This window comes from Marinobacter sp. F4218, from assembly GCF_019443085.1.
In the GTDB taxonomy this organism is placed as follows: Bacteria; Pseudomonadota; Gammaproteobacteria; order Pseudomonadales; family Oleiphilaceae; genus Marinobacter; species Marinobacter albus.
Genome location: NZ_JAHZIL010000004.1, coordinates 173,015 through 230,685 on the forward strand (window position 1 = coordinate 173,015; position 57,671 = coordinate 230,685).

At 59.2% G+C, this 57,671-nt stretch carries 47 protein-coding genes (2 of these 47 running past the window's edge); 19 read left to right on the forward strand and 28 right to left on the reverse strand.

Annotated features, from left to right (window positions below; all coding sequences use genetic code 11):
• A protein-coding gene (locus K0B93_RS16080) for an AraC family transcriptional regulator (RefSeq protein WP_219868278.1) crosses the window boundary here: on the reverse strand, positions 1–304 show its beginning. Its footprint begins 728 nt before the window's first position; only the first 304 of its 1,032 coding nucleotides appear in the window; it begins with the start codon at positions 302–304; the stop codon falls past the left edge of the window.
• A 259-nt stretch (positions 305–563) separates the two neighbouring features.
• Between K0B93_RS16080 and K0B93_RS16085 the strand changes: the two genes are divergently transcribed.
• On the forward strand, positions 564–1,439 hold the full coding sequence (locus K0B93_RS16085; RefSeq protein WP_219868279.1) for a MaoC family dehydratase: 876 nt from the start codon (positions 564–566) through the stop codon (positions 1,437–1,439).
• A 19-nt stretch (positions 1,440–1,458) separates the two neighbouring features.
• Here K0B93_RS16085 and K0B93_RS16090 read toward each other — a convergent pair whose 3' ends face one another.
• The 3 genes from K0B93_RS16090 to K0B93_RS16100 are packed head-to-tail and all read right to left on the reverse strand — an operon-like array spanning position 1,459 to position 6,168.
• On the reverse strand, positions 1,459–3,048 hold the full coding sequence (locus tag K0B93_RS16090) for a response regulator (RefSeq protein ID WP_219868280.1): 1,590 nt from the start codon (positions 3,046–3,048) through the stop codon (positions 1,459–1,461).
• A 45-nt stretch (positions 3,049–3,093) separates the two neighbouring features.
• The gene (fixJ, locus tag K0B93_RS16095) at positions 3,094–3,720 is read right to left on the reverse strand and encodes a response regulator FixJ (protein WP_219868281.1); all 627 of its coding nucleotides are present in this window, start codon (positions 3,718–3,720) and stop codon (positions 3,094–3,096) included.
• Positions 3,721–3,759: 39 nt separating this feature from the next.
• Positions 3,760–6,168, reverse strand: a complete 2,409-nt coding sequence (locus K0B93_RS16100) for a Lon protease family protein (protein ID WP_219868282.1) — start codon at positions 6,166–6,168, stop codon at positions 3,760–3,762.
• Between the two features lie 247 nt (positions 6,169–6,415).
• Here K0B93_RS16100 and K0B93_RS16105 point away from each other — a divergent pair, with 247 nt between their 5' ends.
• Entirely contained in the window at positions 6,416–6,793 is a 378-nt protein-coding gene (locus K0B93_RS16105) for a PilZ domain-containing protein (protein WP_219868283.1), read from the forward strand.
• Between the two features lie 26 nt (positions 6,794–6,819).
• On the opposite strand, the gene K0B93_RS16110 is transcribed toward K0B93_RS16105, so the two are convergent.
• The 5 genes from K0B93_RS16110 to K0B93_RS16130 all read right to left on the reverse strand — a co-directional run bounded on the left by K0B93_RS16110 (position 6,820) and on the right by K0B93_RS16130 (position 12,718).
• Positions 6,820–7,317: a flavodoxin family protein gene (locus tag K0B93_RS16110; RefSeq protein WP_219868284.1), complete on the reverse strand. Its 498-nt coding sequence runs from the start codon at positions 7,315–7,317 to the stop codon at positions 6,820–6,822.
• 58 nt (positions 7,318–7,375) lie between these two features.
• Positions 7,376–9,106, reverse strand: a complete 1,731-nt coding sequence (locus tag K0B93_RS16115) for an alkaline phosphatase family protein (protein ID WP_219868285.1) — start codon at positions 9,104–9,106, stop codon at positions 7,376–7,378.
• 65 nt (positions 9,107–9,171) lie between these two features.
• Positions 9,172–10,716, reverse strand: coding sequence for an arylsulfatase (locus K0B93_RS16120; protein WP_219868286.1), 1,545 nt, complete (start codon positions 10,714–10,716; stop codon positions 9,172–9,174).
• A gap of 257 nt (positions 10,717–10,973) precedes the next feature.
• Positions 10,974–12,020 carry a recombinase RecA gene (recA, locus tag K0B93_RS16125; protein WP_219868287.1) on the reverse strand — a complete coding sequence of 349 codons (1,047 nt, stop codon included), beginning with the start codon at positions 12,018–12,020 and terminating at the stop codon, positions 10,974–10,976.
• A gap of 197 nt (positions 12,021–12,217) precedes the next feature.
• The gene (locus tag K0B93_RS16130) at positions 12,218–12,718 is read right to left on the reverse strand and encodes a nicotinamide-nucleotide amidohydrolase family protein (protein ID WP_219868288.1); all 501 of its coding nucleotides are present in this window, start codon (positions 12,716–12,718) and stop codon (positions 12,218–12,220) included.
• 81 nt (positions 12,719–12,799) lie between these two features.
• On the opposite strand from K0B93_RS16130, the gene mutS reads away from it, so the two are divergent.
• Positions 12,800–15,433 carry a DNA mismatch repair protein MutS gene (gene mutS / locus K0B93_RS16135; RefSeq protein ID WP_219868289.1) on the forward strand — a complete coding sequence of 878 codons (2,634 nt, stop codon included), beginning with the start codon at positions 12,800–12,802 and terminating at the stop codon, positions 15,431–15,433.
• Positions 15,434–15,592: 159 nt separating this feature from the next.
• Positions 15,593–15,916, forward strand: coding sequence for a ferredoxin FdxA (gene fdxA, locus K0B93_RS16140; RefSeq protein WP_219868290.1), 324 nt, complete (start codon positions 15,593–15,595; stop codon positions 15,914–15,916).
• A gap of 83 nt (positions 15,917–15,999) precedes the next feature.
• On the opposite strand, the gene K0B93_RS16145 is transcribed toward fdxA, so the two are convergent.
• The 5 genes from K0B93_RS16145 to K0B93_RS16165 form a co-directional block, all read right to left on the reverse strand.
• The gene (locus K0B93_RS16145) at positions 16,000–16,632 is read right to left on the reverse strand and encodes a LysE family translocator (protein ID WP_219868291.1); all 633 of its coding nucleotides are present in this window, start codon (positions 16,630–16,632) and stop codon (positions 16,000–16,002) included.
• Between the two features lie 36 nt (positions 16,633–16,668).
• Positions 16,669–17,703, reverse strand: coding sequence for a hypothetical protein (locus K0B93_RS16150; protein WP_219868292.1), 1,035 nt, complete (start codon positions 17,701–17,703; stop codon positions 16,669–16,671).
• A gap of 147 nt (positions 17,704–17,850) precedes the next feature.
• The gene (locus K0B93_RS16155) at positions 17,851–18,801 is read right to left on the reverse strand and encodes a DegV family protein (RefSeq protein ID WP_219868293.1); all 951 of its coding nucleotides are present in this window, start codon (positions 18,799–18,801) and stop codon (positions 17,851–17,853) included.
• A gap of 110 nt (positions 18,802–18,911) precedes the next feature.
• A complete protein-coding gene (locus tag K0B93_RS16160) occupies positions 18,912–19,745 on the reverse strand; it encodes a metal-dependent hydrolase (protein ID WP_219868294.1) in 834 nt (277 codons plus the stop codon).
• A gap of 260 nt (positions 19,746–20,005) precedes the next feature.
• Complete coding sequence (locus K0B93_RS16165; protein WP_219868295.1) at positions 20,006–21,634, reverse strand: acyl-CoA synthetase; 1,629 nt, start codon at positions 21,632–21,634, stop codon at positions 20,006–20,008.
• 152 nt (positions 21,635–21,786) lie between these two features.
• Here K0B93_RS16165 and K0B93_RS16170 point away from each other — a divergent pair, with 152 nt between their 5' ends.
• Together K0B93_RS16170 and K0B93_RS16175 are read left to right on the forward strand one after the other, a co-directional pair.
• A complete protein-coding gene (locus tag K0B93_RS16170) occupies positions 21,787–23,292 on the forward strand; it encodes a PAS domain S-box protein (protein ID WP_219868296.1) in 1,506 nt (501 codons plus the stop codon).
• A complete protein-coding gene (locus K0B93_RS16175) occupies positions 23,285–23,938 on the forward strand; it encodes a response regulator transcription factor (RefSeq protein WP_219868297.1) in 654 nt (217 codons plus the stop codon). Before K0B93_RS16170 ends, K0B93_RS16175 begins: the two co-directional genes overlap by 8 nt.
• Here K0B93_RS16175 and K0B93_RS16180 read toward each other — a convergent pair.
• Positions 23,935–25,350: a PLP-dependent aminotransferase family protein gene (locus tag K0B93_RS16180; protein ID WP_219868298.1), complete on the reverse strand. Its 1,416-nt coding sequence runs from the start codon at positions 25,348–25,350 to the stop codon at positions 23,935–23,937. The genes K0B93_RS16175 and K0B93_RS16180 overlap by 4 nt on opposite strands.
• 232 nt (positions 25,351–25,582) lie before the next feature.
• On the opposite strand from K0B93_RS16180, the gene K0B93_RS16185 reads away from it, so the two are divergent.
• From K0B93_RS16185 to K0B93_RS16210, 6 genes are all read left to right on the forward strand, one after another.
• On the forward strand, positions 25,583–26,386 hold the full coding sequence (locus K0B93_RS16185) for a PhzF family phenazine biosynthesis protein (RefSeq protein WP_219868299.1): 804 nt from the start codon (positions 25,583–25,585) through the stop codon (positions 26,384–26,386).
• 99 nt (positions 26,387–26,485) lie between these two features.
• Complete coding sequence (locus tag K0B93_RS16190) at positions 26,486–27,541, forward strand: NAD(P)-dependent alcohol dehydrogenase (RefSeq protein ID WP_219868300.1); 1,056 nt, start codon at positions 26,486–26,488, stop codon at positions 27,539–27,541.
• 46 nt (positions 27,542–27,587) lie between these two features.
• Entirely contained in the window at positions 27,588–28,769 is a 1,182-nt protein-coding gene (locus K0B93_RS16195; protein WP_219868301.1) for an NAD(P)/FAD-dependent oxidoreductase, read from the forward strand.
• A gap of 119 nt (positions 28,770–28,888) precedes the next feature.
• Positions 28,889–29,263, forward strand: a complete 375-nt coding sequence (locus K0B93_RS16200) for a hypothetical protein (RefSeq protein WP_219868302.1) — start codon at positions 28,889–28,891, stop codon at positions 29,261–29,263.
• A gap of 48 nt (positions 29,264–29,311) precedes the next feature.
• Positions 29,312–30,046: a HupE/UreJ family protein gene (locus tag K0B93_RS16205; RefSeq protein ID WP_219868303.1), complete on the forward strand. Its 735-nt coding sequence runs from the start codon at positions 29,312–29,314 to the stop codon at positions 30,044–30,046.
• Positions 30,047–30,061: 15 nt separating this feature from the next.
• A complete protein-coding gene (locus tag K0B93_RS16210) occupies positions 30,062–30,736 on the forward strand; it encodes a hypothetical protein (protein ID WP_219868304.1) in 675 nt (224 codons plus the stop codon).
• 128 nt (positions 30,737–30,864) lie between these two features.
• On the opposite strand, the gene K0B93_RS16215 is transcribed toward K0B93_RS16210, so the two are convergent.
• From K0B93_RS16215 to K0B93_RS16225, 3 genes are read right to left on the reverse strand one after another with little or no spacing between them, the layout of a single operon-like run.
• Positions 30,865–31,821 (reverse strand): hypothetical protein, encoded by a 957-nt coding sequence (locus K0B93_RS16215; RefSeq protein ID WP_219868305.1) that lies wholly within the window; start codon positions 31,819–31,821, stop codon positions 30,865–30,867.
• Positions 31,822–31,859: 38 nt separating this feature from the next.
• Positions 31,860–32,786 carry a universal stress protein gene (locus tag K0B93_RS16220; RefSeq protein ID WP_219868306.1) on the reverse strand — a complete coding sequence of 309 codons (927 nt, stop codon included), beginning with the start codon at positions 32,784–32,786 and terminating at the stop codon, positions 31,860–31,862.
• Between the two features lie 2 nt (positions 32,787–32,788).
• Complete coding sequence (locus tag K0B93_RS16225) at positions 32,789–34,276, reverse strand: SulP family inorganic anion transporter (RefSeq protein ID WP_219868307.1); 1,488 nt, start codon at positions 34,274–34,276, stop codon at positions 32,789–32,791.
• A 290-nt stretch (positions 34,277–34,566) separates the two neighbouring features.
• Between K0B93_RS16225 and K0B93_RS16230 the strand changes: the two genes are divergently transcribed.
• Positions 34,567–35,847, forward strand: a complete 1,281-nt coding sequence (locus tag K0B93_RS16230; RefSeq protein WP_219868308.1) for an MgtC/SapB family protein — start codon at positions 34,567–34,569, stop codon at positions 35,845–35,847.
• On the opposite strand, the gene alkB is transcribed toward K0B93_RS16230, so the two are convergent.
• Positions 35,848–36,498: a DNA oxidative demethylase AlkB gene (gene alkB / locus K0B93_RS16235; protein WP_219868309.1), complete on the reverse strand. Its 651-nt coding sequence runs from the start codon at positions 36,496–36,498 to the stop codon at positions 35,848–35,850.
• Positions 36,499–36,715: 217 nt separating this feature from the next.
• Between alkB and djlA the strand changes: the two genes are divergently transcribed.
• Positions 36,716–37,501, forward strand: coding sequence for a co-chaperone DjlA (gene djlA, locus K0B93_RS16240; RefSeq protein ID WP_219868310.1), 786 nt, complete (start codon positions 36,716–36,718; stop codon positions 37,499–37,501).
• Positions 37,502–37,507: 6 nt separating this feature from the next.
• On the opposite strand, the gene K0B93_RS16245 is transcribed toward djlA, so the two are convergent.
• The gene (locus K0B93_RS16245; protein WP_219868311.1) at positions 37,508–38,116 is read right to left on the reverse strand and encodes a methyltransferase family protein; all 609 of its coding nucleotides are present in this window, start codon (positions 38,114–38,116) and stop codon (positions 37,508–37,510) included.
• 158 nt (positions 38,117–38,274) lie between these two features.
• Positions 38,275–39,714 (reverse strand): cardiolipin synthase, encoded by a 1,440-nt coding sequence (cls, locus tag K0B93_RS16250; RefSeq protein ID WP_219868312.1) that lies wholly within the window; start codon positions 39,712–39,714, stop codon positions 38,275–38,277.
• Positions 39,715–39,894: 180 nt separating this feature from the next.
• Between cls and K0B93_RS16255 the strand changes: the two genes are divergently transcribed.
• Positions 39,895–41,382, forward strand: coding sequence for an amidase (locus K0B93_RS16255; protein WP_219868313.1), 1,488 nt, complete (start codon positions 39,895–39,897; stop codon positions 41,380–41,382).
• On the opposite strand, the gene K0B93_RS16260 is transcribed toward K0B93_RS16255, so the two are convergent.
• Positions 41,349–43,235: a sensor domain-containing diguanylate cyclase gene (locus K0B93_RS16260; protein WP_324125588.1), complete on the reverse strand. Its 1,887-nt coding sequence runs from the start codon at positions 43,233–43,235 to the stop codon at positions 41,349–41,351. The two genes, K0B93_RS16255 and K0B93_RS16260, sit on opposite strands and share 34 nt — an antisense overlap.
• 284 nt (positions 43,236–43,519) lie before the next feature.
• Between K0B93_RS16260 and K0B93_RS16265 the strand changes: the two genes are divergently transcribed.
• Positions 43,520–45,400 carry a sensor domain-containing phosphodiesterase gene (locus K0B93_RS16265; protein ID WP_219868314.1) on the forward strand — a complete coding sequence of 627 codons (1,881 nt, stop codon included), beginning with the start codon at positions 43,520–43,522 and terminating at the stop codon, positions 45,398–45,400.
• Here the strand turns inward: K0B93_RS16265 and K0B93_RS16270 are convergent.
• The 3 genes from K0B93_RS16270 to K0B93_RS16280 are packed head-to-tail and all read right to left on the reverse strand — an operon-like array spanning position 45,385 to position 50,290.
• Positions 45,385–46,104 (reverse strand): pseudouridine synthase, encoded by a 720-nt coding sequence (locus K0B93_RS16270; RefSeq protein ID WP_219868315.1) that lies wholly within the window; start codon positions 46,102–46,104, stop codon positions 45,385–45,387. The two genes, K0B93_RS16265 and K0B93_RS16270, sit on opposite strands and share 16 nt — an antisense overlap.
• A complete protein-coding gene (locus tag K0B93_RS16275) occupies positions 46,101–49,202 on the reverse strand; it encodes an efflux RND transporter permease subunit (RefSeq protein ID WP_219868316.1) in 3,102 nt (1,033 codons plus the stop codon). The genes K0B93_RS16270 and K0B93_RS16275 overlap by 4 nt, the downstream gene beginning before the upstream one ends.
• A 5-nt stretch (positions 49,203–49,207) precedes the next feature.
• Positions 49,208–50,290, reverse strand: a complete 1,083-nt coding sequence (locus K0B93_RS16280; RefSeq protein ID WP_219868317.1) for an efflux RND transporter periplasmic adaptor subunit — start codon at positions 50,288–50,290, stop codon at positions 49,208–49,210.
• 330 nt (positions 50,291–50,620) lie between these two features.
• On the opposite strand from K0B93_RS16280, the gene ilvG reads away from it, so the two are divergent.
• Both ilvG and K0B93_RS16290 read left to right on the forward strand, forming a co-directional pair.
• Positions 50,621–52,321, forward strand: coding sequence for an acetolactate synthase 2 catalytic subunit (ilvG, locus tag K0B93_RS16285; RefSeq protein ID WP_219868318.1), 1,701 nt, complete (start codon positions 50,621–50,623; stop codon positions 52,319–52,321).
• Positions 52,318–52,596, forward strand: a complete 279-nt coding sequence (locus K0B93_RS16290) for an ACT domain-containing protein (protein WP_219868319.1) — start codon at positions 52,318–52,320, stop codon at positions 52,594–52,596. The genes ilvG and K0B93_RS16290 overlap by 4 nt, the downstream gene beginning before the upstream one ends.
• A 120-nt stretch (positions 52,597–52,716) precedes the next feature.
• Here K0B93_RS16290 and cynS read toward each other — a convergent pair whose 3' ends face one another.
• Positions 52,717–53,157 (reverse strand): cyanase, encoded by a 441-nt coding sequence (cynS, locus tag K0B93_RS16295; RefSeq protein ID WP_228743595.1) that lies wholly within the window; start codon positions 53,155–53,157, stop codon positions 52,717–52,719.
• A 296-nt stretch (positions 53,158–53,453) separates the two neighbouring features.
• Here cynS and K0B93_RS16300 point away from each other — a divergent pair, with 296 nt between their 5' ends.
• Complete coding sequence (locus K0B93_RS16300) at positions 53,454–55,406, forward strand: sigma 54-interacting transcriptional regulator (RefSeq protein ID WP_219868321.1); 1,953 nt, start codon at positions 53,454–53,456, stop codon at positions 55,404–55,406.
• A 163-nt stretch (positions 55,407–55,569) separates the two neighbouring features.
• On the opposite strand, the gene K0B93_RS16305 is transcribed toward K0B93_RS16300, so the two are convergent.
• Positions 55,570–56,751: an acetyl-CoA C-acyltransferase gene (locus K0B93_RS16305; RefSeq protein WP_219868322.1), complete on the reverse strand. Its 1,182-nt coding sequence runs from the start codon at positions 56,749–56,751 to the stop codon at positions 55,570–55,572.
• A gap of 21 nt (positions 56,752–56,772) precedes the next feature.
• A protein-coding gene (locus K0B93_RS16310; protein WP_219868323.1) for an acyl-CoA dehydrogenase family protein crosses the window boundary here: on the reverse strand, positions 56,773–57,671 show its 3' portion. The gene runs 253 nt beyond the window's last position; only the last 899 of its 1,152 coding nucleotides appear in the window; the start codon falls outside the window, past its right edge; the stop codon is at positions 56,773–56,775.

Consider the following 57,671-nt stretch of genomic DNA (forward strand, 5'->3'; position numbering starts at 1 on the left):
TCTGGGCACGCCGCAGGCCCTCGCCAAAGGTCGGACTGCTGAGAAAAAGGTATTCCAGAACCTGCCCTTTGTAGGCGGGCAACAAGGGCCCGAGATGAAGACCGATGTCCGGATCTCCCGATACGTCTTCAACCGCTTGCCAGAAGTAAAGCTGGGCGCTGTGGGGGGTGCGCAACTGCTCGGTATAAACGTAGTTCTCGTCGACGCCCAGGCGACTGAAAATGGCATCGGTATCAATGCCTCTTTTCTTCATCGCCTCGTAAATCAGGCGCAACATTACTCCCGCATCACGAAGTTCCTGCATAAAATCCCGCTTTTTTTATTCGTTTAATACCACTTTGACCCGGCGGACAATTTCCGGGGCAAGCCAAGTCAATGCCTGATCCAGCCGGATTTGCCAGAGTGAAGGCCTTTGATATGAAGCTTCTAGGACTAAGGTCTGATATTAGAGCATATCAGGCCACAGACGCACAGTTGTACCAGAATGTAAAAATAACCGGTACTTACGTGACCAATTCACGACTACAGTTAATGGCGAATACCTGCGCCGGGAGACAACCCTTATGTCAGATACTTTTATTTACCGCAACGCCCCGCCGGGCCTGCTGCCCCTCTACGCCCGGGCACTGATGCCGAAACCGGTAAAAGCCGGCCGCGACGTCACCATACCGGCATTGTCTGCACGACTGCTGGGCGCCAGCACCGCAGGTGATAAGCTGGCGCGGTATAAAACAATCTGCGGCTTCACGCAGACGACCAGCATTCCCGTGACCTGGCCGCACGTCATGGCGTTTCCGCTCCACCTCAAGCTGCTGACTGCCCCATCCTTTCCGTTGCCTCTTCTGGGACTGGTTCACCTGCGCAATACCATTACCCAGCACCGTGCAATCGGAGTGGGTGAAACCCTCGATCTGACCGTTCGCCTGGGCAAACAGGAGCGCACAAGCCGGGGTATCGAGTTCGATCTGATTACCGAGGCCCACGCCGCAGGCAAACTGATCTGGGAGGAGTCCAGCATTACGCTGTACCGGCGAGCGGCGACAGAATCCGGGACTGGCCGGAAGTCCGCGCCGCCGGAGCTGGAGCGGTACCCCAATACGCTGAGCATCGACGCTCCGGAATCCATCGGCCGACAGTATGCCGGCGTCTCGGGCGACAGCAACCCGATTCACATGCACGCACTCAGCGCCAAAGCCTTCGGGTTCCCGAGGGCAATCGCCCACGGCATGTGGAGCAAAGCCCGCGCACTGGCACTACTGGAACAACAGGAGGACTGGAAGCCCGGCGCCTTCCGGGTGTCCTGCCAGTTCAAGAAGCCGCTGTTCCTGCCCGGAACGGCGCAACTCAACTGGCATTCCGGTGCGTCAGGCTGGGACTATCAACTGTTGAATTCGAGGGGCGATGCCCCGCATCTCAGCGGTCACATCGAATGGCTGTAAAGGCCCGGAGGCTTGGTATTCAGGCTTCCCCGGCGCCCGAGGCGACTTCAGGGGCACAGGGCGCTCCGTCCGCTCCAGCCACTGGCAGGGTAAAGTAGAAGCAGGCGCCCCCGCCCTCGGGGCGCTCAAAGCCGATATCCCCACCTTGCGCCTGAATCAGGGACCGGCAGGTGGCAAGGCCGATGCCCATGCCCTCATCCTTGGTGGTGTAGAACGGCAGAAACAGCTTGTCTTCGGCGTCTGCCGGCAGGCCAACGCCATGGTCCCGCACCTGGACACGAACGCAGCTTGAGCCGAGCAATTCGGCACTTACCTCAACCGGCGTTGAGGCATCGGCGCTCCGGGTCGCCTCCAGCGCATTACGGATCAGGTTCAGGGCAACCTGCTGGACCTGGATCGGATCGGCCGCCACATCCGGCAGCGAATCCGGGACCGACAGCTCAATCCCACCCTCGTTGTTACGCATGTCGACTTCTGCGAACTGGCGGGTGTCCTCGAGCAGCGCCGGGACCGATATGACTTCTTTGCCAGTCGCCGGCTTTTTCATGAATCGACGAATTCGGCGAATGATCTCGCTGGCGCGGTGGGATTGGGCCTCGATCTTGTCCAGGGTCTCACCCAGCAAACCGAGGTCGGGGTTTTCCTTGCGCATCATTCGCTTGGACACCCGGGCATAGTTGGTGATTGCCGTGAGCGGCTGGTTCACCTCATGGGCAAAGCCGGCCGCCATCTCGCCCATGGTGGTCAGTCTCGATGCGTGGGCCAGCTGGTCCCGCTGCTCCTGAACCAACGCCCTGGCCTCTTCCAGAGCCGCCTCGCTCTCGAGTTCTGCTGTGATGTCCCGGAATACCACCACGGCGCCATGCAACTGGTCATTATCAAGCTTCGGCGTCGACCGGTATTCCGCAGGAAACCCGCTGCCGTCCGTCCTCTTCATCCGGATGTTGCGCTGGCCCTCGGCCCTGCCCTGGCAGCAGGTGGTCTGAACCGGCAAACCGTCCGGACAATCACCGCAGGTCGCAAAGTGCACTTCAAAAAAGTTTCGGCCAACCAGCTCATCGACCGGGCAGCGCATGATCTCCGCCGCGGCCGGATTGGCAAACTCGATAACCCCGTTCTCATCCAGACCGTAAATGCCTTCACTGATGGAGTTGAGAATCCGGGTCTGGTCGCCCTGGAGTTCCCGGTTCCGTGCCTGAAGCTCCCGCTCAAGACGAATAACCCGGGCGTGGGTCTTCACCCGCGCAATTACCTCAAGGGACTGGAAAGGCTTGGAAATGTAATCGGCACCACCGAGGGAAAATCCCTTCACCTTGGCCTGCAGATCGTCCAGGGCAGACAGAAACACCACGGCGCAGTCTGCCGTCGCCGGATCCGCCTTGAGGCGTTCGCACACCTCGTAGCCATCCATTTCAGGCATCATGATGTCCAGCAGGATTACTTCGGGCTGGTGGCGATGGGCAAGGTCCAGGGCCTTTTCACCTTCGTTGGCGATCAACAGGCGATAGCCCTTGTCTTTCAGGGTCTCATAGAGGACTTTGAGGTTCTGTGGATTATCATCCACGAGCAGAACCGTCACCTCCGAGTTCTCACTGACAACTTCAGTCATATAAACGGGGCCGATTGAAAAGGTCTCCGTATGATGCCGACAGGATCACCGGGCGTCGATAAGGTCCTTTACGGACAGGACCATACGAACCAGGTGCGCCAGGGAGTGGGTCCCCATCTTGTGCATAACCCGGGAACGGTGAATTTCCACCGTCCGTTGACTGATTTCCAGCTCGATCGCAATCACCTTGTTGGCCTGTCCCGCAATCATCCGGTCCATGATCTCGTGTTCGCGGGGGGTGAGGCTTTTAACGCGACGAATGATTTCCTGCTTCTCATCGAGGGTCTTGCGCTGCTCGAGATCCTGTTCAAGAGCCGCCTCGATTTTTTCCAGCAGGGCTTCTTCCCGATAGGGCTTCTGGATAAAGTCCACAGCCCCTTCCTTCATGGCGTCCACGGCCATGGGGACATCGCCGTGTCCAGTCACAAAAATGATGGGCAGGATGGAGTGCTTTTCGTTCAGCTTTTTCTGAAGCTCCATACCATCCATACCCGGCATGCGGATATCCAGCACAATGCACCCGGCCATCTTTTCGGAGTAGTCCTTGAGAAAAGCCGTTGCGTTCTCGTAGGTCTTCACCGGCTTGCTGTCTGACTTCAGCAGCAGCTCCAGTGAATCACGAACCGCTTCATCGTCTTCTACTACGTATACGGTCTGCTGGATATCAGTCATGTGTGTGTTCTCTCCTGTCCACTTTCTTATGATGTCCGGTCAGTGAATTGACGGATCCTTATGATCGTCCCGGGCATGTTCCTGACGCTCATGTTCACGCATTTTTTCAAGCCGTTGTTGGATAATGCCAAAAACGCTCTGCTTCGGGTACCTGCCCTTGTCATCCGCCTTGCCGGCAGGTTTGCCGAGCAACAGGGTGACAGCCTCTTCCAATCGGCTGGCGGCATAGACCGCAAACCGACCCTCGCGGGCGGCGTTGACCAATTCACTGTCCAGCATCAGGTTCTGGACGTTGGTACTGGGGACAATTACGCCCTGGGTGCCGGTGAGACCGCCTTTTAACTGACAGGTTGCAAAGAAGCCTTCGACTTTCTCGTTTACCCCGCCAATAGGCTGAACCTCTCCGAACTGGTTGACTGAGCCGGTAATCGCCAGGTCCTGCCTGACCGGGATCTCGGCCAGGGCCGAGATCAGGGCACAGAGTTCCGCCAGGGATGCGCTGTCGCCGTCAATTTCTCCATAGTTCTGTTCGAAGGTCAGGCTGGCAGACAGATGCATCGGGTCTGTGATTGCAAAGTGAGATGCCAGCCAGGAGCTGAGAATCATGACGCCCTTGGAGTGGATATTGCCTCCCAGCTTCACATCCCGCTCGATATCCATCACCGCACCATCTCCATAGTAGCAGGTTGCAGTGACACGGTTGGAAAGGCCGAATTCGAACCCACCGGTCGACAGCACCGACAACGCGTTTACCTGCCCAACGCAGGTGCCGCTGGTGCTGACCAGGGTCGACCCGTCACGAATGGAATCGTAGAACTGGTCACGGATACGGCTGCTGCGGTATTTGGCGCTTTCCAGTGCCCGCTCTACGTGTGCGTCCTGAATCAGTTTCGCACCCGCCTGGCGAGCCCAGAAATCGGACTCGCGAAGCAGATTGGCAATATCGGCGGCGTGCAGAGAAAGGCGGTCCTGATGCTCCGCCATTCGCGAACTGTGCTCAATCACCCGAGCCACCGCCTTGTTCGAGCAGTGCAGGAGCTTCTTCTCGCTGACAAGACTGGCAATGAACTTGGCATACAGCAGCTGGCTGTCGTCGGACCGATACATTTCATTCTCGAAGTCCGCCGTCACCCGGAACAATTCGGCGAACTCCGAATCGTATTCCTGCAGCAGCATCCAGGTTTCCCGGTCACCAAACAGGACAATCTTCACATCCAGCGGCACCGCTTCCGGCTCGATGGAAATGGTGCCAGACAGGGTCAGTTCGCGCTCCAGCGAATTGATCTGGATGGACTTGGATCGCAGAGCCCGCTTCAGACCATCCCAGACGAACGGCTGCTCCAGTACCTTGATGGCATCCATCAACAGGTAACCACCGTTGGCCCGGTGCAGGCTGCCCGGCCGGATCAGCGAGAAGTCGGTGAACACCGTGCCTTTATAGGTCACGTTCTCCACGTAACCGAACAGGTTGTGGTAGGTCGGGTTATCCTCAACCACCACCGGTACTTCGTTGGTTTTCTGATGTACCAACAGGTTGACCAGATAGCGCCGGGGCATTTTCTTGTCGAGCGAGGCGTAGGCAATAGCCGCCTGTTCGTCGTCATCGTCGAGGAAAATATCCAGGTTCTCGGCGAGGTCGTTCCGCACCGCCTCAAAATAGGAAACCACGTCGGGCAGATCCCGGTATTTTTCCTCCAGCTCGTCAATCTGGTGGCCCGAAATGCCTTCGAGGGTTTCCTTGTTCAGCGCCTGCTGCTTGTCGGCATACTCCTGCTCCCAGTCTGCCAGCTTGCGCAGCGCCTGCCGGAGCTTCTTTTCCAGCTTGTTGATTGAGTCCTCGAACTTGTCCCGCTGCTCTTCGGTCAGTGCCTGGAAGGACTCTGCGGTGTGCGGTTCGTCGCCGTTCATGGCGACAAGCCGGTAACCACCGGGCGTGGTGACGGTCAGGCTGACCTTCTTGCGCCTGGCCTGGGCCGCCACCTTCTCCAGTTCATCTTCCTGCATCTTGCCGTATTCGTTCTTGAGCTGTTCCGACCGTTCCAGAAAGCTGTCGCTGTCGAACGTCTGAGGGATGACCTTGACCAGCCGGCTCATCAGCTTTTCCATGTCCTGCTTGAGCTGGGTGCCCTTGCCCGCGGGGACTTGCAGCAGCCGAGGAACCCGTGGTTCCTCAAAATTGGCAACATAGCACCAGTCATGACTCTGCTGGTCCGTATCGACGTGGTGCTCGAGGTAACGCAGCATCATGGTGCGCTTGCCCAGCCCGTTTCGTCCTACCGCATAGACGTTATAGCCGCCATGGGGCATGGCCAGTGCGAAGCGAACGGCCTCCTGGGCCCGATTCTGGCCGACGATTTCGGCCAGTGGCTCCAGTTGCCGGGTGGTTTTGAATGGCAGGTCTTTCAGAACACAGGCTTTGTAGAGCTGGTGCAGAGACAGTGACTTCAAGGTACGGTCCTGTAACGGTTGAATCATTGGCCGGTCATTGTAGATTCTGCGGCCGCCCCTGTCGCGTGCGAGCACAAGATTTCTGCCGGGCTGGCGGCCCTTTATGGAAGTGTTAGCCAGTTCACACTTTCATGAATGGTTATTTTTCAGACAGATGTTCCAGAACTAAACTTCATCTCCCGGTCGCAATCCGTCTGCTGGATTGCCGGGGGACAACAAAGACAAGACACGCAACGGACGCACCTGTATGACGAGTGATTCAACCGATCGGAGAATCAAGGATCGCTACCCAGCCTCTTGCCTTCAGGTCTGGTTACGGGAACGCGGGTTCCTTGGCCGTGGCAAGCAGGCCACCTCGGTCACCTGCCTGGACCTGAACCGTTACGGCATGGCCGTTCTCTGCCCGCGACCGGTGGAGCCTGGTGTTCGTTTATTCCTGGACTTTGCCGGCAAGTACATCCGGGAATCCCGTGTGGGTGCCCGGGTTGTGGAGTGCCAGCCATACCAGGCCGGCTTTCGGATCAGCGTACAGTTCAGTTACTGCCTGGATAAAAAAGGCTATTCACGCGCCATGGACAACGCATTGTCACGGATCGAAGGTTTCTACAACCGTTTAGCCAGCTAACTCCCCTTCCAGGCCAACTCCGGGGGTTAGATCAGGCCGGCATCCAGGCTGGCCGCCACATACAGGCCCAACTCCTGGCACTGCTCGGAAAATTCCTCGCGGTATTCGCCGCGACAGATCAGCGGCTCCTGAATCCGCTTCCAGCGCAGGCCTGTTGCGATCGACTCGATGGCGCGATGGGTGCCGGTGCCATCATGGCCCGCCCGGATGTAATAGGCAAAGGGCAGGCCCTGGGTGCGCTCCAGGCACGGATAATAGCTTCGGTCAAAGAAGTCCTTCAGCGCCCCGCTCATGTAACCGAGGTTTTCAGTGGTCCCGAGGATAATGGCGTCGCAGGCGAGTACGTCCTCCGGGCCAGCATCCAGGGGCGCCAGAACGGTCACCTCTACATTCTCGATATCCGCATGCCGTGCGCCCTTCTCCACCGCCTCCCGCAGTTTGAGGGTATTCGGGGACGGCGCATGAGCCACGATCAATAATTTTTTGCTGTTTTCCACACTTTCTCCCGGATCGGTTCGCAGCATTGATGCCCCTGCGATTACCGAATATGCAGCAGGGAAATCCAGGATCAGTGTAACAAAGTCAATTTTCCAGAACTTCCTGCAAGGGCTGGCCAACCGCGCCTGAAGGCGCTTTGGCACCGATCACAGCAGACAGTGTCGGGGCAATGTCATACGGCGCTACCGGTCGAGTGACGGTCCGGGCCTTCAGGCCGTATCCGGAAAAAATCACCGGCACGTGGGTGTCATAACGCCACGGTGACCCGTGAACCGAAGCCACCTCCAAGCCATCAAAATCGTTAATGAAGACGTTGGGGTTGAATACCACGTAGATGTCGCCCGAACGTTTCGGGTGGAAGTTATTCAGGACGGCATCGATGACCGGAACATTCGGGAATGCGCCCGACCGCAGGGCCGAGCTGGGAATTGCCACGGAGATACCCTCAAACTGCATCAGCGTCTCGGCAAGCGTCTGTTCGACAGCCACTTTATCCAGGCCTTCCTTCTCAATGATGTCATTATTGAGATACAGATAAGGCTGGAAGAACGCCTCGATCAGCTCCTCGCCGATGCCAAATTTCGTCTTCAGGGCTTCAATGGCCGGCGTTTTGTCCAGCGCCTCAACATCGAAATAGCTGGCGGTGGACACGCCGAGCTGGTTGAGATGGCCGGGGACCTCCGGTTGTCCGTGATCCGCCGAGAGCACAATCAATGTGTTCTCAAGCCCCACGTGCTTGTCAACAAAGCCGAGCAGGTCCGCCAGGGTGCGGTCGAGACGAGCCATGTTGTCTTCGGCCTCCAGACTGGAGGCACCAAATATGTGACCAACGTAGTCGGTTGAGGAAAAACTGACCGCCAGGAAATCCGGCACATCGTCCTGCCCCAATTGCTCTTCAGTCAACAGCGCTTTTGCAAAATCGAGGGTCAGTTCATCTCCGGCCGGACTGAGGGTCAGGCGGGTGGTCATGTACTTATCGTCGGCCGCCCCCAAGGCGTGGGGAAACGCACGCCCGAAACCCGGGAAATCGGTCTCGAAGCCTTGATCATCAGCGCCGGCGAACTGGTAGGCATCCGGTTCAAGGAGCAGGTCCCAGGCTTTGCCCGCGTACTTGCCAACGGGCTTGCCCGCATTCCAGTCCGTCACCCACTGCGGGTACTCGTCATAGTAATAGGTGCTGGTAACAAACTCCCCGGTGGCCTTGGAGAACCAAAAAGCTTTCCCGGTCTGCCCCGCCAGCGTAACCGCGCCGCGATCTTTCACGGAAACGCCGAATATCTTCGAACGCCCATTGAAATAAATCGCCAGTTCATCGCTGAAGGTCGACGTCAGGATGGCGGTTGGTGACCGGCCATCCACCTTGGCGGCCTTCTGGGTCGGATCGATTTCAGTCTGTTCATCCACGTCAGCGCCCGCGGTCAGCAACCGATAGCGGGCGTCTTCGATGTTGTAGACCAGGCGCCCCAACTCACGGTCAAACCAGACATTCCCGATCATCCCGTGGCGCGCCGGTACCGTGCCCGTGGCCAACGAGGCGTGGCCGACCACGGTCTCCGTGTTGGCGTGGCGGTAATTGGCGTTGGAATAGGTGATTCCATTGCTCCACAGGCGCTTGAAGCCATCCTCTCCCAGAACGGACGCGTAACGCTCCGGCAGATCGGCCCGTAGTGCATCCACGGTGATTTGCAGAATCAGTTTCGGGTGGCCGCCCCCGGCTTCTGCAGCGCCTGATACGCCGGGTGTCAGCCCGACGATCAGGACGGCAAGTGCAGGCCCGAGCACTACACGCGCCCATCTATTTAGAACGTGCTTCATTCCAGTCCCCCAGTCGACCGGCGAAATAGTGCCCCTCGATTATCCAACGATAAGCGCGATCGGGATTACCCGCCCTGATTTTCCTGCAACATTTCCAGGACCCGTTCCAGATTGAAGCTGCCGGGCTTCTGACGGGGAGGGAAATCTTTATAGGTCTCCAGATGCTGACTCACGTAAGCTGAGCCGGGCAGCAACAGGAATGCACGGTCAAAGCGCCACATCGCATACTTTTCAGAGTCATGGTCTGCCCGTTCAAACGGATCGCCGCGCATATCAAACAGCTTGGGCACGCGCAGGGTAACCATCGGCTCCTGCCACACTTCGAAACCGTGAGCTCGCTGCTCCATGAAGACCAGCTTCCAGCGGTCATAGCGCAGGCACGCCAGGTCGCCATCATCGGTCCAGTAGAAAAATTCCTTGCGAGGGCCCTCTTCCACTTCGCCTTTGAAGTACGGCAACAGGTTGTAGCCATCCAGATGAACCTTGAAATCCCTGCCATTGGCTTCGTGGCCTTCCAACAACTTTTCCTTGATGTCGGGCTCACCAACCGCCGCCAGGAGGGTAGGCAACATGTCTTCGTGGGAAAACACATCGTTGTATACGCTTCCGGGTTCGATCACGCCGGGCCATTTGATCAGTGTCGGCACGCGATAACCGCCGTCCCAGTTCGAGTTTTTCTCGTTGCGAAAAGGCGTCATGCCGCCATCGGGCCAGGCAAAGATTTCGGCACCATTGTCAGTGGAGTACATGATGATGGTGTTGTCTTCGAGCCCCAGTTCACGCACCTTGGCGAGCAACTGGCCGACATGACCATCATGCTCGACCATACCGTCGGCATAGACACCCAGGCCGGTAACGCCTTCCGACGCTGGCTTAAGATGGGTATTCACGTGCATGCGGGTGGAATTCCACCAGACAAAAAAGGGCTTATCGGCTCGGTGAGCACGGTCTATGAAATTCAGGGCGGCGCCTGTGACTTCGTCGTCGATGGTCTCCATCCGCTTTTTGGTCAGCGGACCGGTATCTTCGATGTCACCATCGGCAAAGCTCTTGATGACGCCCCGCGGCCCGAACTTCTTCTTGAACTCCGGGTTCTGCGGGTAATCCGGGTTCTCTGGCTCCTCCTCGGCGTTGAGGTGGTAGAGGTTGCCCAGGAACTCATCAAAACCATGGTTGGTTGGCAGCATTTCATCCAGATCCCCCAGATGATTCTTGCCAAATTGCCCGGTCATGTAACCATGGTTTTTAAGCAATTCTGCGATGGTGGGGTCTTTTTCCGACAGACCTTCCTTTGCGCCCGGAAGCCCGACTTTCAGCAACCCGGTTCGGTACGGACTCTGTCCGGTAATGAAGGCCGCACGTCCGGCGGTGCAACTCTGTTGCCCGTACCAGTCGGTAAACAAGGCGCCTTCTTTGGCAATGCTGTCGATGTTGGGCGTCTGATAGCCCATCATTCCCCGATGGTAGACACTGGGGTTCGACCAGCCGATGTCATCACCCCAGATGATCAATATGTTCGGCTTTTCCGACTGGGCATAAGTGAGGGTGGAGCATAGAGCGAAGAGTGCAAGAAGGCACAGCTTCAGGGGAGCGTAATGCGGCGTTTTCATGGGGATACCCTGGTTTGGTTGAAGATCCTTTTAACCAAACAATCACCACTACGGCCCCGCGTTTCTAGCGGGGCCACTACCCGGATCGTCTTATCTGTGTATAACACACAATCCTTGCTTTTCAAGTCGGCGGCATCCCCGGCAAGACAGGTACGTCGAGACGAAAGGGATCGAAAATCGGAGGGATGGACTGGACTGGAAGGGAGCATGGGCAGCAGGAAATGCGTCCTGCTGCCCATTCTTGGACGGACAGTTAGTTAGAGCAGTTCGCCATTTGCTTCAGCCGGGGCTTCCTCGGCCTTCTCTTTTTTCTCCGGCTTTGGCATCAGCTTGTCACGGACCTTGGCTTCAATTTCCGTGGCCAGATCCAGGTTCTCTTCCAGGAACTTGCAGGCGTTGGCCTTGCCCTGGCCAATCTTGTCGCCGTTGTAGGCATACCAGGCACCGGATTTGTCCACGAAGCCTTCTTTCACACCCATGTCCAGAACCTCGGCCATGTGGTAGATACCCTTGCCGTACATGATCTGGAATTCGGCCTGGCGGAACGGCGGCGCCACCTTGTTCTTGACCACTTTCACGCGGGTTTCGTTACCCACCACTTCGTCGCCATCCTTCACGGAACCGATGCGACGGATATCCAGACGCACAGAAGAGTAGAATTTCAGGGCGTTACCACCGGTCGTGGTTTCCGGGCTGCCGAACATAACACCAATCTTCATTCGAATCTGATTGATAAAGATCATCAGACAGTTGGCGTGCTTGACGTTACCGGTGAGTTTGCGCAAGGCCTGAGACATCAAACGCGCCTGAAGCCCCACGTGACTGTCGCCCATTTCGCCTTCGATCTCCGCTTTCGGCGTCAGAGCTGCGACGGAGTCCACGATGATCACGTCAACGGCGTTGGAGCGAACCAGCATATCAGCGATTTCCAGTGCCTGTTCGCCGGTATCCGGCTGGGACACCAGCAGGTCGTCGACATTCACGCCCAGCTTTTCAGCGTAAATCGGATCAAGTGCGTGCTCCGCATCGACAAAGGCACAGGTTTTTCCCTGCTTCTGGGCTTCAGCGATGACCTGGAGGGTCAGCGTGGTTTTACCGGAACTTTCCGGGCCGTAGATCTCACAGATCCGCCCATAGGGAAGGCCGCCAATACCCAGGGCAACGTCGAGTCCGAGAGAACCGGTGGATACCGCAGGAATGGCTTCACGGGGCTGATCGCCCATTTTCATGACGGCGCCCTTGCCGAACTGGCGCTCAATCTGACCCAGTGCTGCGCTTAGTGCTTTCTTGCGGTTGTCTTCCATCAGTGCAAACCCTCTGTCGCCGTAGCCACCGGTCGTCACTTAACGCCGGTCGCAGAATTTTGGAGCGGGAACTTGTACAGCAGATACAGCAAATTCCCTGTATATTTGAACAGTATTAAAACATAACCCGATGAGGAGACCAACCCCCTCTTTCACGAAACTGACCCGAGGCTTCCGCCAGTCCCATCTGACGCCATTCAGGATGCGCCCAGGAAATCACTGACCCCCTGCAACGCAAAGAGCACCGCCTGGCGCCGAACCTGGTCCCGGTCACCTGGAAAATGGGCCACCACGGCTTCCGTGGATGCCTGGCCTCGGCCCCAGGCAAACCACACCGTGCCCACAGGCTTATCTTCGCTGCCACCGCCCGGACCCGCGACACCACTGATGGCCACAGCCACATCCGCACCGGTCACCGCCAGCGCACCGGCAACCATTTCCCGAACCACCGGTTCACTTACGGCACCGTGGTCAGCCAGTGATTGGCCGCTTACGCCCAGCAACCCTTCCTTGGCACTGTTGCTGTACGTTACCAGGCCTCCCAACACATACGCGGAGGAACCCGCCCTGTCCGTCAACACCTTGGCTACCCAGCCTCCGGTGCAGCTCTCGGCCGTGACAACCATACGTCCCTGCCGCTCCAGCAGTTTGCCAAGGCGGGCCCCCGCCTCAGACAATTCCTGATCACTGGCGGTCATAATGATCTCCTTCGTTTCATCCGGGGCGTTATTTTCTTACAATTCACGCCTTCATCCAAAGCAAGGCAATCCGGACCGTCCATGTCAGCAGCCCAGACCGATCTCTCCAAGCACACCCCCATGATGCAGCAGTACCTGAAGATCAAGGGGCAGCATCCCAACGAGCTGGTGTTCTACCGCATGGGGGACTTCTACGAGCTGTTTTATGAAGACGCCAAGAAAGCCGCCGAGCTGATGGACATCACATTGACAGCTCGCGGGCAATCCGGCGGCAACCCGATCCCCATGGCCGGCATCCCGTTCCATTCATCTGAGGGATACATTGCCCGGCTGGTGCGGGCGGGTCAATCCATCGCCATCTGCGAACAGATTGGCGATCCGGCCACCAGTAAAGGCCCGGTCGATCGCCAGGTGGTTCGAATTGTCACGCCGGGCACACTCAGTGACGATGCCTATCTGGAGGACCGTCGCGACAATCTGCTGGTAGCCATTTACAGCCATCGCGAACAATTCGGCTTTGCCTCGCTGGATATTTCCAGCGGCCGCTTTGCGGTCTCTGAGCTGGACGACCTGGAAGCCCTGCAGGGCGAACTCCAGCGCGTGCGTCCGGCGGAAATCCTGATAAGCGAGGACTTCCCTTACGAAGAGGTGCTGGAGGGTTACACCGGCGTTCGCCGCCAGGGGCCCTGGCTGTTCGAATCCGATACGGCACGCCGGGTCATCACACACCAGCTGCAGGTGCGGGACCTGACCGGGTTCGGCTGCGAGGACCTGACCCTGGCCATCTGCGCTGCCGGCTGCCTGCTGCAGTATGCCAAGGAAACCCAACGCACCGCCCTGCCCCACATCCGGAAACTGACCCGGGAACGGCGGGATGAAGCGGTCATCCTGGATGCCGCCAGCCGCCGCAACCTCGAGATCGACTCCAACCTGATGGGCGGCCACCTGCATACGCTGGCCTGGGTAATGGATCGCACTGCCACCTCCATGGGCGGCCGGGAGCTGCGGCGCTGGCTCAATCGCCCACTGCGCGACGTGACTGTGGTCTCCCAGCGCCAACAGGCGGTATCGGCGTTGCTGGACGGCTTTCATTATGAGCCGGTGCACGACCTGCTGAAGGCGGTCGGAGACATTGAACGGGTGCTCGCCCGGGTCGCCCTGCGCTCGGCCCGCCCCCGGGACCTGGCCCGGTTGCGGGATGCCTTCCAGGCGTTGCCCAGCCTTCAGGAAACCCTGAAACCGGTCAATTCCCATCACATTGTGAAGCTGGCGACCATCATCGGCGAATACCCGGAGCTGGCTGACCTGCTTGAACGGTCCATCATCGACAATCCGCCCGTGGTTATCCGTGACGGCGGCGTTATCCGTGAGGGCTTTGACGAGGAACTGGACGACCTACGCAACATCAGCGAGAACGCGGGCCAGTACCTGCTGGACGTGGAAACCCGGGAACGGGACCGTACCAGTATCAGCACCCTCAAGGTGGGCTACAACCGGGTGCACGGCTACTACATCGAAATCAGCCGGGCCCAGTCCGACCAGGCTCCGGTGGATTACATTCGGCGCCAGACCCTGAAAAACGCGGAACGGTTTATCACCCCGGAACTGAAAGAGTTCGAGGACAAGGCCCTGAGCGCCAAGAGCCGCGCGCTGGCCCGTGAAAAGGCCCTTTACGATGAGGTCCTGGAAGCGGTCGCCGAGCAGCTGGCGCCACTTCAGGATGCTGCCCAGGCTCTGGCCGAGCTGGACGTCCTGAGCAACTTTGCCGAACGGGCCACCACCCTGCGCCTTGCGGCACCGGAATTCAGTGAATCACCGGGTTTTGATATCGAAGAGGGCCGCCATCCGGTGGTGGAGCAGCTGCTGGATGAACCCTTTGTGCCCAACGACCTGCTGATGGATACCCAGCGTCGTATGCTGGTGATCACCGGCCCGAACATGGGCGGTAAGTCCACCTACATGCGTCAGGCCGCGCTGATTGCCCTGCTGGCCTACACCGGCAGTTTCGTACCGGCCAACCGCGCGGTTCTGGGGCCCGTCGACCGGATTTTCACCCGCATGGGCTCCTCCGATGACATTGCCGGCGGTCGCTCCACGTTTATGGTGGAAATGACTGAAACCGCCAATATCCTCCACAATGCCACGGAGTTCAGCCTGGTGCTGATGGATGAGGTGGGCCGCGGTACCAGCACCTTCGATGGGCTTTCCCTGGCCTGGGCCACGGCCGAACACCTGGCAAAAAACATTCGCTGCTACACCCTGTTCGCCACGCACTACTTTGAACTGACCCAGCTCGCCGATGACCTCGCCCACGCCGTCAACGTGCACCTGACTGCCACCGAGCACGACGACAGCATCGTCTTCCTTCACAACGTCCACGATGGCCCGGCGAGCCAGAGCTACGGCCTGCAGGTGGCCAAGCTCGCTGGTGTACCTCAGGACGTGATACGCAACGCCAAGGGCCAGTTGGCCCACCTCGAAGGCAGCGCAACCCCCGCTGCAGTCCCTACGAACCAGGCCCCGGCGCCAAGCGCTCAGGAGGCCCGCCCGCAGCCTTCAGCGCGCGTCAGCGAGCCGGTCATGCAAGGTGATATGTTCGCAAGTCTGGAGCCCAGTGTGGTCGAACGAACACTCAAGGCGCTTGAGTTGGATGACCTGACCCCGAGAGAGGCCCTGAACCGGCTTTACGAACTGAAGGAATTGCTGGAGAAATGACCGGAATTTTCCGGCTTTTTGATCCAAGTAATAACGATATAGCGGGTCAACTCTTGCGGGTCTGCGGGGCGCTCCCTACAATATCGCGCAATAAAACATAACCATGGAGCCTGACTGCAAGCTCCCGATGAGATTGACCACTGGACCAGGGATCTGACTATGGCGTTTATCGTTACTGATAACTGCATCAAGTGCAAATACACAGACTGCGTGGAAGTCTGCCCGGTAGACTGTTTCTACGAAGGCCCGAACTTTCTGGTAATTGATCCGGACGAGTGCATTGACTGCGCCCTGTGTGAGCCCGAGTGCCCGGCAGAAGCGATCTTCTCCGAGGATGAGCTGCCCGCCGATCAGGTCCAGTTTGTAGAGATCAACGCCGATCTCGCGGGCAAGTGGCCAAACATTACCGAGAAGAAGGACCCGCTGCCGGACGCCGAGGAATGGGACGGCAAACCGGACAAGATCCAGTACCTCGAGAAGTAAGGCGACGCCTGAATGCAAAAAGGGAAGCTCCCAGGGCTTCCCTTTTTGTTTGCCTGTTCAGGCGTCCTTCCAATCCGATCGGTTCAGCTACTGGCCAGCTTCGCCCCCATGGCGACAAAGAACCCGCCGGTGGCAGCATTCAACGCACGTTTCACCCGCGCACTCGCCCCCAGCCCCTTGAACCGGACCACCGCAAAGGCCAGCCCACACTGCCAGACCATGGCGAGCAGGAAATGGACACTCGCCAGGACCAGCGACTGCTGGAAAGCGTTACCGGCTGGGTCCACGAATTGTGGCAAAAGGGCCATATAGAACAGGGCTGTCTTGGGGTTGAGGACATTGGAGAGCAGCCCCTCCCGGAACGAGACCGACGTGCCCACCCGCCGCCTGACCACCTCGCGCGGCTCCGTCTTGGGCCTGCTGTTCCTTGACCAGGCCTGGCGGAGTGAGGCAATGCCCAGCCATACCAGATAACAGGCTCCCGCCCATTTCAGTGCGGAGAAGGCCCACGCGGTTTCAACCAGCAAAATGGAAATCCCCAGCGCCGAGAGCGTCGCGTGGATAAACAGCCCGCTACAGATACCGACACTGGTCACACAGCCATCTCTCAAGCCACCACGACCGGTATTACGCATCACCAGCAGGGTGTCGACACCCGGTGTAATGGTCAGCAGAGTAATAGCTACCAGGTACGCCCAGAACAATTCTGTAAACATGGCAGGCCTCCGGTGAATGGCCGGTGGCTGCGCTGGTCAGGCCTCCGGCTCAAGAATCTTGCGTGCCGCCGCAGAACTGTAAAAGCTGCTCAACCTGCGGCGCACCAGGGCCTCAACATAGCCCTGTTCCCGCAACACGTCCATAACCGGAAGTGCGTAGGCATCGATTTCGGCCATGATCATTTCCCGGGTGACTCCAACATCTTTAAGCAGGTCGCTGATCGGACGGTCGCCATACTTGGCAAACAGGTGTTCCACCACCGCGCGGGCACATCCCTCGAAGTAGGCGGTTTTTCGGAACTCAAGCCAGAACTCGTAGCCCAGCACCACGAATTCCTGAAGTTCGACATCCCCCATTCCTTCGCGCAGTTCGGCAATGGTGCGATTCTCTACCGACACCCAGCCGGCCATAACACTGTCCCGCAGTTCGTCATCGGACAGCGCCTTGTTGAGGAACTCCTCGCTGCGGGCAATCAGCCCCGGCAAGCTATCGGATAACCAGGCTTTTATCCGCCGCTCAAACGTTTCATCCAGTCCCGGCACGGCCCGATTCGCCATTTTCTTGCCGAACTTCATCATGGAACCCACCCCCGGCACCGACTTGGTAATGAGGTTGTCCTCGTAGAGGTAATTCACGAGGCCGGCGTAGACCACGTTGGACACCAGCTCCTGATAGACCGGATGTGCCATGATCTCGCTGATGACCCGCTCCCGCTGCTGGCGCAATTCCAGGGCCTCTTCCACGAAACCGGTTGCCTGGTCCCGGCTGATGATTTCGCCCAGCGTGGTCTGTTCCTGCACCGGCGCGTTCATCACCTCCGTGGCCATTTCCGCCGCCAGTTCAGGGATACCGGCATCCAGCTCCATATTCACGACGATCCGCTGGATCACCCCCATCACCTGCTCCACAGAACTCAGTCGACCAAGGGTAACCACATCAGCCTGCCCCAGGAGTTCCGTCACCTCGCGCTCAAGGAACTTGCGCAACCTGGCCCCTTTAAGCGACGCCATTTCGTGCTTTACGTGCTGTTCCAGCAGCCTGCTGGCGAGATCCGCATTGCTGTTGCTCATGGGTTCAACGGTCCTGTATGCAAAAGGTTTGGAAGAAGGCTTACGAGGCTAACACGGCAGCGCCAGGGAAGAGTTTGCCAAAACTACCGGGTTACGACCGCGGCTGGGCAAATGCCGGCCGCCACGTCGGTTTGTAGCGGCGGCGACTTACTGGAAATCGTTGAAGGTGTGCGGATCAGCAGCCAGGGCGAGACACAAGCTGCCCGGCCCCACATAGATGCTGCTGGTGATCCCCATCTGGGACAGCAACAGCTCGACGCCATTGCGTTCGCAGGCGTCCCGAAGACGGTTCAGCCCCGGCAGGTCCTCGATTTCGGTCCAGGTCAGGCCACAGGACAGGCTGACATAGGGCGTGGCCAGGCCCGCCTCCACCCGGGCGGCAGCGTAGTTCATCACTTTTTCCACCGCCACATCAAAACTTCGGGTCTTGGCCACGGGCTGGCCTTCTGCTCCCTTACCGAAGATCACCGGCGTGATATTGAGGGCCTTTCCCAGGAAGGCCACCAGCGCCGAGACGCTCTTGTCGCCGCGTCGACGGGCCCGTTCCCGGATGTAGTGAAGGTCTCGCGGGATGACACAGGTGTAGATCTTGTCCGAGAAGGTCTCGACCTCATGCCGAAGGGCGTTCTTGGAGAGCTTCTGCTCGATCAGTTTCAGGGTATGGGCGGCAAGGAGGCCCTGGCCGGCAAAAATCTGCTTGCTGTCGATGACCCGCATCGAGAACTTGCCCTCACGCCCTGCTGCCGCGCGGGCCTTGTCGTAATTGGCGAGCACACTGTTCATGGCCTCGGTGGCATTTTCAAAGATCAGGCTTCGACTGCGGGTGACGGTTTCACAGAACGCCACATCGAATTGGGTGATGATCTTCTCCATGAACAGGTCGTAGATCTGCTTCGGCGAATAGGCCTGGGTCTCGGCCTGATGCCCTTTCTGCAGCAACCCGCTCTGGTAGAACTCCTGGGTCCTGACCGGGTCATGCTCGTCGATGTAGGTCTGGCCATCTATGACAGCCGTAACAGGAAGGATAAACAGGTCGTGCTTGCGACTGAATTCGTAGGGTAAATCGCACGCGGAATCGACGATCAAACCAATTCGCATGATGAGGCCTCCAGCGCCGGGCTGATCCTCGATGGGAACGCCCTTTATTGTCATTATTTTAAAAGGAGACCAGTTTTACACAACCCGGTCAGAATTTCAGCACCACACCGTCAATGGGCGGATGGTGCTGCCTCCAGTTCCTTCAGGTTTTTTTCAAGAAGTCGCCGGTTGTCCTGTTGCCAGGGATGGAACCCTTTGCGGAAGTAGGCAAGAAATTCGGGCAGGCACTTGCGGATAACCCCGGGTTTTCCCCACAGGAAATTCAGGCCGCCCAGCCACGTTTTCACACTCCAGAGCTTGCCGTCAGTCTTAAGCAGGCTACAGGTGTTCAGGAACGTGTACTTGAAGAAATTCCAGGTAACAAAGAGGAACACGATGCGCCGCAGACGCTCATCGCCGACACACTCGCGATAGACATCAAAGGCCACTGATTTGTGCTCGGTCTCCTCGATCGCGTGCCAACGCCAGAGACGCGCCATGGCCGGGGTCGCGCCCTCCATCCATTCCGGATGGCGGAGTATGGCGTTCGCCAGAACTGCCGTGTAATGCTCAGCGCCACAGGTTCCCGCCAGTTGCCGACTGGGCGGCAGATTGGCCACCCACTTCATGTGCCGGGCGAATCGTTCGTCAATGGCATCGATGTCATAACCCCGGGCTTTCAAGGCTTCGTTGTAGCTTTTATGTTCACGGCTGTGCAGCGCTTCCTGACCAATAAACCCGCGTATTTCAGCCTGGAGCTTGGGGTCTTCAATGCGATCCCGGTATAGCCGAACGGCGTTGATAAACTGCTGCTCACCATCCGGAAACTGAAGGGACAGGGCGTTGAAGAATGCGGTCCTGAAGGCATTGTTGCCGTGCCAGAAGGATTTCAGGTCGTCACTGACATCGAACCGGATATGCCGGGGCTGAACCGACACCCCTTCGGGAGTGGAACTGATGGTCATGGCTGCCTCCTGTTGTTATCACGTTTTGTCGTGTTGTTATCGATTACAAACAGCGGTTAAACATTCACCAGTGGAATCAGTTTAAACCTGAAAACAAGAACGAAGGAAGGCTTTGGAACGAACATTTCGACAAATTGTCACGAAATGACATTCTGTCATCATTCAGAATGTGGAGAAAAAAGGGAGGCATTCCGCCTCCCAAGGACACACGGGGGGGTGGCCCGCCTCCGGTCCGAAATCGGAGGCTGCGGCCCATGGGATCAGTCCAGCTCTTTGGCCTGATCCCTCAGCACGAACTTCTGGATCTTGCCCGTGGAGGTCTTGGGCAGTTCCGAGAACACGACAGTCTTGGGAACCTTGAAGCGAGCCAGGTGCTCACGGCAGAAGCTGATGATGTCGTCCGCACTGACTTCACCCGCTTCGGGCTTGAGGGTCACAAAGGCGCAGGGCGTTTCCCCCCACTTTTCGTCCGGTCGAGCTACCACGGCAGCCTCAAGCACGGCAGGATGACGGTATAGCGTGTCTTCCACTTCGATGGTGGAAATGTTCTCACCACCCGAGATGATAATGTCTTTCAGGCGGTCCTTGATTTCCATGTAGCCGTCCTCGTGCCAGACGGCCAGATCACCGGTATGGAACCATCCGCCCCGGAAGGCCTCCTCGGTGGCCTTCGGATTTTTCAGGTAACCCTTCATCACGGTGTTACCGCGCAGGAAGATCTCACCGATGGTCTTGCCGTCTTTGGGCACCGGTTCCATGGTATTCGGGTCGCCCACCATGGTTCCTGCCAGGGTGTGGTAACGGACGCCCTGGCGGGCCTTCTTCCTGGCCCGATCATGCAACGGCAGCTTGTCCCACTCGGTTTTCCACGCACAGACGGTCACCGGGCCATAGACTTCGGTGAGGCCGTATACGTGGGTAACCTCAATGCCCATCTCCTCAATGGCTCCGATTACCTGGGCAGGTGGCGCCGCACCGGCCGTCATGGACTTCACGTCGTGATCAATACCGGCCTTGGCCGATTCCGGCACGTTCAGCAGGGCGTTCAGCACGATCGGGGCACCACACATGTGGGTGACCTGGTGATCACGAATGAGTTGCAGAATTTTCTCCGGATCTACCCGACGCAGGCACACGTGGGTTCCGGCCATGGCCGTAATGGTCCAGGGGAAACACCAGCCATTGCAGTGGAACATCGGCAACGTCCAGAGGTAGACCGGGTGCATGTCCATCGACCAGACCGCCTGGTTACCCAGGGCGTTGAGGTAGGCACCGCGATGATGGTAGACCACGCCTTTCGGGTTACCGGTCGTGCCGGAGGTGTAATTCAGGGAAATCGCGTCCCACTCATCCGCCGGAAAGCTCCACTGGAACGCGGGATCACCTTCATGCAGAAAGGCCTCATAATCCAGTTCGCTGACCCGAACCCCCTCGCCGTACTCGGGATCGTCCACATCAATAACCAGTGGCTTGTGCTTGAGGCGGCTGACGGCGTCATTGATGACATCGCCAAACTCGCGATCGGCGATCACCACCTTCGCTTCGCCGTGCTCCAGCATGAAGGCAATGGCTTCGGCGTCCAGCCGCACGTTCAGGGTGTTCAAAACCGCGCCGACCATGGGGACACCGAAATGGCTCTCCACCATGGCCGGAATGTTCGGCAGCATCACCGCCACGGTATCACCCCGGCCAATACCGCGCCCTTTCAGGGCCGAGGCGAGTCGCACGCAGCGCTCGTATGTCTGGGCCCAGGTGTACCGGATGGCACCGTGAATGACGGACGGGAATTCCGGGTAAACGCCGGCAGTACGTTCAATAAAATCAACCGGCGATTGAACGGCGTAATTGGCATCGACGGGCGCAAGGCCCTGATCAAAAATCGAGGTCATTGTGGGGTCCTCTGTGAGCACTGTTGTTCTTATGGTGTATTCAGGAGAATCGCTAAAGCCGCTATACTTCGAGCTGGCCGAAATGGTATTTGATAGAACAAATACTAGAAATTACACTAACGTATTATAGTGCAAATACCATATTAACCACGATGACAAATTCTCCCCCCGTAACCGTATTTAGTTTGCCGGACGCAGACCCGCAACCCGGACTGGTACTGAATACCGATTGCGAGTTGCTTCTGCTCAATCGTGCAGCCAGGGAATTGATTGTGCGCAACGGCCTCACCGACGCACTGGACCTGTTACCGGTCAATACCTGTGCACTGGTGATGTCAGCGCTGAACCAGAACCGGGCCATCGAGGGCGTGGAAGCGAGGGTCGGCGAGACCATTCTGCTCTGGGCCTTTATCCCTGATCCGCAAACCGGACAGCTACTGGTTCGGGGCCGGGATGCGACGGAAGACGTGCGCATGCGTGAAGAGGCCACCCGCTCCAACAGGCTGTATCGGCTGATTACCGAAAATACCACCGACCTGATTTCCCGCCATGCACCGGACGGACGCTTCATTGATGCCACACCGGCCTCCTGGCGGCTGCTCGGATACTGGCCCGAGGAACTCCGTGGAAAATCCCTGGCAGGCATCTTCAAGGGAAATTCGGTAACCCGGAAGCTGACCGAGACCCGCAACCGCCTTCGTGACTATGGCTACGCCACAATGACCGTGGACATTATCCACCGTGACGGCACCCGGCGCTGGTTCGAAATCGCCAGCCGGGCTATCCGGGAAACCTATACCGGCGCCGTCATCGAGGTTGTCAGCGTCTCCCGGGACATCACCGGCCGGGTTGAGTCGGAGGAGAGCAATCGGCGTCTTGCCGACGAACTGGCCCATGCCGCGCGTCTGGCGACCCTGGGGGAACTTGCCTCCGGCATTGCCCACGAGATGAACCAGCCTCTGGCCACCATCGTGAATTTTGCCAGCGCCAGTCAGCGCTACCTGAAAAATGCCCGGACCAATCCGGAATGCCTGAACCGCGTGGACGATGGCCTGCAGAAGATCGTCCATCACGCCAACCGGGCGTCAGAAGTGATCAAACGATTACGGGCGTTCCTGCGCAAGGGTCACAAACGTACCGCGCCGGTATCCCTGAACGACGTCGTCGCCAATGTTGCCCGCCTGTGCCAGTGGGAAGCGGACAAGAACGGTGTCCGGATTACCCAGCGTCTCGCCCGTTGTGCCCCGGTGATAACTGCTGATCCGGTGCTTCTGGAACAGGTGCTGATCAACCTGATCCGCAACGGTATCGAGGCGAACGTTGAAGCCCGGGACCGGCACGCCGGCGACACGCCCTCCTCGGTCGTGATCAGCACCTGCGTCAACACCGCCGGGGAAACCCTGATTGAGGTAAGTGATCAGGGCACGGGCCTGGATGACCGGGGCATTCGGCAGATGTTCCAGCCGTTTTACACCAGCAAACCCCAGGGGCTGGGACTGGGGCTCTCCATGAGCCGCTCCATTATCGAGGGTTTTGGCGGCTTTCTGGATGCCACTCCGGCCAGATCCGGCGGTCTGACGCTGATCTGCCGGTTTCCGCCAACAACCTGCACCCAATCCAACGCTGCACCCCGCACGGAGACTCAACCCGATGACTGATACCTCAGCCACCGAATCCACCACCGTTTATGTGGTTGATGACGACGCCGGCATGCTGGAATCCACCCAGTGGCTGCTGGAGTCGGTCGGCCTTCACGTGGCAGCCTACAGCGACGGCCGCAAGTTCCTGGATGCGGTTAGCGGCTCGGATGCAGGCTGCGTGGTGCTGGATGTCCGCATGCCCGGCCTGGGCGGACTGAACGTGCAGGAGGAATTGCAGAAACGAGGGTTGGAGCTGCCCATCATTTTCGTGTCCGGCCACGCCGACGTGCCCATTGTGGTCCGGGCCTTCAAGTCGGGTGCGTTCGATTTCATTGAGAAGCCGTTCAACGAACAGCTATTGCTGGACAGCGTGCAACAGGCGCTGCAGGAGCACCGCCAGACCAGTCACCGGCAGCAGGGTGACGAGTCCACCGAAAGCCTTCTGGCGACCCTCACCCGGCGGGAGCGGGACGTATTCCTGCCGCTGGCCCAGGGCTATACCAGTCGTGAAATCGCCGACCAGCTGGACGTGGGCGTGAAAACCATAGACCTCTACCGCGCCCGGGTGATGAAACGACTGGAGGCCGAGCGTCTGCCGGATGTTACCGGCATCGCCATCGCCGCCGGCCTGATTGACCCGCTGGACTTGCGGGCCGGGGACTAACCGGCCACTTTCCGCTCCGCGTGGGCCAACGCGCCCAAACGGACCACGGCCTGTTCAATACGCTCGGTCCAGGGATTGGCGCTGTTCAGGCGAAGGCAGTTGTCGTATTTGTTCGTGGTTGAAAACATCAGTCCCGGTGACACATTGATATTCTCCGCCCTTGCCTTCTGGTAGATCTCGGTCCCCGAAATGCCGTCCGGTAGCTGGACCCACAGGACAAAGCCGCCTTGGGGCCGGCTGACGGCGGTGCCTTCCGGGAACGATCGGGTAATCGCCGCCCGCATTCGCTCTGACGACTCCCGATAATGCTGCCGGGCTGAACGCAGGTATCGATCGTAACTGCCCTGCTCCAGGAAATGGGCTACCGCCAACTGCGGAATGGAGGACGTGGCCAGGTTAACGAAATACTTGTGCTGTCGGGCCATGGCCATGTAACGACCGGGTACCATCCAGCCCAGCCGAAGCCCCGGCGAAATGGTTTTTGAGAAGGAACTGCAGTAGATCACGTTGTCCGTGCGATCAAAGGCCTTGGCGGGCCGGGGCCGTTCCCCGGAGTGGTATAGATCGCCGTAGATGTCGTCCTCGATCAGCGGCACCGAGGCGGCAGCCAGCATGGAAACCAGCTGTTTCTTGCGCTCGTCCGGCATTCTCGCGCCCATCGGGTTGCTGTGGTTGGTGACGACCACGCAGGCCTTGAGCGGCCATTGGTCAAGCGCCAGTTGCAGTCCCTCCAGGCTCATCCCGTCCGACGGATGGGTCGGGATCTCAATCACCCGCAGTCCCACCACTTCCAGGGCCTGCAGGATTCCGGGAAACGACGGCGTCTCAACGGCAACAATGTCGCCCGGTTGGGTCACAGCCCGCAACGCCAGGATGATCGCTTCCTGGGCACCGTTGGTGGCCAGTACGTCGTCCGGCGTGATGGGTACACCCAGGGCTGCCATGCGCTGGGCAATCTGGCGCCGGAAGGATTCCTTGCCCGGGAACGCATAGTCCAGGGTCTCCAGACCCCGGCGCGCCGCCCACAAGGTACTTTGCTGGATCTGACGCAGGGGTAGGAAATCCGGGTGCGGAATTGCGGTGGCCAATGGCACCATGCGCTTCTGTTCGTCCACGCACAGGTCAAGAGTCATCTCGCGGGCGGTCACCGGTACCGGTTTGGCACGATGCTTCTGCATAACCGGCTCCGGCGCATCCAGCGCCGGCAGTCGCACGAAATAGCCGCTGCGCTCACGGGCATCGAGGTACCCCCGGCCTTCCAGGGTCTGATGGGCCTGCAAGACCGTGGAAATGCTCACCCCGAACTGCCGGCTCAGCACTCGCACGCCGGGCAATCGATCTCCGTCCCGATAGACGCCATCCTGAATCAGCGCCTGTAACTGGTCCGCCACCTGATTGTATAGAACGCCCATGTCAGCCACCTCCCTTTCAAGCTCCAGACTCCCATTGCACCAGATTCAGGACCAAACGGATCGGTACAGTTCGAGGGGAATTCGCCCGGTACAGTTGAAGCCATGATACTCCTGTACCGGTTCAAAACCAGATCATCTGCATCTGTAACGACTGCCGACCGTGCCACACAATAACCCCGTGAACTGACGCCCTTCCGGCGTTATCGTGTTCTCAGCCACAGGGAGAAGAGAAATGACCTATTCCATCTATCAGGTAGACGCCTTTACCGATCGCATTTTCGGCGGAAACCCAGCAGCAGTCATGCCGCTGGAGCATTGGCTCCCGGATGCCACGTTGCTGGCACTGGCCAACGAGAACAATCTGTCGGAAACCGCCTTTCTGGTCCCCTTGCCGGACAACGAGGACGCCGATTTTCATATCCGCTGGTTTACCCCGGGTGTCGAGGTACCGCTCTGTGGCCATGCAACCCTGGCCAGTGCCTGGGTGCTGTTCAACAAACTGGGCTGGACCGGGGAGACTGTTCGCTTTCAGTCCAAGAGCGGCATCCTGGGTGTTCGCCAGGATGATGGGGGCTGGCTGGTTCTGGATTTTCCGAACCTCGCATTTGAGCAGCAGGATACCCCGCAACTGGTGAGAGAAGCCCTCCCCGAAGCGCCGGAAACTGCCTTCTTCGTACCCAACGACACTAACTACATGGTGGTCCTCGACAGCGAAGCTGCGGTGCGGGCGGCGCAACCGGATTTACGCAAGCTCAAGACGCTGGGTAACCAGGGTCTGATCGTGACAGCCAAGGGCGAGGAGTGCGACTTCGTTAGCCGGTACTTTGCCCCGGGCGCCGGCATTGACGAGGACCCGGTGACCGGCTCCATCCACAGCGTGCTGGTGCCCTACTGGGCCGAGGTTCTGGGCAAGACCCGGTTGAACGCACACCAGGTGTCGAGACGAGGTGGTGTCCTGCGCTGCGAGTTGAAAGGTGAGCGCGTAGCCATTGCCGGGCAGGCGGCCTTTTTCATGGAGGGTTCCATTCAGCTGTAGCCGGGTGCGGCAATTACACGATGGCAATGTCAAACGGTGAGAGATTTGGCGCCAACCGGAGTATAAAGCCCAATACATCCGGTAAAAGGAGCCTGAACCATGACAGCGACCAAAGCATTCGCGGCACAATCTCCCACCTCCGGCATGGCCCCGCACGACATCACGAGGCGGTCGTTGCGCAAGGACGATGTTGCCATTGAGATCGACTACTGTGGCGTCTGCCATACCGACATACATTTCGCCGAGAACGACTGGGGCGTCACCCAGTACCCGGTTGTTCCCGGCCATGAAATCGTCGGACGCGTCACGGCCGTCGGCCCCGGCGTGAAGAACTATCAGGAAGGTGACATCGTCGGCGTAGGCTGCATGGTCGATTCCTGCCGTACCTGCTCTGCCTGTGAAGCCGGCCTGGAACAATACTGCAGCGAAGGCATGACCGGCACCTATAACGGCGAGGACCGTTACGACCACTCCATCACCTTCGGCGGTTACTCCGAACGGGTTGTGGTCAGTGAACGGTTCGTGGTCCGGGTCCCGGACAAACTGGACATCCAGAAGGCAGCGCCGCTGTTGTGCGCCGGCATCACCACCTACTCGCCCTTGCGTCACTATGGCGTCAAAGCGGGACACAAGGTCGGCGTGATCGGCATGGGCGGTCTTGGTCACATGGGCGTGAAGTTTGCCAAGGCGCTGGGCGCCGAAGTCACCATCTTCACCCGCTCTGAAAGCAAGGTCGCCGAGGCCAAGAAACAGGGTGCCGACCATGTGGTGATATCCACCGACGAGGACCAGATGGCGGAAGTCGCGGAGACTTTCGACTTCATGCTCGACACCGTCCCGGTACAACACGACCTGAACCCTTACCTAAACTGCCTGACCTACGATGGCACCCACATCATTGTCGGGTTGCTGGAGCCCATCGAGCCGGCTCTGGAGGCAGGTGCCCTGGTGTTCAAGCGTCGGGTTCTGGCCGGTTCACTCATCGGCGGCATGCCGGAGACCCAGGAAGTCCTGGATTTCTGCGCCGAGCACGACATCAGTTGCGATGTCGAGATGCTGGACATTCACAACATCAACGACGCCTACGAACGGATGAAAAAGGGCGACGTGAAATACCGGTTCGTGATTGATATGGCAACACTGAAAAACAGCTAGTGGCATCGCGTATAATGCCCGCACATTTCTCTTTGTGCGGGTACTCATGAGTTCGGACTACGACGTAATCATCATTGGCGCGGGGGCCGCTGGTCTGATGTGCGCGGCCACGGCAGGATACCGTGGCCGCAAGGTGCTGGTGATTGACCACGCCAACAAGCCGGGCAAGAAAATTCTGATGTCCGGTGGCGGCCGCTGCAACTTCACCAACCTGAACAGCACGCCCGCCAACTTTCTGTCCGATAATCCTCATTACTGCATTTCGGCGCTCAAACGCTATACCCCCCAGGACTTCCTGGAACTGGTGGAGCGCCACGGCGTAGAGCACGAGGAGAAAGCAGCGGGGCAACTGTTCTGCAAAGACAGCGCCAAAGACATCCTGAACGTCCTGCTTACCGAGTGCGAATGGGCCGGCGCTGAAATCCGGTTAAAAACCTCCGTATCCGGCGTACAGGGCATCGATACCGGTTACAAGCTGGCCACCAGCGCCGGCTCGCTGACCTGCGAGTCCCTGGTCATTGCCAGTGGCGGGCTATCCATTCCCACCATGGGCGCCACCGGCTTCGGCTATGACATCGCCAGACAGTTCGGGCTCACCCTCCTGCCCACACGGGCCGGCCTGGTGCCGTTTACCCTGCACCCGGAACTGAAGGAACAGCTCGCGCCCCTGTCCGGCGTCAGTTGCCCGGTCGACGTCTCGTGCCGTGACCAGCATTTCCGCGAACCCATGCTCGTCACCCACCGCGGTCTGAGTGGCCCCTCAATGCTGCAGATCTCCAGTTACTGGCACCCGGGTGACGAACTGACGGTAGACCTGTTGCCCGCCAACCGGATTCACGAAGACCTCCTTTCCCTGAGGAAAAACAAGCCTCAGTCCACCGTCGGCCACTACCTCGGACAGCATTTGCCCAAACGGTTTGCCCAGGCTTACAACGACATGCACGGCTGGACAGGCCCCCTGCAGGGCTATAAGAACAGCGACCTGGAACAGGTAGCGGAAGCGCTCGGCCAGTGGCACATCAAGCCCGCCGGAACTGAGGGCTACCGAACGGCGGAGGTGACCCTGGGTGGCGTGGATACTCGACAGCTGTCCTCAAAGACCATGGCCGTACTCGAACGCCCCAATCTCTATTTTATCGGTGAAGTGGTGGACGTGACCGGGCACCTTGGCGGCCATAACTTCCAGTGGGCGTGGGCCTCGGGTGTGGCGGCGGGCAACGTTGCCTGAAGGTGTTCGGGTGCCTTTGGTGGGTGTGACCCTCTATGATTTTATCCCTAACGCCCACGAGGGAATGTTATCCTCAGCGCCTTCAGAGTTCCAACAACCAGACCTGCACACTGAGACCTATGATTACGGCCCTCCACCGTAAAAAGCTGCTTCCGACTCTCGTCATGCTGTTCGCGCTGGCAGGCTTGTCACTCTCGGTAATCGGTGAGGCTTTCTCACACGGTGTGGCTCAGATGGCAGGAAGTCCGGAAGCGGGCCAGGCCGATCATTCACACAGTGATGATCGTCACAGCCACGATGCCGGTCAAGAACCAGATACCTCGCGGCATCACGATGCCGGCAACCATACCCACGACACCGTGGACCAGCTGACGATTCCTCTTATCTCCCAGGGTATGGCCGCGCTCAGGCAACCGGTTCCTTTTGCCGGTGACTCCCCCCGCAGTTTTCGCTACCGGCTTGAACGGCCTCCTAAAGCACTCCCTTCTGCTTGAATCTCGCTGCCCTTGCAGCCTTATGAAACGAAAACTGTTGGAGTCTTTATGCTACCAAGCTTGCTTGACGGTTCCCGGCGTGCACCTGTTGCGCCCCGAGCCAGCCGTCTCTTCTGGATATTCCTGACACTCGGATTGCTTGGCTTAAGCACCGATGTTCTGGCTCATGCTGTTGCCCAGGGCGACAAGGGCTACATTCAGGAAATTTCCGGAGTGAACCTCATCGCGTTCATCTACCTCGGTGCCAAACACATGGTTACCGGCTATGACCACCTGCTGTTCTTGCTGGGTGTGATTTTTTTCCTTTACCGCATGCAGCACATTGCTATCTATGTGAGCCTGTTTGCCCTGGGGCATTCCACCACGATGTTGCTGGGCGTGTACTTCAACGTCGGGATCAATAGCTACATCATTGACGCCATCATTGGCCTCTCCGTGGTCTATAAAGCCCTGGACAACCTCGGAGCCTATCAGCGCTGGTTTGGCTTTCAACCCAACACCAAAGTCGCCACTCTCGTCTTCGGGTTCTTCCACGGCTTTGGCCTGTCCACAAAGATCATCGAGTACGACATCTCCCCGGATGGACTCATCCCCAACCTCCTCGCCTTCAACGTGGGCGTTGAGATCGGGCAGCTTATTGCTCTGGCGATGATCCTGATTGTGATGAGCTTCTGGCGAAAAACCGATGGTTTTTTCCGCCACGCCTACACCGCCAACGTAGCCATGATGAGTGCAGGGTTCCTGCTCATTGGCTACCAGCTCACCGGCTATTTTTTCGCTTAATTCTGGAGATGTCTGATGTACAACACCGATATGCCGAGCCGTGAAGAATTGCCCAGCACCGGCAAACTGATTCGCTCAACGATCATAGCTGCCATCGTGGCGCTGGTGCTTCTGGTTACTGTGGTTATGCCTGCGGAGTACGCCCTGGATCCGACCGGCGCCGGCCGACTTCTGGGACTGACTGAGATGGGTGAAATCAAAGAGCAGCTTGCCGACGAAGCCGCGGCTGACGAGACCGCTCAGATGGTTGCCGTGAAGTCGTCGCCCGACCAGGAGGCACCCGAAGTTACCGAGCCCGTCGCCGAGACAGCGAGCACTCCTGAGCCTGAACCTGCACCCGTTGAGGAAGCACCTGCCGCAGAACCCGCCCAACCACAATGGCAGGATGAGGTACGCGTGGTTCTCACACCAGGTGAAGGCACCGAATTCAAGCTCACCATGGACCAAGGTGCTGTCGCACGTTTTTCCTGGGTTTCCGAGGGCGGCCCCATCAACTACGACACCCACGGCAATGGCGGTGGCCAGTCCATCTCGTACGAGAAGGGGCGAGGCGTGCCACAAGATGAAGGTGAGCTGGAAGCGGCTTTCACCGGAAAGCATGGCTGGTTCTTCCGAAACCGGAATGACAACGACATCACGCTCGTGCTTCGTACCGGGGGTGATTACGGTCAACTGCAAAAGGTTCTGTAACGGGATTTACGCACTGACCAAAATCCCCACGCACCGAATTCACCGGATGTTGAAACGGTGCGGCTTGAAGCCGCACCTTGTCTGAAAAGGGGGCCGCTGTTCTAACGGCTGCTCGGGGTAAGGAGAGCCTACGGCCAATACCGAAGTGCCCTGAGCATCCCCTGCCCGTCGATCAGCAGGGTTCGCTGGCGCTCCACCTCGCTCGCGAACTCCACGCTGACCTCGTCACCGTCGTCCAGATTTGTGCGCGCATCTGCCAGAGCCCGATCCAGGTTTGCCAGCGCTTGTGCCCGGTTATCCCCCAGCGAGAGGTTATCCAGCAAGATCAGCCAGGGGGTCGATTGGGCTGGATCGGCCTGTTCGATCCGCTCACGGTAGATGGGAAGCTCTGCCCCTGAAACCAGGGCGTAGTCGTAGAGCATTTCCGCCGCCGAAAACATGAGGTCCGGCTCACACGGGCCTTCCAGGTACCTTTCCATCGCCTGCACCAGATGTTGGTCCATCCGCCTTGCACCGCGGCGGCCGTAACTGTCGGCGATCATCTCGGGCATGGTGCACAGGAAGTAATTGCCCGCGTAATAGGCGCTGGTCTCGCCATCGACGGCGGTGAAAGGCCGTTCTGGCAGGTGGGAGCGTTCGAGAAACAGGGGGTACAGCCGGGCGGCCAGCTCGTAGAGCTGTTCAGCTTCTGAGAGGTTGGCATCACCGGCAACCACCGTTTCCACGGTGTCTGACAGCCGGTTGAAAAAGTCGCCCCAAAGCCTGTACTCGGGCGCGGTGGCCGGGCCTGACTGGATCAGCGTCAGAAAATCCTGACCAACGGTGCGCAGTTTTTCGGACCAGCGGACGAAGCCGTCTTCGTCAGCTGGCAAGGCCTGGGCGTTCAGTTCAGACAGCGCCCGATCGATCCGATCCAAATGATTTGAGTAGGCCGGATCAACCGCTTGCTTGTCCGTCTCCGCCCGGCCCGAAGGGACCTGTGGTTGAGGTGGTGAAATGGATTGGCAGCCGGCCAATGCCAGGACCAGAATCAGCATGACAATGGCCGGGCATCGCCGGCTCAGACCATTGAGCAAGGTAGCCAATCCGCGCACTCCTGAACCCGTTCCGTCACAGATCCTGATTAGCGCAGGATCACCAGCGGCTTTTCGGCCGTCTTCAGCATGGTCGTGGTGGTACTACCCACCAGGAACTGGCGAATTCGGGAATGACCATAAGCGCCCATGACCAGAATATCGATGTCGTGCTCTTCCTGATAGGCGTGCAATGCAGGTTCCACATCGCCCGCCCGGATGGCGAGAGTGATGTCGGACTCCAGCCCGGCCAGCATCTTCTCCGCCTTTTTCAGCTGCTCCCAGCGGTCGTTGGTGTCCGCGCCGATCATCACCAGGTGCAGCGGCATGCCCTTCAGAACCGGGCTTCCGGCCAGCAGCTCCACGCCCTTGAAGGCGGTGGCGCTGCCGTCGAACGCCAGCATCGCACTTTGGGGGGCCTTGAATTCGTCCGGCACCAGCAGAATCGGCCGGTGCATGCTGCGAATGACGGTCTCAAGCTGACTGCCGATGTGTATATCCCGATCAGAGCTGCTTTCTCCGTGCAGCCCCATGACCAGAAGGCGGGTCTGGTTCTCAAGCGCCAGCAGTGACTCGGTCAGATCGCCGTGGCGCTGGCGTTTGGCGATGTCTTCCACACCCGACGCTCTCACTCTGCGCTCGGCTTCGTCCAGCATGTGGTGGCCATGCTCCAGAGCAAGCTTGGAGCGTTTGCGGTCCAGCTCGGCCAGCTCGTCCAGCAGCTGCTCGCGGCTTCCCAGGCCAATGCTTCCGGCCAGGTCGGGTTCGGCCGGATACCGTTCTTCGTCCAGAACGTGCAGCAGAGTCACCGGGGTTTGCATGTGCTGGCTCGCCCAGCTGGCATAATCACACACCGCCGGTGCGGCGCGGGAACCATCAATACAGGCCACTACTCGTAACATCTCAACCTCGCCTTGCTGATCGTTGTGGTTGTTATTCTGACGGCGATCGTCACCGGATTCCTTGGTCTGCGTCATGGTCAGTGTCCCATCAGCTGGTCAACGGCTTCCGGCTTGTCGTGAACACCGAACCGGTCAACGATGGTGGCGCTGGCCTCGTTCAGACCGATCACTTCCACATCCGCACCTTCACGGCGGAACTTGATCACCGCCTTGTCCAGTGCGCCAACCGCAGTGATGTCCCAGAAATGGGCCCGGCTCAGATCAATCACTACATTATCGACTGCTTCCTTGAAATCAAAGGCCTGTAGGAGTTTTTCCGAGGAACTGAAGAACACCTGGCCTACAACCGTGTAGGTGCGCGTGTCCGTCTGCTCATCCAGATCCGAGCTGACCATCATGTAGTGGCCGATCTTGTTGGCAAAGAACAGCGCCGCCAGCAACACACCGGCCAGCACGCCAAAGGCCAGATTGTGGGTAGCAACCACAACGATCACCGTCACCAGCATGACGATGTTCGTGGACAGTGGGTGATCCTTGAGGTTGCGAATCGACTCCCAGGAGAAAGTACCGATCGACACCATGATCATCACCGCCACCAGGGCGGCCATGGGAATCTGCACCAGCAGGCTGTCGAGAACCAGCACCATGATCAGCAGGAATACACCGGCGGTCAGTGTCGACAGCCGGGTCCGACCACCGGATTTCACGTTGATGATGGACTGACCAATCATGGCGCAACCGGCCATACCGCCGATCAGGCCGGAGCCGATGTTGGCAATACCCTGGCCCTTGCACTCGCGGTTACGATCGCTTTCGGTATCGGTCAGGTCGTCGACGATGGTTGCCGTCATCATCGATTCCAGCAGGCCAACCACGGCCAGCGGCAGCGAGTACGGCAGGATGATCATCAGGGTTTCGAGATTGAGCGGCACATCCGGCCAGAGGAAAATCGGCAGCGTATCAGGCAGTTCACCCATATCGCCGACCGTCCGGATATCCAGCCCGAGAGCAACAGCGACTACGGTCAGTACGACAATGCACACCAGCGGCGAGGGCAGGATCCTGCCGACCACTGGAATCAACGGGAACAGGTAGATGATGCCAAGGCCCGCGGCGGTCATGGCGTAGACGTGCCAGGTAACGTTGGTCAGTTCGGGCAACTGGGCCATGAAAATCAGGATCGCCAGCGCGTTCACGAAACCGGTGACCACAGAACGGGACACGAACCGCATCAGGCTGCCCAGTTTCAGGTATCCCGCAATGAGCTGAATCACACCGGTCAGCAGCGTTGCCGCCAGCAGGTACTGCAGCCCGTGCTCTTTAACCAGCGTCACCATAAGCACTGCCATGGCCGCGGTCGCCGCCGAGATCATGCCCGGACGACCGCCCACAAAGGCAATGATGACGGCAATACAGAAGGACGCGTACAGTCCCACCTTGGGGTCTACCCCGGCGATGATCGAGAAGGCGATGGCCTCCGGAATCAATGCCAGCGCCACCACGATACCGGCGAGAAGATCCCCGCGGATGTTGGATAACCATTGGTTTTTCAGGGTATTAACCATGTTCAGTTCCGTTATTGGTAAAACAGGGACAAAGCTATTGGACCGTCACCCGGGGTGATCGCGAAAAATCCCGACTGTAAGAGAGAAAAACGGGGGCTGGCGCTACGGTGGACTGGTCTTCACAGGGTTCCGGCGAGCTTTCATCAAAAGGGTTGCAAACAAGGGCCGCGAAGCTTACCAGATTCGCCCCCCACAAGTAAGGTAAGGGATGCCCGCTGAATTTCCTGCGGCGCCTTTGCCGAGCTACAATTTACCGAGACTTACACAGACTTAGGGAACTCCCGTCACCCATGGATGATGTCGCCGCCCAGTTCATCTCGAGCAATCAGACCACACTCCATCTTGCCGTTGCGCTTTTACTCGGGGCCATCATAGGCCTGGAACGGGGCTGGGACGCCCGCGACCAGAAATCCGGCGAGCGCATCGCGGGCATCCGGACCTTTGCACTGGTGGGGCTTCTGGGCGGGCTTTCAGCCGTGCTTGCCGATGCCATTACGCCCTGGGCCTTCCCGGTGCTGCTGATCAGCGTGGTTGCCATGGGTCTGGTGGGGTACAGCGAACGCCTGGCCCACATCCGTAATTTCAGCATCACCGGGATGGTGGGCATGGTGCTGACCTTCTGCTTCGGTGCGGTGGCCGTAGCAGTGGATCCGGTTATGGCGACGGCTGCGGCCGTTGTTACGGCCATCATCCTGGATAACAAGGAAGACATTCACGGCTGGGTCTACAAGCTCAAGGACCACGAACTTGACGCGGCTCTCAAGCTCCTGCTGATCTCGGTGGTGATGCTGCCGTTGCTGCCCAATCAGGAAATGGGGCCGGGCGGAGTCCTCAATCCGCGGGAAATCTGGTGGATGGTGGTGATGATCGCGTCCATCTCCTTTGTCGGCTACTTTGCCATCCGGGTGGCGGGCACCCGACGAGGCATCCTGTTTACCGGGGTGTTTGCGGGGTTGAGCTCCTCTACCGCCCTGACACTCCACTTTGCCCGGCAATCCGCGCAATTGCCGCAGCTCAGCGCCCAGTTTGCAACCGGAATTCTCATCGCCTGCGGCACCATGTTTCCGCGAATCCTCGTGTACTGTTTTGTCATCAACCGGGAATTGCTCCCCACCCTGATCTGGCCGGTCGTCACTATGACTGCCCTGCTCTATGGCCCGGCGTTGCTGATCTGGCGGCGAAACTCGGATCGACCGGAAGTTAACCAGCCGCCCCTGAACCAGAACCCCCTGGACCTGACCTCAGCCCTTCTGTTCGGCCTGCTGCTCATGGCCATCCTGCTGCTGGGTGAATTTCTGACCGGTTGGCTGGGCAATGCTGGTATTTACATGCTCGCCGCCAGCTCGGGCATTGCTGACGTTGATGCGATCACGCTTTCCCTTACGCGGATGTCGACGACCAACCTGGACATGAACGTCGCCGTCGTCGGCATCGTCATCGCCGCAGCCACCAACAATTTGGTCAAAGCGGGCATGGCTCTGGCCATTGGTACTCGGCAGGCGGGCATGTTGGTGGGCGTTCCGATGGTACTGTCGCTGGTCGCGGGGCTTGCCGTTGCCTGGTTCCAGTAGTCAGCAGGCGCGACGGAAGGTGAGATTGTAACGGCAGGCACCGGTCAATGGGTGGCTGCCGGTTTTCAGGCGCAGGACACCGTGATAGCGCAATCGCGACGGGCCACCCCAGACCACCACATCGCCATGGGCCAGTGGGATATTGACCGGGCGCTCGTTTCGTTTCAGCCCGCCAAACTGGAATACCTGGGGCAGCCCCAGGGACACTGACACGATCGGCTGCTCAAAATCGGTCTCGTCCTTGTCCTGATGCAGCCCCATTTTAGCCCCCGGCTCATAGCGGTTGATCAGGCAGGCATCGGGGCAGAAATCCCTGTAGCCGGCGGCCTCCGCAGCGTCCCGGGCCAGCCGTTCAAAGACCCCGGGCATCGACGGCCACGGCGCGCCAGTAAGGGGATCGGTGGGCTGATAGCGATACCCCCGGGTATCCGTCACCCAGCCCTGGTCGCCACAGCAGCTCATGGCCACCGACATGGTGTGGCCACCGGGCGTCTGCATGTGCCTCAGGGGGGCAGACGCCGTGACCCGATCGATTGCCGCCAGCAAAGCCTCCGCTTTTTCTCTCGCGAACTGGCGCAGCACCACTGCGCCATCAACAATGGCCTCAGACCTGGGCTCGCCAGGCAGATCGTCAAAAAGGTCCGCAATCATCGGTGGCTACTCCATTCAGTCGAAAACAGCGCCGCTGTACCGGTCATGGTTGCAAGGAATTCGCAGGCTTCCTCCGGCCATACGCCACTCTACACCGGTGAGGATCACCCGTGCAGTGACATCGAATGAGCGCGACGAATGAAAGCCTGTTCATGAACCCGAATTAAAAAACCCGTATATTCTATGGACTGTTCCCTTTCGGATTAAGGACCTATTGATGCTCTTGGCTCTGATTTTTGGTGGTTTGATTGGCTATGCGTTTGGCAAGTTTCCCGGATTCCTGGTGGGTGCTGCCATCGGTGCCTTTATCTTTAACCGCCTCAAAAGCCGTCTGATTGGCAAGCTCCACAACATTCAATCCGGCTTTGTTGAGTCGGTTTTTGCCGTTATGGGCGCACTGTGCAAGGCCGATGGCGTGGTGTCTCAGGATGAAATCCAGGTCGCAGAAGCCATGTTTGTGCGTTTTCGTCTGAACGAAACCCAGAAGGCCAAAGCCAAGGCTGCCTTCAACCGTGGCAAGGCACCGGACTTTGATCTCGACGCAGAGCTTGCCCGTTTCCTGCAGATGACCGGACGCCAGCCCGCGTTTCTCCAGATGTTCCTGCAGGTACAGGTTTCGGCCGTAGCAGCAGATGGTGTCATCCATCCCGCAGAACACGCCATGCTCGTGCGTATAGCCCGTGGCCTGGGCCTGCCAGAGAGTCAGGTGGATCAACTGGAGGCCATGCTGCGCGGGGCTCACAGCGGACAGGCTGGTGCCGGTGCCGGCCAGCGTTCTTCCAGCCAACAGATTGACGATGCCTACAAGGTTCTTGGGGTTTCACCCTCCGCCAGCGACGACGAACTGAAAAAGACCTATCGCAAGCTGATGAGCGAGAACCATCCCGACAAGCTCGCCGGCAAGGGCTTACCCGAAAGCATGCGGGAAATGGCAGAGGAGCGGACGCGGGAAATCAGCCACGCGTACGACGTGATCAAGGACGCCCGCAAGAAGGCAGGATAATCCCGGCTAGAACCATCGTGGCACGCGCGCCCGATACTCATCGTAGGGCGCGCCGTATGTGCTCGACAGGGCCTTCTCCTCTTCTCGCGCCTGGCGGGTGATCACCAGCACCCCGGCAATCAGGCAGACCAGCGAAAAGACACTCGGCAGTGCCAGGAAAAATCCGAACTGGCCGGTCATTACGCTGATGAACAGCGGGTTTCGGGACCGGGCAAACGGGCCGCTGGTCAGCAGCTTGGGATGATCCTCGCGGTGATCAATGCCGGAACGCCAGTCCTCATGCATGTACGCCTGGAGATAGTTCACAGAGGTGAAGGAAACCAGCAGAAGCAGCATTCCCAGCAACAGTACCGGCCACTGATACAACGCGCCGAACACCCCCAGCCAACCGTCGATGTCCGCAAACACCCGAACCACGCACACCGAAAGAATCAGCGCACGGAACACGTTGAAAATTTGCCGGTGCCACCAGGGAGCGGATCCGCGCTCTCCGTAATTAATGTGGGAAAAACGCATGCGCTGATAAAGGCCCAGAGCCCGACTCGCAAACTGCAGGCCGATCATCAGGAAAAAGATGCCGAGAAAATGGCGCACAAGAGGTTCAATGAATTCCATCGGGCTCGCTTAGTAAAGATTCACACCGCAAGCTTATTACCTGAAAAGGTCTGTGAAAAGCGTGTTAATCGGAAGCCGCTGCAATAACCAACTGACCAATCACATGGAATAACACAAAAAAGTGCCCCTGGGGTCTAACCTCCTCTCAGGAAAACCGGTCATAACAGCGGCCCCACCATTGCAACGGCGTTATTCCAGAGGCGTCGACGCCACCCCCAATTATTCACATCGTCGAAAGAAACAGGATTGGAGCTGGCAACGTATTCCATTTGGCGGGCAAACATGTCTGCAGTCAGCTCAGGATCAATACACAGTATATTGTTCTCGAAATTAAGCTCGAAACTCCTGCGGTCAATGTTGGAGGAGCCGATCAGCGTTATGTTGTCGTCCACGGTCACGGACTTGGAATGCAAGAGTCCGCCGACAAACTCATGGATCTTTACCCCGGCCTTGAGCAATTCCCGGTAGTAACTTCGACTCGCGGCGGCCACAACAAATGAATCATTCCGGGCGGGGAAGATAATCGTAGTATCAACCCCCCGGTTGGCCGCTGCACACAGCGCTGCTTGAAGGGATTCATTGGGCACATAGTACGGCGTCGTGATGGTGAGCCTGTCTCGCGCTGAATACATCAGCGCCTCGAACATTTCAGGGGCTGCAGAGGGGCGCACCGTGGGCCCTGTCGCAATAACCTGGGCAAAGAACCCCGGCATGAACGACTCCACCTCCTTCTCCACCACATCACTGATGTCTTCATCCACGCAAGCCATCCAGTCACTGGCAAAAACATGCTGGTTCTGCAGGGCAACAGGGCCCTCGAACCGTATTACGGCGTCGACCCACGGCGCGTACTTGCGCTTTACGAGGAACTCAGGATCTGCACAGTTCTGGCTGCCGCAATAGGTAATCCAGTTATCGATTACGACGATTTTCCGGTGGTTTCGCAGATCAATACGCCCTCGCAAGGGCTGCAATAACAGATTGCCGACCGGAAAAGAGACGCCCAGCTTAACGCCGCTTTCCCGCATTGCTCGCCAGTGTTTCGAGTTGATTAGTTGGCGGGAACCCAACCCATCGACCATTGCCCTGCAGTCGATACCGCGCGAAGCGGCCCGTCTGAGGGCCTCTACGACTCTGAGGCCATTATTGTCACAGAGCCAGATATAGAAGCTCAGGTGGACATGGGCCCTGGCAACATCTATGTCCTCGACGATTGAAGAGATCGTGGCGTTGGAATTTCGCAGCAGGTAGGCACGGTTGCCTGCAAGAGGCTTGAAGCCGTTAATGGTTTCACCGAGTCGAAATAGCGACGTGTAACGATCCGGTATCGCGGGCGTCGCTTCCACGGTCCCTGTTGACGCTATCGAGCCCGGCGCAGGCAAATACTCAGTCACCCTTCGAACACGATTACGGCGACCCCGTCCGATACTGGTTTCACCGATCAACACATACATCGCCATACCGGCGATTGGTACGGCCGCAATCACAACGATCCAGGCAATCCGGGAAGCCGGTTGCCGGTGCGGCCTCAGGAGCACCCGGGCGATAAACAGCAGTTGGACAAGCACAAATGCGACAAAACCCAGGATCGCCGACATGTTTCCGCTCCCGATGGAAATTGAACAATCCAGATCTCTTTCCCTGCGGATTGGAGGACCCAATCCATGGCGCTGTTGTCCGACTGAACCGTCGTCCTCACACTTTCCTCAAATGACATGTCGCCACATATTTGAATGCAGTACAGTCAGTAAACGTATAAAACTAGGAAGTTTCCAGCCATGCCGTCGAATTCAGGCCCCCAATCCGTGCACGCCTATACCAACGACGCCCTCGGCGTGGCCGACGCGACGGAACTGGCCCAGCGGGTGAAGCGAGGTGACGTGTCGGCCGAGGAACTGGCGGACGCTGCCATCGCGCGGGCCCGAAGTGTGGAGCCCCTCATCGGAGGGCTGGTCGCGGACAACTTTGAGGGGGCGATGGAAACCGCGCGGCGCCTGGACCGGCGGCAAGCGGGCACGGAATCCGGTTTTTTCTCCGGCGTGCCAACGGTGATCAAGGACAATACTGATATCGAGGGACTGGCCACACGGCACGGCTCCAAAGCGGTGCCTGAATCAGCCGCAGCAACAACCAGCCCATTCGCCCTGCAACTGCTCGACCAGGGCTTCGTCTGTCTGGGCAAGAGCGCCCTGCCCGAGTTCGGATTTAATGCGACCACCGAACCTGCGCACCAGCCACCGTCACGGAATCCCTGGAATCTGGATTACTCCACTGGCGCATCGTCCGGCGGCTCCGCAGCGCTGGTGGCGGCCGGTGTGGTGCCCGTAGCACACGCCAATGACGGCGGAGGATCGATTCGAATTCCAGCAGCCTGCTGTGGGCTGGTTGGCCTGAAGCCAAGCCGGGGGCGCCTGATCGACAATGACGCCGCGCGAACGCTACCGGTCAACATCCTCGTGGACAGTATTGTCAGTCGCTCGGTCCGGGATACCGCCCATTTCATGGAACAGGCCGAGCGGTATTTCCACCGGTCCTCCCTCCCGGCCCTCGGCAGCAATGAGGGACCATCCGGCAAGGCCCTGACCATCGGTCTGGTTCTGGATTCCATTAACGGGCATGCAACCGACGATGACACCCGCCGCACCGTGGAAAACACGGCCCGAAAACTGGAAAAACTCGGGCACCGGATTGTGCCGATGGAAGTACCGGTTGCGGCCTCTTTTCCGGAGGATTTTGCCCTCTACTGGGCATTCCTCGCGTTTGGCGTGAAGGCAAACGGCCGAAAGCTTATAAATCCCGGCTTTGATAAACAGCAGGTTGATGGGCTGACCAACGGTCTGGCGAGTAAATTCCGGCAGCAGTTCTACCGGTTTCCGGCGGCACTCTGGCGCCTGCATCGCTCCCACCAACACTACGCCCGGGCAATGACCAGGTTCGATGCAGTCCTGACACCGGTCCTGGGCCACACAACGCCACCGATTGGGCATCTCAGTCCGAATGTGCCCTTTGCCACCCTGTTCGAGCGCCTGACCCGTTACGTCGGTTTTACGCCGCTGGCCAACGCAACGGGCGCACCCGCCATATCCCTGCCCATGGGGATGAGCCGGGACAATCTGCCCATTTCCGTCCAGTTCATGGGCCGGCATGGAGGCGAGCGAACCCTGCTCGACATCGCCTATACACTGGAAGCGGAGGCGCCGTGGCCGGCGCTCCATCAGGCGGGTGCGGGCACTCAGGCCCCGGTGACTGCCGGAACCATCCTCTGACCGTCGGCCTTACGAGCCACGACCCGATTCCGGCCCTGGCCCTTGGCCTCATAGAGAGCTTCGTCTGCCCAATTGAAAATATCTTTGGTTGCATCGGCTTTCAGGGGCGAGACGCTGCAGACTCCGGCACTGACCGTAAGGTGCAACACCTCACCAGAGACCCGGAACGCCGAGCCCTCGATTTCGGCACGGATACGCTCCGCCACCCGGATGGCACCGTCGACGGGGGTGTCCGGCAGCAGAACAACAAATTCCTCGCCACCATAGCGCGCGGCGAGATCCTGGGGACGCGTCACATGCTGACGAACGCATTGGGCCACCATCTTCAGGCAATCATCCCCGACCAGATGGCCGTAGGTGTCGTTGAATTTCTTGAAGTGATCGATATCCAGAACCAGTAGCGACAACTGTTCCTGGTAACGAAAAGCCCGCACGACGGCGGACTGAAAGGTCCGGTCAAAATAGCCACGATTTTTCAGGCCGGTCAATGCGTCGGTGGCACTGAGCTCCAGCAACTGCTCGTTGAGGCTCTCAAGATCCCGGGTTCGCGCATGCACCCGCTCCTCCAGGAGTGTGTTGGCTTCGCGCTGCACCTGGAGCGACTTCTCCTGCGCCATTCGCGCCTTGCGCTCCTCCCTGAGCAGCCGTTGCTGGGCCTGGAAGGCGCGTTTCTTTTCCCTGTCCAGGCGGTCCGCCAGCGCAATGGACAACAGAATCACGCCCAGTGCCGAGCCAACCTGAGTGGCATTCTCAGTCAGCAGGTTGCGGGGCAACACCGTGAATTTGCTCAGGGCCAGTACGATGCCGCCAAAGAGCATGGACACCCAGGCAAGGGTGTAATAACGGGCAGCCGGGTCTCGTCGATACCATCGGATAATGCTGAGTATCAGCATGGTCGTGCAGCCCACGAAGGCAACCAGAATGGTGGGAAGAATCAGGAGCCTGTACGGCAGCAGCAAACCACACACGGCCAGAGCACCTGCAGCCGTAATCACCGCAACGGTCCATCGGTTGAAACGCGGATGGTTTTCGCGGGTAACGTTGATAAAACGAATGCTGAACGTACCACCGAACAGCACGGCCAGGTTCAGAAACACAATGATGGACTGGTCATTCCACCACGTTGATTCGGGCCACAGGTACTGGAAGGCAACACCATGAAGACTGGCCAGAAACAGGGGCATCGCAGTGATGTAGCCCACGTAGTGCAGGAAGCTCCGTTCGCCAACCGCCATGAACACGAACAGGTTGTACAGGACCATCACCAGCACAATGCCGTAGTAGATCCCTTCAAACATGGTCCGGGACTGCTCCGCCGAGTAAAAACTGTCCCGATCCCACCAGATCAGGGGGACCTGCATGGAGCTGGTGGTTTTCACCCTCAGGAATACGCGGGTCTGCTCACCGGCGGCCAGGTCCAGGGGCACGACGAAGTTGCGGTGGTCAATTGGCCGATCGGAAAAGGGTTGTTTGTCGCCAAGAACCAGAGGTTCAACGCCGGAGGTCATGGGATCGATGTAGATCTCGATCCGGTCAAGCACGGGGTATCCGATCTCCAGAAAGGTCTGGATCTGCTGGCGCGCCGCGTTATTGAGCGTCACCCGGAACCAGTAGATGTCCTTCGCGTAACCAAGACTGATGCTGTCACTGCCATTTCGGGTCCAGTCTGCCTCGTCAAGCGCCGTCACTGTCTCAATGCCCACAGGCGTGGCCGGCTCTTGCCAGTAATCGACGAACCTTGACAGTTCAACGCGAGTGGAGCCCGTTTCCCACGTAGCTGTATCCTGAGCGGAAACTCCGACAGATGGCGAGGCAAGCAGAAAAAAACACAGCAAGCCGATGAATCTTTGCACAATGGGCCTCAATGAACCACAGATTACATTTTGTTATTGTCGCCCGAGCGATTATGGGCTAAACGGGCAGAGTTAGCCCCTTCTCGCTACCAATCGACGCAAATCGACATAAAACGGATACAAAACCCCGCTCGAACCTTGTTCAACCCACCGCCCGTCGCAAGTAGACAGTCCCTGACTAGCCTGTCATATTTCAGTTACTGATTAGGGCTTCGTGACGCGCCAAGGCGCCTACCTGTGGTTGTTGATTCAATCGCGCAACACCAGAAGAACTTAACTCCACCATGCGTGACAGTGAGATACTGGTTACCCACCACAAGGCATTAATGGAACTCAGCCACGATGCCGACTTTATCGAGCAGCCAAGACATCAAAAACTGGCAGCCCTGACCGAGCTCTGCGCCCGGCGCCTCAATGTGGAACGCGTGAGTGTGTGGTCATTCCCGCCCAAGGGCGATCGCATCAACTGCGAATGGCTCTATGATGCTTCCGCCGCGCCATGCGACAGAAGCAATTCCGGCGGGCCTCTCAGCCTGTATCAGTCCGAACATCCTGCCTACTTTACGACCATCGGTTCCGAGCGGGTGGTTGCCGTGGAAAATGCCCAGGAGGATCCGAGAACCCGTTCATTTGCACGTAACTACCTTAGCATTCACAACATCAACGCCATGCTCGATGCCCCCGTTTTCGACGGCGCACGGATGAGCGGTGTGATCTGCCTGGAATCCCGGCAAAACAGGCTCTGGAGCCCTCCCGACATCTCATTGGCGGTGGCCGTGGCGGACACAGTGAGCCTGATGAATACCCACGAAGCCTGGATCCGGTCCAAGCAGGCACTGGACTATGTCACCCGATTTGACTCCCTGACAGGGCTCGCCAACATGGACTCGCTCAAAGCCCGGATCAACCACCTGATCAAGAAGGTCAAAAAACGGGGTCGCGGCGCGCTGGCACTGATCTGGATTGATATCGATCGGCTCAAAATCATCAATGATGGCCTCGGGCCCCAGGCAGGCGACCAGGTGATCGCAGAAATCGGTCGCCGGCTCAACGACCTGCAGCTCACGGGCAAGGATTACCTGGCCCGGATAGGCGGGGATGAGTTTGCCGTGGTTATTCGGAACAAGACCCTGCCCGCGCTGTTGGACAGCGCAGCCGAGCTCATCCAGCAACGAATCCGGTCACCCATTCGCGTCGATGGACAGGACCTCACCATCACCGCGAGCCTCGGGATCAGTCACTACCCCGGCGACTGTGAAGGCGGGGAAGAACTGCTGCGCAGTGCCGAAGCGGCGATGTATCACACCAAGTACCGGGGCCGGGGCCAGTCCACCCAGTACGATTCGGAAATTCAGATGACAGCCCGTTCCCGGTTCGCTGTCGAAAGTGAATTGAAGCTGGCGATGGAAAATGGTGGCCTCGACGTTTTCTATCAACCGATTATGGACAGCACGGGAACCCGGATCGAGAGCGCAGAAGCGCTGGTCCGATGGAACCACCCTGACCGGGGCTGGCTTTCCCCCATCGAGTTTCTTGATGTGGCCCGCAGTGCCGGCCTGATGTTTCGCCTCGGTGAATGCGTCATAGAGAGGGTCTGTGACGACTGGCGCGCATGCCGGGCCAAAGGTATCAATCTGGCCACGATCTCGGTCAACCTTGCTCCGGAACAGGTCATGGTGACCAACTTACCGAGTCTCATACGCGACGTATGCGGCAGTCACTCGATGCCCGTCAGCGCGCTGCAGTTCGAAGTGACCGAGGACGCCCTTCAGGGTGAACTGCGGGTATTGAGCAGGGTCCTGGAGGATCTTGTTGATTCCGGTGCCATGCTGGCGATTGATGACTTCGGTACCGGTTACTCTTCCCTGGCCCGGCTCAAGAGTCTTCCGTTTTCACGAATTAAAATTGATCGTTCTTTTATCAAGCACTTACCGGACGATGACAACGACCGGGCCATCACCCTCTCGACGATAGGCCTGGCCCGGGGACTGGGGCTCTCCATCGTTGCCGAGGGGGTGGAGACACAGGCCCACGAACGCTGGCTGTTCGAAAACCATTGCGATTACCTCCAGGGGTTTCGCTACAGCATGCCACTTCCCATCGGAGAGCTTACCCGCCGCTTCTATGGGACCGACCGACTCGTCGCGAGTCAATTGCGGCACTGAAAAACTGACAAAACCTGCTGGAAGCTGGACTCTGGTTCGGCCTGAATAGCAATGGCCGCTCCAGTGTCCGGGTGCGCAAACTCGATTCGCGTGGCCGCCAGCATCAACCGCCCCTCCCCGAATCGCTCTGCAAAATACCGGTTGTGCCGGCCACGACCGTGGTTCGCGTCACCGATGATGGGATGACTGATGTGTTTCATATGGCGGCGCAGCTGGTGCTTTCGGCCGGTTTCCGGATATAGCTCGACAAGGGCATAGCGGCTGGTGGCATACCTCTCGATTGCCACCGGAATTTCCGTCCTCGCCAACGTCCGGAAGCGGGTGCGGGCCTCCCTGACCGGCTGTTCCACCCCTTTCAGGCGCCGGTCCTCGGGCTCTTCCCGGAGCGGGTGATCAATCACGCCATTGTCGGCGGGCCACCCACGGACCATGGCCCGGTAGGTTTTGCTCACCTCCCCCGACATCATCGCCTGCCCCAGCTTACGGGCGGCTTCCCGATCTCTGGCGAACACCAGCACCCCGGAGGTGGGGCGATCCAGCCTATGCACCGGGTAAACATGGTCGCCGTCATTAAGTGCCCGGGCATACTGCAGGGCAAACTCGGTTTCGTGCCGGTCGATGGGACTGCGATGTACCAGAAGGCCGGCAGGTTTGTGCACCACAAGCAACGCCTCGTCCCGGTACAGCAACGCCAGAGGATTCATGAACCGTCCCGAAGCGACCGTTGACGGATCCAAACCCTCGCGCTCCTTACACGGGCGCCTGCATTCTCACCAAGCACCAATAGAGCCGGGGTCAGCAACAGGGTCAGAATCGTTGCGAAGGCCAGCCCCCCCGCGATGGCACTGGACAACTGAGTCCACCACTGGGTAGAGGGAGCGCCCAGCCCCAGTGACGGCGTCAGCAGATCCACGTTGACACCGAGCACCATGGGCATCAGCCCCAGAATGGTTGTGATGGCGGTCAGCAGCACTGGCCGCAGGCGCAGGCAGCCGGTCTCAAGGGCAGCCTCGAAGGCCTCAAGCCCCTCTCTGCGCATCTGGTTATAAGTGTCGATGAGGATGATGTTGTTGTTCACCACGATACCGGCCAGCGCAATGATGCCCATCCCCACCATGACGATGCCAAAAGACTGACCATTCAGCAGCAGGCCAAGCAGTACGCCGGCGGTGGACAGGAGTATCGCGGACAGAATCAGGAAGGTCTGGTACAGGGAATTGAACTGGGTCACCAGAATCAGCAGCATCATGGCCAGCGCGACCAGAAAGGCGCTGGCCAGAAAATTCGAGGCCTGCTGCTGGTCTTCGTTCTCGCCGGCGAATTTTACCGATACCCCTTCCGGCGGCTCCGGCATGTCGGCCTGCAGGCTGTTAAGCAGTTCATCCACCCGACGGCCCGGGGCCAGCTCGGACTTGATGGTTACCGTGCGCTGGCCATCAACGCGAACAATGCTGTTGGTTTTATCGCCGGGTTCCAGATCGACAAACTGCGACAGCGGCACCTGACCACGGGAGGTGTTAATGGTCTGCCGCTGGAGGTGATCCAGTTCGCGCCAGTTATTGGGCACACGCACGGCGATGTCCACTTCATCCCGCACATCTTCCGGACGGTAAGTGGCCAGAACCAGTCCATTGGTCACCAGGCGGACCGCACTGCCCACACTCAGCACGTCGGTCGAGAACCGGGCCGCCGCCTCGCGATCGACCTCCAGCCGCCATTCGATGCCGGGCAGGCTCCGGTCGTCCTCGATATCGACAAAACCGCCCATGGCGCCCATGCGGTCCTCAATCTGGTCCACGTACGCATTCAACTCGCTGCTGTCGCGGCTGCTGACCTGAAGTTCGATGGGCTTGCCTTCAGCCGGCCCACCTTCCTGCTCGCGGAATTCCAGCTGCACCCCCGGGATATCCTCCGTCCGTTTCCGGAAATCCTCGAGGATGGCGCTTGCCGGTCGACGGCTGTACCAGTCGGTAAACTGGAACTGCAGCACCCCGATGACATCAGGCGCCATCCGGTTGCCGGCACTGATCATGGACCGTGCATAGAGTGCATTGACCTCGGGCATCCCCCGAAGCCGCTGCTCCACCTCACGGACGATCGAGTCCCGCTCCCGGATGGACAGGTCGCCCCGGGCCCGTACCTGGACCTGGGCCGAATCGGGCTCCACGCTCGGGAAGAACTCCACCCCGAAATTGAACCTGGCGTACGCCGCGTAGATCACCACGATGATGCCGAGCACACCCAGCAACGTCGTCCCCGGCCTTTTCAGTAGCGCGGACAACAGGCGCCGATAGTGCTTCATCATCGCCCCCGCCCCATGGTGCTCACGGGCGCGGCGACCGCCGCTGACTCCACCCAGTACCGGCAAAAATACCAGCGCCATGGCCAGGGATGCCGCCAGACAGATGATCACCGTCAGCGGCAGGAACTTCATGAACTCCCCGACCACGCCGGGCCAGAACAGCAACGGCACGAAAACCGCCAGGGTGGTGGCGGTCGACGCGATAATTGGCCACGCCATCCGGCTGGCCGCCTCGGCCCAGGCGGAGCGCACGGTCTGTCCTTCCGAGAGATTACGGTCCGCCAGTTCCGAGACCACGATCGCGCCATCCACCAGCATGCCGGCCACCAGGATCAGACTGAACAGGACCACAATATTGAGCGTCAGTCCCAGCCCCCAGATCACCAGGATGCCGGTCAGGAAGGCACCCGGGATCGTCAGCCCGACGAGCAGCGCAGAGCGGGGACCCATGGCCGCGATCACCACAATGATCACCAGCACGATGGCCGTCAGGACGTTGTTCAGGAGGTCACTGAGGATGTCCCGAACCTCGTCCGACTGATCCATGATGTAACGCACTTCCAGTGTGTCCGGAAGCTGGGGCCGCGCCTGCTCGACCAGCTCCCGGACCTGGGCCACGGTTTCAATGATGTTGGCGCCGGTCCGCTTTGAGACTTCCAGAACCAGCGCGGGCTCGCCGTTGATTCGGGCAAAGCCGGTGGGATCCTTGAAGGTGCGCTGCAACATGGCCACATCGCCAAAGGTCACGACGGTGTCGCCGTCGACCTTGACCGGCATGGACATGACATCCTCGATGGTTTCAATCACGCCCGGCACTTTCAATGCCATGCGGCCATTGCCGGTATCCAGTGAGCCTGCCGCCACCAGCTGGTTATTACGGGTTACCAGGGCGGCCAACTGGTCAAAGTCGATGCCATAGCTTTCCAGCACCTGGGGATCGACCACCACCTCGAGAAGATCCTCCCGGTCGCCGCCGATTTCCACTTCCAGCACTTCCGGGATCGCCTCGATCGCATCCTGCAGCGCCCGTGCGACGGTAATCAGTTCCCGCTCGGACAAAGGGCCTGAAAGCCCAACCGACAGGACCGGAAACAGGGACACATTGATTTCATTGACCCGGGGTTCATCCGCCTCTTCCGGCAGCTTGCTGCGCGCAGTGTCCACTTTCTCACGGACATCCTGCAGGGCCTTGTCGGAATCGAAGCCGGCATCGAATTCCAGCATCACCGACGCGGAACCCTCCGAGGCCCTGCCACGCATTTCCTTCACCCCCTCAAGGGACCGGAGTTCCTGCTCCATGGGACGCACCAACAGGCGTTCGGCATCCTCCGGACTGATGCCGTCCAGGGTCATGGACACATAGATGATGGGGATGGTGATGTCCGGATTGGCTTCCTTGGGGATCGTCTGGAACGCGGCGATGCCGCCCAGAATCAGAAACAGCAGCGTCAGCAGCGTGGTGCGGCTGCGGTCCATGGCGGCAAAGATCAGCGTTCGCATTCGGCTCAGCCCCGGTCTTCGGCGGCGTCGACAGGTCGGACCTGTTCGCCCACGCTCACGAAACCACCACCCCGGGTTATCAGGCGGATTTCATCCGGCAACCCGGTTACCCACGCGCCATTAGTGGCAACGCTGAGCAGTTCAACGGTACTGAATACCACGCGGTTGTCCTCGTTCACGTACTTCACGCCGGGGCGCCCGTCGTCCCCAAGGGACAGGTAGGCCGGTGAGATGAACATGGCTTTCACCTCAGGCAGAGCAATCCGGAAACTCGCACTACCGCCGGCCACCCGGCGAAGATCGGGATTCTCGACGGCAATTTCCACCGCGAAGCTCCGGGTCTCGGGGTTGGCCGCGCTCGCCACGAAAGTGACTATGCCATCCAGCTTTTTGCCATTCAGCAGGTCCACCCGCACCCGCTGCCCCGGCGACACCTTGCCCGCGGACTGCTGGGGAATTTGTCCCGTCGCCTTGAGGCGATCAATGCGGACCAGTTCAAACATGGGAGAACCGACCTGAACCAGCCCGCCCTGCTCCACATCGCGGGCATTTATGATGCCGTCAAAGGGGGCTTTCGGGGTCAGGTGGGCAACATCCAGTCTGGCGGCGGCCAGCTCAGCGTTTGCAGCCGCCAACTCACTCTCGAGATTCAGCATTTCGGACTGGGAGGCCAGATTATTCGAACGTAGCTTGCGAGCAGCCGCAAGATCTGCCTCCAGGCTGCGCACCCTGGCCCGCCAACGGTCGACGACGGCCCGGCGGCCATCATCGGATAGGGTCACCAGGGTATCCCCCGACTTCACATGCTGGCCCAGATCGACCTCAATCTTCTCAACGGTGCCTGCCACCCGGGCACTGATCATCACCGCGTGCCAGGGTTCCAGTTGCCCCTGAAGCAGAAGCCCCGGTTCGTGAAGCCGAGCAATAAGCGACTCAACCTGCACGCTGGTCAATTCCTGCTCGCCAATCTCCTGTTTCTCCGGTGCAGCTTCGCTCGCCATCTTGATGTCGCCGGTCGCCAACCACACCGCCAGCGCAATAATGACCAGGAGCGACAGCCCCAGGGAACCCCACTTTCCTTTGCTCATGAAACGTTCGCCGTGCCTGAAAACCGTGATCGGGCCCAGAGAATTCAGGCCCCAAGAAAAAAACCGGCAAGAAACGGTTGCAACCGGTTAAACGCGTGGGGTAGATTCTACACAGAAATTTTTCACGAATTCAGAGCAGATTGTTCATTTTATGAATCTCAACGCAGTAATCGTCCTTGTGAAGCTTGTCCTGGTGGTCGTGGTACCGTCCGGGGGCTTTTGCGTGGACAAGCGGGTGAGATAGCAACAACCTGACAAGACACCAAAAAGCCCCCGGCACCGAAAGGTCCCGGGGGCTTTTTTTTGCAGCAATAAAAAGGGAAAACGACCATGAACGGCGCACAACACATTCTCGACGCGTTCCATCGCCACGACATCCGTACCGTATTCGGCTACCCCGGCGGCTGCATCATGCCGCTATACGATGCCCTGGTGGACGATGTCGGAACCGAGCACGTGTTGTGCCGCCATGAGCAGGGCTGCGCCCTGGCCGCCGATGGCTACGCCCGGGCCGGTGGCAAGCTCGGCGTGTGCATTGCCACGTCGGGCCCCGGCGCCACCAACCTGATTACAGGGGTTGCCAATGCCCACCGGGACTCCATCCCCATGCTGGTGATCACCGGCCAGGTTCCCTCCGGCCTGATCGGAACCGATGCGTTCCAGGAAACCGATGTTCTGGGGATGACCCTGGGCATCGTCAAACACAGTTACCTGGTGGACAGCGCCGACGACCTGCCCGCGATCATGGAAGAAGCCATCCACCTGGCCCAGAGTGGCCGACCGGGGCCGGTCTGGATCGACATTCCCAAGGACATCCTGCTCACAGAAGCCCACGCGCAGGCACCAACCCGCACAGGATCCGGCCCGACAGACTGCCCCAACCTGTCCGAGGCGCTGACCATGCTGCGGGCCGCCCGCAAGCCCCTGCTCTACAGCGGCGGCGGTGTCAGCCTGGCCCACGCCGAGGCCCGCTTCCGGGCCTTTGCCGAAACCTCCGCGTTGCCGGGCGTTGTCACACTCAAAGGTATCGGCAACGCAGGCAAACACAGCGATCAGAACCTCGGGATGCTGGGCATGCACGGCTCGAGAGCCGCCAACCGTGCCGTGGACGAGTGCGACCTGCTGCTCGTTGTCGGAGCGCGTCTGGATGACCGGGCCACCGGCAAACTGGACACCTTCGCCCCCAACGCCCGGATGATCCACATCGATGCCGATGCCGCCGAAATCAACAAATTACGCCCGGCAGACCTGGCCATCCGGGGCGACCTCAATACCATCCTGGCGGCCCTGACCCGGGAGCTGGAAACCGAACCGTTGGCGATTGCCGACTGGCAAAAACAGTGCCGCACCTGGAACACCACCGGCGGCTTCAACGCGGCCGACAACGAAGAGCCCCTGGCCCCGATCACCGGCCCCGCGTTCGTGCGACAGCTCTCCCGAATCGCGCCGGACGATACCGTAATCGCCTGCGACGTTGGCCAGCACCAGATGTGGGTCGCCCAGCATTACCAGTTCAACCACCCACGCCACCACCTCTCCAGTGGCGGACTGGGCACCATGGGCTTCGGCCTGCCGGCGGCCATAGGCGCCCAGTTCGCCAACCGCGGCAGCACCGTGATCAACGTTGCGGGCGACGGCTCCTTCATGATGAACGCCCAGGAACTGGCCACCATACGGCGCTACAGACTCCCCCTGAAGATGATTATCCTCGACAACCAGTGCCTGGGCATGGTCCGCCAGCAGCAGGAACTATTCTACAACAACCGTGAAAGCCAGATCGACCTGGACGACAACCCCGACTTCGTCGCCATGGCCCGGGCCTTCGACATCCCGGCCCTGCACATCGAACGCACCGACCAGATCCGCCGCGGTATTGAAACCATCCTCGCCTACGACGGCCCCATGCTGCTGCACGTTGCCATCGCCCGAGAAGACAACGTCTGGCCCATCGTCAAACCCGGCGCCAGCAACCGCGACATGATCGACGAATCCCAACGCACCGCAAAATCCAGCAAGGAGCACGTTGCATGAACCCCCAGCGCCAAACGGATACACCCAGCTACACCCTCACCTGCCAGATGAGTCATGAAGCGGCCGCGTTGGAGCGATTGTGCCAGGTGGTACGGATTCGCGGATTCCGGATAGCCAGGATGGCGGTGGAATCAGCAGGCGACGAGCTCGCCATCGCCCTCACGCTGGAGGGCACAAGGCCCATCAACATGCTCAAATCGCAGCTGGAAAAGCTGCACACAGTAGGGGACGTGGTTCTCGGAGTTCATGAAATGAAACAAACAAAGACAGCTTAATGTCTTTAAAGGCGAGTCTATCTGAGCAGTCTGATCGAGCGTGGGGAGGGATCTCTTTTCCCAGAAGAAAAGAGATCCCTCACCGCGCCCAGACTCCATCAATCCAGCACGTTGCAACAATTACCAGGACTTGTAGGGCAGGAACTTCCCGTTCATGGTAATCACCACCCGATCCCCCTTCGGATTCTCTTCCTTGTCCACATGCATCGAGAAATCGATGGCACTCATGATGCCGTCACCAAACTTCTCGTGGATCAGCTCCTTCAGGGTATCTCCGTAAACACCCACCACCTCGTACAGGCGATAGATCAGCGGATCCTGCGGCACCGAATCACCCCAGGCCTTCTTCGGGCACACCTGAAGGGTTTCCGCGACGACCTTGTCCAGCCCGAGAGTCTCGCAGAGGGCAAGCGCCTTTTCCTCAGTCAGACTGTTCATGCCGAGGCAAGCCGACGTGGTAAACACCGGCGACATGCCAATGGCCTCCGAAAGCGCCTCCCAGGAGACACCCTTCGTAGCCTTGGCTTCCAGAATCTTCGCGGTCATCAGTTCTTTGTTCATCATAAGGCACTCACCCTTTGCTTCAGTTGGTTTTGCACTGTTCCAGTGCAGCCTCCGGGCGCGAACGATTGTTCACTTCCCGACGCTGCATGAGCCTGTCAGGGCTATCGCAGACTTCGTGCCAACCAACAGAAATATTCCAGGACTTTGTTTTTGATGGCATTTAATGAATGGCCGAATTCAGGCCGCACTACGATATTTCGTAGACCACGAAAATTCGTGCTCCCGACTACGAGTTATCGTAATTGGCACGGGACTTGACTCATCTTCCCGGAGACACCGACAGGATGAGAGCGATGAACACCACGACTGCCGTCAGCGAAACGGCAACTGCACGCCCCCGGCCTTCCCAGCACCAGGCACCCCAGGACAGCTGGATCGACCTCCTGCCTGAAGCCGCCCTGCTCGTGGATTGCACCGGGGACCGGATTCTCGCCGCCAACACCCTGGCGGCCCGGATGACCGGTTCCGAGCGGGCGTCGCTGATCGGCGTCCGCTGCACCGCGCTGTTTCCGGACCAACGTCCCACCCTGATCGTCTTCACGGAGGAAACCCTGTTACGGGGACGCGGATGGAGCGGGGATTTCACGCTCCGGCATCAGGACGGGCACACGGTCGAGCTGGAGATTTCCTCGGCGCGCGCCGAAGGAGCCGATTCCCGCGACATCCTGTTCCTGCTTCGGGACCGAAGGCAGCTACGCTCCCTGCGCGAGCGCCACGAGGTCAATCATTACCATCGCGGCGGACTCCTGGAGTGGCGAAGAGTCGAGGCACTGTTCAAGGATATGGAGCGGGAGAATCAGCTGATCCTCCATGCCGTGGGCGAGGGAATCTACGGCGTCGACGCAGAGGGCCGCACCACGTTTATTAACCCGGCCGGCGAAAAGATGCTGGGCTGGCGAACGGACGAACTGATGGGGCGCGTGATGCACCGGGTCGTCCACCATTCCCATGAGGACGGCTCCCTGTTCCCGCTCAAGGACTGCCCCATCTACGCTGCGTTCCGCGACGCCAGCGTCCGGCGGGTGGGCGAGGACTGGTTCTGGCGCAAGGACGGAACCGGCTTTCCCGTGGAATACACCAGCACCCCGATCATGGACAACGGTCACCCCATCGGCGCGGTCGTCGTATTCAAGGATATTTCCGCCCGCCAGCACGCCCAACAGGAACTGCAACACGCGCTGGAGGAAGTTGAAAGCCTGAAACAGCGGCTCGAGATGGAGAATGCCTACCTGCAGGAGGAACTCAGCGGCGAATACCATTTTCACGACCTGGTCGGCCAGAGCGAGGCCATCAAGGGCATTGCCCGCCGCATTGGGCTGGTGGCGCCCACTGATGCAAACGTGCTGATTACCGGCGAATCCGGTACCGGCAAGGAACTGATTGCGCGTGCCATCCACCAGGCCAGCGACCGACGGGACCGGCCCATGATCCGGGTCAACTGCGCGGCCATCCCCAAGGATCTGTTCGAGAGCGAGTTCTTCGGTCACATCAAGGGTGCGTTCACCGGGGCCGTGAGCGATCGGATTGGCCGCTTCGAACTGGCCGATGGCGGTACACTGTTCCTGGACGAGGTGGGCGAAATCCCGCTGGAGCTTCAGGGCAAGCTCCTCAGAGTCCTGCAGGATCAACAGTTCGAGCGGGTGGGCGAAAACCGCACCCGGGCGGTCAACGTCCGGGTGATTGCCGCCACGAACAGGGAGCTGAAATCGGAAATCCAGGCCAAGACATTTCGGGAGGACCTATACTTCCGCCTGAATGTCTTCCCCATCGAATCGGTGCCTCTACGCCGGCGTCTGGAGGATATCCCCATCCTCGCCCGGGAATTTCTCAACCGGGCCTGCCAGAAGTTCAACCGCCCCACCCTTATATTGCGAGAACGGGACGTGGAAACCCTACAGGCCTACCACTGGCCGGGCAATGTGCGGGAGCTGGAAAACGTGATCGAGCGACAGGTGATCACCGCAAACGGCGGCCTTGATCTGGACCTGCCGGGACAGGATTCCCCGGCCAGAGCATCAGCGGCATCCACACCACCGCCCAGGCACTTCAATGGCGAGCTGATGACCGAGCAGGAATTGAGGGACCTAGAGAAAAAGAACCTGACGCAGGCCCTGACCATGAGCAATGGCAGGGTATTCGGCGATGACGGCGCGGCGACCTTGCTGGGCGTCAAACCGACCACCCTGGCCTCAAGACTGAAAAAGCTAAAGATCGAACCGCTTCGATTCCGGTCAAAGAATAATTAACTCTGTAAACCCGACAAGTTAAATCGGCGCGGGGTGGCCGGTGGATTTTTCGCCGGAAAAAGGTGTCTGAGCGAAGCGAGTTCTTTTTCCAAGAAAAATCCACCGGCCACCCCGCAAGCCCGCCCCAAAATAGGCAGGCTACATCACGGAGCGATCACCAAAATCAGATCAACTCAATGGCCACCGCCGTACCCTCGCCCCCACCGATGCAGAGCGAAGCGACACCACGCTTGAGGCCACGCTGTTTCAGTGCGTTGATCAAGGTAACGATGATGCGTGAACCGGAAGAGCCGATCGGGTGACCAAGAGCGCAGGCGCCGCCGTGCACATTGACCTTCTCTGCGGGCAGGCCAAGCTCGTTGATCGCCGCCAGGGTTACCACCGCAAAGGCCTCGTTGATCTCGAACAGATCAACGTCGCTCACGGACCAGTCGGCCTTTTTCAGGACCTTCTCGATGGCTCCGATAGGCGCAAGGGTGAACTCCGAGGGCAGTCGCGCGTGGGTGGCGTGGGCCACGATCCGCGCCTGCGGAACCAGACCACGCTTGTCGGCCTCGGCAGCCGAGGCCAGCACCAGGGCCGAGGCGCCGTCGCTGATCGAGCTCGAATTGGCCGCCGTCACCGAGCCGTCTTTGGCGAAGGCTGGCTTCAGGTGAGGAATTTTTTCCGGCTTGGCGTTACCCGGCTGTTCATCGATTTCCACCAGGGTGTCCCCGCCACGGCCAGCAACACTCACCGGGACAATCTCGTCCCTGAACCAGCCATTCTCGATAGCCGCCAGGGACTTCTGCAGGGAACCGATGGCGAACTCGTCCATGGCCTGCCGGCTGATGTCGTACTTGTCCGCCGTGCGCTGGGCAAATACGCCCATCAGGCCGCCTTCGTACGCATCCTCAAGACCATCCAGGAACATGCTGTCCAGAACCTGGCCATGACCCATGCGCATGCCGGCGCGGGCCTTGGGCAGCAGGTACGGCGCCTGGCTCATGTTCTCCATACCGCCGGCAATCATGATGTTGTTGGTCCCGGCCTTGATCTGGTCGTGGGCCATGATCACAGACTGCATGCCGGAGCCACACATCTTGTTGATGGTGGTGCAGCCGGAGCTGTCCGGAATGCCCGAGGCGCGCGAGGCTTGTCGGGCCGGGGCCTGACCCAGGCCTGCGGGCAGCACGCAGCCCATGATCACTTCCTGGATATCGGCCGGCTGCAGGCCTGACCGCTCAATGGCGGCCTTGATGGATGCCGCGCCAAGCTGGGGGGAGCGAACGGAGCTCAGCGAGCCCATCATGCCGCCCATGGGAGTCCGCGCCGAACCGGCAATTACTACGCTGTTGTCACTCATGATCTATCCTCTCTCAAACCTTCAGCCCTTGCCCAGAACGGACCGGGCAATAATCTCTTTCATCACTTCCGAAGTACCGCCGTAAATGCGCTGAACCCGCGCATCCATGAAGGCCCGGGAAATGGGGTATTCGGTGGTGTAACCGTAGCCGCCGAACAGCTGCAGGCAACCGTCCGCCACCCGACACTGCATCTCCGTGGCGCTGTACTTGGCCATGGACGCCGTCGGCGCATCCAGCTCGCCCTGCTCGTACTTGGCAATACACTCGTTCACGAACGCCTGATTGACCCGGTAGTCGGTTTCCATGCGGGCAATCTCGAAACGGGTATTCTGCAGCTGCGCCAGCTTCTGACCGAACAGCTCACGTTCCTGGGCGTAGGCAATGGTCAGGTCCAGGGCACCCCGGGCCGCCGCCACACCGAGCGCTCCGATCACCAGGCGCTCTCGGGGCAGTTCCCGCATCAGGTACATGAAGCCCTGCCCCTCTTCACCCAGCAGCGCCGAGGCGGGGACGCGCATGTCGGAGAAGAACAGCTCGGAGGTGTCACCGGAATGCTGGCCGATCTTGTCCAGGTTCCGGCCCTTGCTGTAACCCGGCAGTGACGTATCCACCAGGAACAGGCTGATGCCGCGGGCACCAGCTTTCGGGTCGGTCTTGGCGGCGACAATCACCATATCGGCGTGCTGGCCGTTGGTGATGAAGGTCTTGGACCCGTTAAGGATGTAGTCGTCGCCATCTTTCACCGCACTGGTGCGGATCGCCTGCAAGTCACTGCCGGCGCCCGGCTCGGTCATGGCGATGGCGCCAACCGCTTCACCGGAAACCAGCTTCGGCAGCCATTGTTGCCGCTGTTCCTCGTTGCCCATGTGGCTGAGATAGGGTGCAACAATGTCCGAGTGCACCATCACGTTGGTGGACA

Coding starts and splice junctions, on each gene's coding strand:
- K0B93_RS16115 (WP_219868285.1), bottom strand. CDS start 9,106: ATGAAGCACGTTCTAAATAGATGGGCGCGTGTAGTGCTCGGGCCTGCA.
- K0B93_RS16190 (WP_219868300.1), top strand. CDS start 26,486: ATGACAGCGACCAAAGCATTCGCGGCACAATCTCCCACCTCCGGCATG.
- K0B93_RS16230 (WP_219868308.1), top strand. CDS start 34,567: ATGGATGATGTCGCCGCCCAGTTCATCTCGAGCAATCAGACCACACTC.
- K0B93_RS16195 (WP_219868301.1), top strand. CDS start 27,588: ATGAGTTCGGACTACGACGTAATCATCATTGGCGCGGGGGCCGCTGGT.
- K0B93_RS16105 (WP_219868283.1), top strand. CDS start 6,416: ATGACGAGTGATTCAACCGATCGGAGAATCAAGGATCGCTACCCAGCC.
- fdxA (WP_219868290.1), top strand. CDS start 15,593: ATGGCGTTTATCGTTACTGATAACTGCATCAAGTGCAAATACACAGAC.
- K0B93_RS16255 (WP_219868313.1), top strand. CDS start 39,895: ATGCCGTCGAATTCAGGCCCCCAATCCGTGCACGCCTATACCAACGAC.
- alkB (WP_219868309.1), bottom strand. CDS start 36,498: ATGATTGCGGACCTTTTTGACGATCTGCCTGGCGAGCCCAGGTCTGAG.
- K0B93_RS16210 (WP_219868304.1), top strand. CDS start 30,062: ATGTACAACACCGATATGCCGAGCCGTGAAGAATTGCCCAGCACCGGC.
- K0B93_RS16225 (WP_219868307.1), bottom strand. CDS start 34,276: ATGGTTAATACCCTGAAAAACCAATGGTTATCCAACATCCGCGGGGAT.
- K0B93_RS16175 (WP_219868297.1), top strand. CDS start 23,285: ATGACTGATACCTCAGCCACCGAATCCACCACCGTTTATGTGGTTGAT.
- K0B93_RS16110 (WP_219868284.1), bottom strand. CDS start 7,317: ATGCTGCGAACCGATCCGGGAGAAAGTGTGGAAAACAGCAAAAAATTA.
- K0B93_RS16280 (WP_219868317.1), bottom strand. CDS start 50,290: ATGAGCAAAGGAAAGTGGGGTTCCCTGGGGCTGTCGCTCCTGGTCATT.
- K0B93_RS16085 (WP_219868279.1), top strand. CDS start 564: ATGTCAGATACTTTTATTTACCGCAACGCCCCGCCGGGCCTGCTGCCC.
- K0B93_RS16130 (WP_219868288.1), bottom strand. CDS start 12,718: ATGACCGCCAGTGATCAGGAATTGTCTGAGGCGGGGGCCCGCCTTGGC.
- K0B93_RS16200 (WP_219868302.1), top strand. CDS start 28,889: ATGATTACGGCCCTCCACCGTAAAAAGCTGCTTCCGACTCTCGTCATG.
- ilvG (WP_219868318.1), top strand. CDS start 50,621: ATGAACGGCGCACAACACATTCTCGACGCGTTCCATCGCCACGACATC.
- K0B93_RS16185 (WP_219868299.1), top strand. CDS start 25,583: ATGACCTATTCCATCTATCAGGTAGACGCCTTTACCGATCGCATTTTC.
- K0B93_RS16155 (WP_219868293.1), bottom strand. CDS start 18,801: ATGCGAATTGGTTTGATCGTCGATTCCGCGTGCGATTTACCCTACGAA.
- fixJ (WP_219868281.1), bottom strand. CDS start 3,720: ATGACTGATATCCAGCAGACCGTATACGTAGTAGAAGACGATGAAGCG.
- djlA (WP_219868310.1), top strand. CDS start 36,716: ATGCTCTTGGCTCTGATTTTTGGTGGTTTGATTGGCTATGCGTTTGGC.
- K0B93_RS16305 (WP_219868322.1), bottom strand. CDS start 56,751: ATGAGTGACAACAGCGTAGTAATTGCCGGTTCGGCGCGGACTCCCATG.
- K0B93_RS16290 (WP_219868319.1), top strand. CDS start 52,318: ATGAACCCCCAGCGCCAAACGGATACACCCAGCTACACCCTCACCTGC.
- K0B93_RS16300 (WP_219868321.1), top strand. CDS start 53,454: ATGAACACCACGACTGCCGTCAGCGAAACGGCAACTGCACGCCCCCGG.
- K0B93_RS16180 (WP_219868298.1), bottom strand. CDS start 25,350: ATGGGCGTTCTATACAATCAGGTGGCGGACCAGTTACAGGCGCTGATT.
- recA (WP_219868287.1), bottom strand. CDS start 12,020: ATGGAAGACAACCGCAAGAAAGCACTAAGCGCAGCACTGGGTCAGATT.
- K0B93_RS16170 (WP_219868296.1), top strand. CDS start 21,787: ATGACAAATTCTCCCCCCGTAACCGTATTTAGTTTGCCGGACGCAGAC.
- cls (WP_219868312.1), bottom strand. CDS start 39,714: ATGTCGGCGATCCTGGGTTTTGTCGCATTTGTGCTTGTCCAACTGCTG.
- K0B93_RS16275 (WP_219868316.1), bottom strand. CDS start 49,202: ATGCGAACGCTGATCTTTGCCGCCATGGACCGCAGCCGCACCACGCTG.
- K0B93_RS16120 (WP_219868286.1), bottom strand. CDS start 10,716: ATGAAAACGCCGCATTACGCTCCCCTGAAGCTGTGCCTTCTTGCACTC.
- K0B93_RS16205 (WP_219868303.1), top strand. CDS start 29,312: ATGCTACCAAGCTTGCTTGACGGTTCCCGGCGTGCACCTGTTGCGCCC.
- K0B93_RS16150 (WP_219868292.1), bottom strand. CDS start 17,703: ATGAGCAACAGCAATGCGGATCTCGCCAGCAGGCTGCTGGAACAGCAC.
- K0B93_RS16165 (WP_219868295.1), bottom strand. CDS start 21,634: ATGACCTCGATTTTTGATCAGGGCCTTGCGCCCGTCGATGCCAATTAC.
- K0B93_RS16245 (WP_219868311.1), bottom strand. CDS start 38,116: ATGGAATTCATTGAACCTCTTGTGCGCCATTTTCTCGGCATCTTTTTC.
- K0B93_RS16265 (WP_219868314.1), top strand. CDS start 43,520: ATGCGTGACAGTGAGATACTGGTTACCCACCACAAGGCATTAATGGAA.
- mutS (WP_219868289.1), top strand. CDS start 12,800: ATGTCAGCAGCCCAGACCGATCTCTCCAAGCACACCCCCATGATGCAG.
- cynS (WP_228743595.1), bottom strand. CDS start 53,157: ATGAACAAAGAACTGATGACCGCGAAGATTCTGGAAGCCAAGGCTACG.
- K0B93_RS16270 (WP_219868315.1), bottom strand. CDS start 46,104: ATGAATCCTCTGGCGTTGCTGTACCGGGACGAGGCGTTGCTTGTGGTG.
- K0B93_RS16220 (WP_219868306.1), bottom strand. CDS start 32,786: ATGACGCAGACCAAGGAATCCGGTGACGATCGCCGTCAGAATAACAAC.
- K0B93_RS16145 (WP_219868291.1), bottom strand. CDS start 16,632: ATGTTTACAGAATTGTTCTGGGCGTACCTGGTAGCTATTACTCTGCTG.
- K0B93_RS16160 (WP_219868294.1), bottom strand. CDS start 19,745: ATGACCATCAGTTCCACTCCCGAAGGGGTGTCGGTTCAGCCCCGGCAT.
- K0B93_RS16090 (WP_219868280.1), bottom strand. CDS start 3,048: ATGACTGAAGTTGTCAGTGAGAACTCGGAGGTGACGGTTCTGCTCGTG.